Source organism: Solibacillus sp. FSL R5-0449 (assembly GCF_037975215.1).
In the GTDB taxonomy this organism is placed as follows: Bacteria; Bacillota; Bacilli; order Bacillales_A; family Planococcaceae; genus Solibacillus.
This window is the reverse complement of sequence record NZ_CP150239.1, coordinates 2,023,743-2,081,413: the sequence shown is the minus strand read 5'-3', so window position 1 is coordinate 2,081,413 and position 57,671 is coordinate 2,023,743. Positions and strand designations below refer to the sequence as shown.

At 39.9% G+C, this 57,671-nt stretch carries 61 protein-coding genes (2 of these 61 cut by a window edge); 49 read left to right on the top strand and 12 right to left on the bottom strand.

What is annotated here, in order from left to right; translation table 11 throughout:
• The 5 genes from kynU to MKY27_RS10335 all read left to right on the top strand — a co-directional run.
• On the top strand, positions 1-257 hold the 3' portion of the coding sequence (gene kynU, locus MKY27_RS10355; protein WP_339194916.1) for a kynureninase. Its footprint begins 1,003 nt before the window's first position; the window shows 257 of its 1,260 coding nt (coding positions 1,004-1,260); the start codon falls outside the window, past its left edge; the stop codon is at positions 255-257.
• Between the two features lie 11 nt (positions 258-268).
• A complete protein-coding gene (gene kynA / locus MKY27_RS10350; RefSeq protein ID WP_339171814.1) occupies positions 269-1,129 on the top strand; it encodes a tryptophan 2,3-dioxygenase in 861 nt (286 codons plus the stop codon).
• 149 nt (positions 1,130-1,278) lie between these two features.
• Positions 1,279-2,625 (top strand): sodium-dependent transporter, encoded by a 1,347-nt coding sequence (locus MKY27_RS10345; protein WP_339194914.1) that lies wholly within the window; start codon positions 1,279-1,281, stop codon positions 2,623-2,625.
• 10 nt (positions 2,626-2,635) lie between these two features.
• Positions 2,636-3,253 (top strand): arylformamidase, encoded by a 618-nt coding sequence (gene kynB / locus MKY27_RS10340; RefSeq protein WP_339194912.1) that lies wholly within the window; start codon positions 2,636-2,638, stop codon positions 3,251-3,253.
• 162 nt (positions 3,254-3,415) lie between these two features.
• On the top strand, positions 3,416-4,897 hold the full coding sequence (locus MKY27_RS10335; protein ID WP_339194909.1) for a methyl-accepting chemotaxis protein: 1,482 nt from the start codon (positions 3,416-3,418) through the stop codon (positions 4,895-4,897).
• Positions 4,898-4,954: 57 nt separating this feature from the next.
• Here MKY27_RS10335 and MKY27_RS10330 read toward each other — a convergent pair whose 3' ends face one another.
• On the bottom strand, positions 4,955-5,404 hold the full coding sequence (locus tag MKY27_RS10330) for a cAMP-binding protein (RefSeq protein ID WP_339194906.1): 450 nt from the start codon (positions 5,402-5,404) through the stop codon (positions 4,955-4,957).
• Between the two features lie 14 nt (positions 5,405-5,418).
• Positions 5,419-6,051 (bottom strand): heat-shock protein, encoded by a 633-nt coding sequence (locus MKY27_RS10325; protein WP_339194903.1) that lies wholly within the window; start codon positions 6,049-6,051, stop codon positions 5,419-5,421.
• A gap of 230 nt (positions 6,052-6,281) precedes the next feature.
• Here MKY27_RS10325 and MKY27_RS10320 point away from each other — a divergent pair, with 230 nt between their 5' ends.
• Both MKY27_RS10320 and MKY27_RS10315 read left to right on the top strand, forming a co-directional pair.
• The gene (locus MKY27_RS10320; protein ID WP_339194901.1) at positions 6,282-6,836 is read left to right on the top strand and encodes a class I SAM-dependent methyltransferase; all 555 of its coding nucleotides are present in this window, start codon (positions 6,282-6,284) and stop codon (positions 6,834-6,836) included.
• Between the two features lie 8 nt (positions 6,837-6,844).
• A complete protein-coding gene (locus tag MKY27_RS10315; RefSeq protein WP_339194898.1) occupies positions 6,845-7,021 on the top strand; it encodes a hypothetical protein in 177 nt (58 codons plus the stop codon).
• Between the two features lie 54 nt (positions 7,022-7,075).
• Here MKY27_RS10315 and MKY27_RS10310 read toward each other — a convergent pair whose 3' ends face one another.
• From MKY27_RS10310 to MKY27_RS10295, 4 genes are all read right to left on the bottom strand, one after another.
• The gene (locus tag MKY27_RS10310; protein WP_339194895.1) at positions 7,076-7,651 is read right to left on the bottom strand and encodes a PepSY domain-containing protein; all 576 of its coding nucleotides are present in this window, start codon (positions 7,649-7,651) and stop codon (positions 7,076-7,078) included.
• Between the two features lie 90 nt (positions 7,652-7,741).
• Positions 7,742-8,290, bottom strand: coding sequence for a PepSY domain-containing protein (locus MKY27_RS10305; protein ID WP_339194892.1), 549 nt, complete (start codon positions 8,288-8,290; stop codon positions 7,742-7,744).
• A complete protein-coding gene (locus tag MKY27_RS10300; RefSeq protein WP_339194889.1) occupies positions 8,280-9,632 on the bottom strand; it encodes a HAMP domain-containing sensor histidine kinase in 1,353 nt (450 codons plus the stop codon). The genes MKY27_RS10305 and MKY27_RS10300 overlap by 11 nt, the downstream gene beginning before the upstream one ends.
• Positions 9,622-10,326 carry a response regulator transcription factor gene (locus MKY27_RS10295; protein WP_339194886.1) on the bottom strand — a complete coding sequence of 235 codons (705 nt, stop codon included), beginning with the start codon at positions 10,324-10,326 and terminating at the stop codon, positions 9,622-9,624. Before MKY27_RS10295 ends, MKY27_RS10300 begins: the two co-directional genes overlap by 11 nt.
• A 162-nt stretch (positions 10,327-10,488) precedes the next feature.
• Between MKY27_RS10295 and MKY27_RS10290 the strand changes: the two genes are divergently transcribed.
• Positions 10,489-11,361, top strand: coding sequence for a CPBP family intramembrane glutamic endopeptidase (locus MKY27_RS10290; protein ID WP_339194884.1), 873 nt, complete (start codon positions 10,489-10,491; stop codon positions 11,359-11,361).
• Between the two features lie 266 nt (positions 11,362-11,627).
• On the opposite strand, the gene MKY27_RS10285 is transcribed toward MKY27_RS10290, so the two are convergent.
• From MKY27_RS10285 to MKY27_RS10275, 3 genes are all read right to left on the bottom strand, one after another.
• Positions 11,628-13,424, bottom strand: coding sequence for an ABC transporter ATP-binding protein (locus MKY27_RS10285; RefSeq protein WP_339194881.1), 1,797 nt, complete (start codon positions 13,422-13,424; stop codon positions 11,628-11,630).
• Positions 13,424-15,139: an ABC transporter ATP-binding protein gene (locus MKY27_RS10280; protein WP_339194878.1), complete on the bottom strand. Its 1,716-nt coding sequence runs from the start codon at positions 15,137-15,139 to the stop codon at positions 13,424-13,426. Before MKY27_RS10280 ends, MKY27_RS10285 begins: the two co-directional genes overlap by 1 nt.
• 165 nt (positions 15,140-15,304) lie before the next feature.
• Entirely contained in the window at positions 15,305-16,192 is an 888-nt protein-coding gene (locus MKY27_RS10275) for a DUF1385 domain-containing protein (RefSeq protein WP_339199699.1), read from the bottom strand.
• Between the two features lie 229 nt (positions 16,193-16,421).
• Between MKY27_RS10275 and MKY27_RS10270 the strand changes: the two genes are divergently transcribed.
• The 17 genes from MKY27_RS10270 to MKY27_RS10190 all read left to right on the top strand — a co-directional run bounded on the left by MKY27_RS10270 (position 16,422) and on the right by MKY27_RS10190 (position 31,126).
• Positions 16,422-16,829 (top strand): DNA helicase, encoded by a 408-nt coding sequence (locus MKY27_RS10270; RefSeq protein ID WP_339194875.1) that lies wholly within the window; start codon positions 16,422-16,424, stop codon positions 16,827-16,829.
• Between the two features lie 251 nt (positions 16,830-17,080).
• Positions 17,081-18,139 (top strand): Xaa-Pro peptidase family protein, encoded by a 1,059-nt coding sequence (locus tag MKY27_RS10265; protein WP_339194873.1) that lies wholly within the window; start codon positions 17,081-17,083, stop codon positions 18,137-18,139.
• A 17-nt stretch (positions 18,140-18,156) separates the two neighbouring features.
• On the top strand, positions 18,157-18,714 hold the full coding sequence (gene efp, locus MKY27_RS10260) for an elongation factor P (RefSeq protein WP_008404273.1): 558 nt from the start codon (positions 18,157-18,159) through the stop codon (positions 18,712-18,714).
• 158 nt (positions 18,715-18,872) lie between these two features.
• Complete coding sequence (locus MKY27_RS10255; RefSeq protein WP_339194871.1) at positions 18,873-19,877, top strand: nitronate monooxygenase; 1,005 nt, start codon at positions 18,873-18,875, stop codon at positions 19,875-19,877.
• A gap of 105 nt (positions 19,878-19,982) precedes the next feature.
• Positions 19,983-20,189 (top strand): hypothetical protein, encoded by a 207-nt coding sequence (locus MKY27_RS10250; protein WP_008404269.1) that lies wholly within the window; start codon positions 19,983-19,985, stop codon positions 20,187-20,189.
• Positions 20,190-20,193: 4 nt separating this feature from the next.
• Entirely contained in the window at positions 20,194-20,571 is a 378-nt protein-coding gene (locus tag MKY27_RS10245; RefSeq protein WP_251687022.1) for a pyruvate formate-lyase, read from the top strand.
• Positions 20,571-21,482 carry a stage III sporulation protein AE gene (locus MKY27_RS10240; protein ID WP_339194868.1) on the top strand — a complete coding sequence of 304 codons (912 nt, stop codon included), beginning with the start codon at positions 20,571-20,573 and terminating at the stop codon, positions 21,480-21,482. Before MKY27_RS10245 ends, MKY27_RS10240 begins: the two co-directional genes overlap by 1 nt.
• A complete protein-coding gene (locus tag MKY27_RS10235) occupies positions 21,479-21,613 on the top strand; it encodes a hypothetical protein (RefSeq protein WP_269454576.1) in 135 nt (44 codons plus the stop codon). Before MKY27_RS10240 ends, MKY27_RS10235 begins: the two co-directional genes overlap by 4 nt.
• A gap of 65 nt (positions 21,614-21,678) precedes the next feature.
• Positions 21,679-22,056, top strand: a complete 378-nt coding sequence (locus tag MKY27_RS10230; protein ID WP_339194866.1) for a hypothetical protein — start codon at positions 21,679-21,681, stop codon at positions 22,054-22,056.
• Entirely contained in the window at positions 22,053-22,586 is a 534-nt protein-coding gene (locus MKY27_RS10225) for a SpoIIIAH-like family protein (RefSeq protein ID WP_008404261.1), read from the top strand. The genes MKY27_RS10230 and MKY27_RS10225 overlap by 4 nt, the downstream gene beginning before the upstream one ends.
• 193 nt (positions 22,587-22,779) lie before the next feature.
• Entirely contained in the window at positions 22,780-23,280 is a 501-nt protein-coding gene (gene accB / locus MKY27_RS10220) for an acetyl-CoA carboxylase biotin carboxyl carrier protein (protein ID WP_014823467.1), read from the top strand.
• Positions 23,281-23,295: 15 nt separating this feature from the next.
• The gene (gene accC / locus MKY27_RS10215; protein WP_339194862.1) at positions 23,296-24,660 is read left to right on the top strand and encodes an acetyl-CoA carboxylase biotin carboxylase subunit; all 1,365 of its coding nucleotides are present in this window, start codon (positions 23,296-23,298) and stop codon (positions 24,658-24,660) included.
• A 252-nt stretch (positions 24,661-24,912) separates the two neighbouring features.
• On the top strand, positions 24,913-26,451 hold the full coding sequence (locus MKY27_RS10210) for a transglycosylase SLT domain-containing protein (protein ID WP_339194859.1): 1,539 nt from the start codon (positions 24,913-24,915) through the stop codon (positions 26,449-26,451).
• A gap of 311 nt (positions 26,452-26,762) precedes the next feature.
• Positions 26,763-28,064, top strand: coding sequence for an NCS2 family permease (locus tag MKY27_RS10205; protein ID WP_339194856.1), 1,302 nt, complete (start codon positions 26,763-26,765; stop codon positions 28,062-28,064).
• Positions 28,065-28,213: 149 nt separating this feature from the next.
• Positions 28,214-28,981 carry a polysaccharide deacetylase family protein gene (locus tag MKY27_RS10200; RefSeq protein ID WP_339194854.1) on the top strand — a complete coding sequence of 256 codons (768 nt, stop codon included), beginning with the start codon at positions 28,214-28,216 and terminating at the stop codon, positions 28,979-28,981.
• The gene (locus tag MKY27_RS10195) at positions 28,981-29,982 is read left to right on the top strand and encodes a M23 family metallopeptidase (protein WP_339194851.1); all 1,002 of its coding nucleotides are present in this window, start codon (positions 28,981-28,983) and stop codon (positions 29,980-29,982) included. The genes MKY27_RS10200 and MKY27_RS10195 overlap by 1 nt, the downstream gene beginning before the upstream one ends.
• A gap of 145 nt (positions 29,983-30,127) precedes the next feature.
• Positions 30,128-31,126, top strand: coding sequence for a VanW family protein (locus tag MKY27_RS10190; RefSeq protein WP_339194848.1), 999 nt, complete (start codon positions 30,128-30,130; stop codon positions 31,124-31,126).
• A gap of 27 nt (positions 31,127-31,153) precedes the next feature.
• On the opposite strand, the gene MKY27_RS10185 is transcribed toward MKY27_RS10190, so the two are convergent.
• Positions 31,154-31,498: a DUF4440 domain-containing protein gene (locus tag MKY27_RS10185; protein ID WP_339194847.1), complete on the bottom strand. Its 345-nt coding sequence runs from the start codon at positions 31,496-31,498 to the stop codon at positions 31,154-31,156.
• A 115-nt stretch (positions 31,499-31,613) separates the two neighbouring features.
• On the opposite strand from MKY27_RS10185, the gene MKY27_RS10180 reads away from it, so the two are divergent.
• From MKY27_RS10180 to spo0A, 17 genes are all read left to right on the top strand, one after another.
• Positions 31,614-32,687 carry a mechanosensitive ion channel domain-containing protein gene (locus MKY27_RS10180; protein WP_339194845.1) on the top strand — a complete coding sequence of 358 codons (1,074 nt, stop codon included), beginning with the start codon at positions 31,614-31,616 and terminating at the stop codon, positions 32,685-32,687.
• Positions 32,688-32,819: 132 nt separating this feature from the next.
• Complete coding sequence (locus MKY27_RS10175) at positions 32,820-33,224, top strand: Asp23/Gls24 family envelope stress response protein (RefSeq protein ID WP_339171743.1); 405 nt, start codon at positions 32,820-32,822, stop codon at positions 33,222-33,224.
• Positions 33,225-33,393: 169 nt separating this feature from the next.
• Entirely contained in the window at positions 33,394-35,034 is a 1,641-nt protein-coding gene (locus tag MKY27_RS10170; protein ID WP_339194841.1) for an FAD-dependent oxidoreductase, read from the top strand.
• A gap of 18 nt (positions 35,035-35,052) precedes the next feature.
• On the top strand, positions 35,053-35,862 hold the full coding sequence (locus MKY27_RS10165) for an MIP/aquaporin family protein (RefSeq protein WP_339194839.1): 810 nt from the start codon (positions 35,053-35,055) through the stop codon (positions 35,860-35,862).
• Positions 35,862-37,352 carry a glycerol kinase GlpK gene (gene glpK, locus MKY27_RS10160; protein ID WP_339194837.1) on the top strand — a complete coding sequence of 497 codons (1,491 nt, stop codon included), beginning with the start codon at positions 35,862-35,864 and terminating at the stop codon, positions 37,350-37,352. The genes MKY27_RS10165 and glpK overlap by 1 nt, the downstream gene beginning before the upstream one ends.
• Positions 37,353-37,462: 110 nt before the next feature.
• On the top strand, positions 37,463-37,729 hold the full coding sequence (locus MKY27_RS10155; RefSeq protein WP_339194834.1) for an aminopeptidase: 267 nt from the start codon (positions 37,463-37,465) through the stop codon (positions 37,727-37,729).
• A gap of 191 nt (positions 37,730-37,920) precedes the next feature.
• Positions 37,921-38,307, top strand: coding sequence for a transcription antitermination factor NusB (gene nusB, locus MKY27_RS10150; RefSeq protein ID WP_339171735.1), 387 nt, complete (start codon positions 37,921-37,923; stop codon positions 38,305-38,307).
• Positions 38,308-38,424: 117 nt separating this feature from the next.
• Positions 38,425-39,288, top strand: a complete 864-nt coding sequence (gene folD, locus MKY27_RS10145; protein ID WP_339194831.1) for a bifunctional methylenetetrahydrofolate dehydrogenase/methenyltetrahydrofolate cyclohydrolase FolD — start codon at positions 38,425-38,427, stop codon at positions 39,286-39,288.
• Positions 39,289-39,482: 194 nt separating this feature from the next.
• Positions 39,483-40,841, top strand: a complete 1,359-nt coding sequence (gene xseA / locus MKY27_RS10140) for an exodeoxyribonuclease VII large subunit (RefSeq protein WP_339194828.1) — start codon at positions 39,483-39,485, stop codon at positions 40,839-40,841.
• Positions 40,838-41,065, top strand: a complete 228-nt coding sequence (gene xseB, locus MKY27_RS10135; RefSeq protein WP_008404237.1) for an exodeoxyribonuclease VII small subunit — start codon at positions 40,838-40,840, stop codon at positions 41,063-41,065. Before xseA ends, xseB begins: the two co-directional genes overlap by 4 nt.
• A gap of 3 nt (positions 41,066-41,068) precedes the next feature.
• Entirely contained in the window at positions 41,069-41,953 is an 885-nt protein-coding gene (locus MKY27_RS10130; protein WP_339194825.1) for a polyprenyl synthetase family protein, read from the top strand.
• Positions 41,954-42,042: 89 nt separating this feature from the next.
• The gene (gene dxs / locus MKY27_RS10125; protein WP_339194822.1) at positions 42,043-43,938 is read left to right on the top strand and encodes a 1-deoxy-D-xylulose-5-phosphate synthase; all 1,896 of its coding nucleotides are present in this window, start codon (positions 42,043-42,045) and stop codon (positions 43,936-43,938) included.
• A gap of 6 nt (positions 43,939-43,944) precedes the next feature.
• Positions 43,945-44,763 (top strand): TlyA family RNA methyltransferase, encoded by an 819-nt coding sequence (locus MKY27_RS10120; protein ID WP_339194821.1) that lies wholly within the window; start codon positions 43,945-43,947, stop codon positions 44,761-44,763.
• Positions 44,764-45,036: 273 nt separating this feature from the next.
• Positions 45,037-45,486: a transcriptional regulator ArgR gene (gene argR, locus MKY27_RS10115; RefSeq protein WP_079527588.1), complete on the top strand. Its 450-nt coding sequence runs from the start codon at positions 45,037-45,039 to the stop codon at positions 45,484-45,486.
• A 16-nt stretch (positions 45,487-45,502) separates the two neighbouring features.
• The gene (recN, locus tag MKY27_RS10110) at positions 45,503-47,194 is read left to right on the top strand and encodes a DNA repair protein RecN (RefSeq protein WP_339194819.1); all 1,692 of its coding nucleotides are present in this window, start codon (positions 45,503-45,505) and stop codon (positions 47,192-47,194) included.
• Between the two features lie 191 nt (positions 47,195-47,385).
• Entirely contained in the window at positions 47,386-48,309 is a 924-nt protein-coding gene (locus MKY27_RS10105; protein WP_339194817.1) for a SpoIVB peptidase S55 domain-containing protein, read from the top strand.
• Between the two features lie 350 nt (positions 48,310-48,659).
• Positions 48,660-49,451, top strand: a complete 792-nt coding sequence (gene spo0A, locus MKY27_RS10100) for a sporulation transcription factor Spo0A (protein WP_079527582.1) — start codon at positions 48,660-48,662, stop codon at positions 49,449-49,451.
• 108 nt (positions 49,452-49,559) lie between these two features.
• Here spo0A and MKY27_RS10095 read toward each other — a convergent pair whose 3' ends face one another.
• A complete protein-coding gene (locus MKY27_RS10095) occupies positions 49,560-50,033 on the bottom strand; it encodes a DNA polymerase III subunit alpha (RefSeq protein ID WP_339194813.1) in 474 nt (157 codons plus the stop codon).
• 353 nt (positions 50,034-50,386) lie between these two features.
• Between MKY27_RS10095 and MKY27_RS10090 the strand changes: the two genes are divergently transcribed.
• From MKY27_RS10090 to MKY27_RS10080, 3 genes are all read left to right on the top strand, one after another.
• Entirely contained in the window at positions 50,387-50,821 is a 435-nt protein-coding gene (locus tag MKY27_RS10090) for a hypothetical protein (protein ID WP_339194811.1), read from the top strand.
• 149 nt (positions 50,822-50,970) lie between these two features.
• Complete coding sequence (locus tag MKY27_RS10085) at positions 50,971-52,542, top strand: FapA family protein (RefSeq protein WP_339194809.1); 1,572 nt, start codon at positions 50,971-50,973, stop codon at positions 52,540-52,542.
• Entirely contained in the window at positions 52,542-53,264 is a 723-nt protein-coding gene (locus MKY27_RS10080; protein WP_339171700.1) for a glycerophosphodiester phosphodiesterase family protein, read from the top strand. Before MKY27_RS10085 ends, MKY27_RS10080 begins: the two co-directional genes overlap by 1 nt.
• A gap of 103 nt (positions 53,265-53,367) precedes the next feature.
• Here the strand turns inward: MKY27_RS10080 and MKY27_RS10075 are convergent, their stop codons facing one another.
• Positions 53,368-53,601, bottom strand: coding sequence for a DUF2627 domain-containing protein (locus MKY27_RS10075; RefSeq protein WP_339171697.1), 234 nt, complete (start codon positions 53,599-53,601; stop codon positions 53,368-53,370).
• 402 nt (positions 53,602-54,003) lie between these two features.
• Here MKY27_RS10075 and MKY27_RS10070 point away from each other — a divergent pair, with 402 nt between their 5' ends.
• The 4 genes in view from MKY27_RS10070 to MKY27_RS10055 are tightly spaced (at most 55 nt apart) and all read left to right on the top strand, a layout consistent with a single transcriptional unit that may run on beyond the window.
• Positions 54,004-55,098 carry a Glu/Leu/Phe/Val dehydrogenase gene (locus MKY27_RS10070; protein WP_339194808.1) on the top strand — a complete coding sequence of 365 codons (1,095 nt, stop codon included), beginning with the start codon at positions 54,004-54,006 and terminating at the stop codon, positions 55,096-55,098.
• Between the two features lie 55 nt (positions 55,099-55,153).
• Entirely contained in the window at positions 55,154-56,563 is a 1,410-nt protein-coding gene (gene lpdA, locus MKY27_RS10065; protein WP_339171691.1) for a dihydrolipoyl dehydrogenase, read from the top strand.
• A gap of 20 nt (positions 56,564-56,583) precedes the next feature.
• A complete protein-coding gene (locus tag MKY27_RS10060) occupies positions 56,584-57,594 on the top strand; it encodes a thiamine pyrophosphate-dependent dehydrogenase E1 component subunit alpha (RefSeq protein WP_339171689.1) in 1,011 nt (336 codons plus the stop codon).
• A protein-coding gene (locus tag MKY27_RS10055; protein WP_339171688.1) for an alpha-ketoacid dehydrogenase subunit beta crosses the window boundary here: on the top strand, positions 57,594-57,671 show its 5' portion. The gene runs 906 nt beyond the window's last position; only the first 78 of its 984 coding nucleotides appear in the window; it begins with the start codon at positions 57,594-57,596; its stop codon lies off the right edge, out of view. The genes MKY27_RS10060 and MKY27_RS10055 overlap by 1 nt, the downstream gene beginning before the upstream one ends.

The window sequence follows — 57,671 nt, the reverse complement described above, 5'->3', positions numbered from 1 at the left end:
TTACATTCGGTAATCCGATTGATGACACACGTGGCGGTCATCTGTTTTTAGTACATGACGAGGCGGCAAGAATTTGTAAAACATTAAAAGAATATGGGGTTGTGCCTGATTTCCGTGCCCCGAACGGTATCCGCCTGGCACCGGTTGCGCTATACAATTCCTTTGAGGAAGTATGGCAGTCAGTGCAGATTTTAAAAGACATTGTCACAAACAAAACTTATGAGAAATACGAAAATAAACGCGACATCATTGCATAAGGGGTGGTTTAGTGGATAAACGATCAATTTCAGATTTGCAGCACAAGCTTAAGGATGAAAAGGGAATTCATACGGATTTCCGTGAAGATATGACGTACAGCGATTATTTGAGCCTGGATCCCCTTTTAAACAGCCAAAACCGTCTTTCCGACCATCATGATGAGATGCTGTTTATTATTATTCACCAAGTGAGTGAACTTTGGATGAAGCTCATCATTCATGAGATGCGCGGTGCAATACAGGCAATTGAAAAAGGGGAAATGCAGCCTGCATTTAAAATGCTTGCCCGTGTATCGAAAATCCAAATGCAGATCATTCAGGCATGGGACGTGTTGGCAACGATGACACCGGCGGAATATTTGCAGTTTCGCGATGAACTGGGGAAAGCTTCGGGATTCCAAAGCTATCAGTATCGCCTGATCGAGTTTGCACTTGGCTATAAAACGCCTTATATCCTAAAAATCTATGAAAAAGAACCGGACACTTTAGCGGTACTGAAAGAGGCATATGATGCGCCAAGTATTTATGATGTGGCAATTCAGGCATTGGCAAAAGCAGGATTGCCAATAACTGAAGCTTTGCTAAACCGTGATTTTTCGGTAGTATATAGTGGTGACGATTCTGTTGCCGCCGCTTGGAAAACCGTCTATGAAAATATCGATACGTACTGGGATTTATACCAGCTTGGTGAAAAGCTTGTCGATATTGAAGATTCCTTGCAGCAGTGGCGTTTCCGTCATATGAAAACGGTCGAGCGCATTATTGGCTTTAAAGTGGGCACAGGTGGCTCATCAGGGGTCAATTATTTGCGAAAAGTGCTCGATCACCGCTTTTTCCCGGAACTTTGGGATTTGCGGACAGTATTATCTTGATTCAGCATTCCAGCTGAATCAAGATAATACCTCTGGGAGATGTCACAGATTTTTTAAGGAAACTTTTTGAGTAAACTCAAAAAAATCTGGACACAATTCCGCAGGGCGGAATTGATAGCTAGGTTAGACAGATGAGTGGAGTGAGACAGATGGAGAAGAGTAAAGGACAGTGGTCAAGTAAGTTAGGATTTGTATTAGCGTCAGCGGGCGCAGCGATTGGGCTTGGGGCAATATGGAAAATGCCTTATGTAGCCGGTCAAAGTGGAGGCGGCGCATTCTTCCTGATTTTTGTGCTGCTGACATTAATTATCGGGCTGCCAATGCTTTTATCGGAATATATTATCGGGCGTGCCACACAGAAAGAGGCGGTTACTGCCTATAAAGTATTGGCGCCGAATACGAAGGCATGGGCTTGGATCGGCAAGCTCGGCATTATTGGCTGTTTCTTATTATTATCGTTTTACAGTGTAGTCGGCGGCTGGATTTTTGTTTACAGCGGGGTTTCGGTTGTGGGCGAAGTTATTGCGCCAACTGTGGATCCAGGAGCATTTTTCGGACAAGTAACAGGCACACCTTGGATTGCTTTACTCGGTTTAGGTTTGTTTACATTGGCGAATGTTGTGATCATTGCGCTTGGTGTTCAAAACGGGATTGAAAAAGCAAATAAATTCATGATGCCGTTACTGTTTATCATGTTCTTTATTTTAGTAGTAAGAGCCGTAACATTGGACGGAGCAATGGAAGGAATCAAGTTCTTCCTGTATCCGGATTTTTCGAACATTACCGGTGAATCAATTTTATATGCGTTAGGGCAATCATTTTTTGCACTGGCTGTTGGATTCTCATGTTTAGTTACATATAGTTCTTATTTAAAGAAAGATGTGAGCTTACCGAATTCAGCGGGTTCTGTTGTAGGATTGAGCATTTTCGTATCGTTCTTGGCGGGACTGGCGATCTTCCCGGTTGTCTTTGCCTTTGATATGGAAGTGGCGAGCGGACCATCATTATTGTTCATGGTATTGCCTGCAGCGTTTTCACAAATGCCGTTTGGTGAACTGTTTTTAGCGCTGTTTTTAATTCTGTTTTTATTTGCAACATTAACTTCTTCGTTTAGTATGTATGAAATTATCGTTGCTGCCATTATAGAAAAATGGAAAATCAGCCGCGCAAAAATTACAGTCATCATTGGTATCTTTGTATTTATCGCATCGATTCCTTCGACATTAACGTACAGTACATTAGGTGATGTTTCAATTTTTGGACGCAATATTTTTGATTTCACCGACTTTGTAGTGTCAAATATTATTTTACCAGTCGGCAACTTGCTTATCGCGGTTTTCATCATGCATATTATGGATAAAAACCTCGTGAAAAGCGAACTGTTGCAAGGAAGTAAACTAGGTGAAGGCTTTTACAAAACATATCGCTTTTTAATGACCTTTGTTGTACCGACAGTCATTGTCGTAGTCTTAGCATATTTAGTCATTCAATATTAGGGGTGGAGCCATGTGGATTGATATTACACAAACGATGAAAAACGGGATGCCAAACTGGCCGGGGGATACACCGTTTTCTTTTGAAGTCGGGATTTCGAAACAACAGACGGGCTCGGTCAATATCGGGCGGGTCACGACTTCGCTGCATACGGGGACACATGCAGATGCACCGTTTCATTTTAACAGTGAAGCTGAGACAATCGAGCAATTGGATGTAAATGTTTATATCGGTGACTGCGTGATCGCGGATTGTATTGGGCATGAAGTAATTTCAGCTCAATCGCTCGCATCGATTGATTTCCATAGTGTAAAGCGTGTGCTACTTAAAACAGTAGAGCAACTTAGTGAAACATTTCCGGAAACCATTCCAGTCATTCATCCGGATATCGCGCCATTTTTAAAGGAGCGCGGTGTAATATTGCTTGGTATTGACAATCCTTCCGTTGACCCGCTGGACAGCAAGGAAGTATTGGCACATCACAAGTTATATGAACATGGCATTCATATACTAGAAGGGCTCGATTTAAGGCATGTTCAGCAAGGTCTTTATGAACTGATCGCACTACCGCTAAAAATTGCAGGTGCTGACGGTGCACCTGTACGTGCGGTCGTTCGTAAAAAAAGTTGATAAAGCAGAATAATGAAAGACGCTCACGATAAACGTGAGCTTCTTTTTTTGAAAATTTCCCCTTCTCTATACAAAAGTCCATTGTATTGTATAAAAAAGGGTTGTAATATATACCTATAAACTATTATGGAAATAATCAATTGTTCCTAGGAGGAAGACAGCTTGAAGAAACGCAACGGAAAAGTTAATTGGATTCATCAACTCAATCTAATTATTACAATAGTATTGGCAATTTTAATTGTATCACCGCTTGTTATTGCTAATGGGTTTAGTAATTCGATCCCTTATGTGATTGCAGGAGGGGGTGTCATCTTATTATCGACAGCCAATTATTTCCTGAATATATCCAACTTCGCCAAAGGTTTAATTTTTGTATTAATACCGGCATTTGTCGTATTTTTATTATTTTACCTGGATGGATATTCTATCAATAAACATTACATGCTGCTTGTAACATTTATTATGTGTGCAATGTATTTTAATGAACGGATGATCAAGATATTTTTAGTGATCGCCAGTATTTTTTATATTTTATTATACATAGCAGTACCGGAAAATTTATTAGGGGTTAATGCAAGTCTCCCGGTATTTATTACGATTTTTATAAGTATGACAGGCTGTAACTTTTTGCTATACCGATTGACACAATGGGGCAACAAATTAATAAAGGATGCCCAGGAAAAAGAGCGGGAAGCGAAAGAACTGTTGGAAAATTTATCATCGATTTTAAATAAAATTGAGGAAGGTTCAAACCAGCTTGCATCTAGCATTACCCATGTAAATGATAATGTCGGTACATTGAATATTGCGAGCGAAACGATATTACAGTCATCGAATCAAATGGCAGCAGCCATTCATAATGAAGCTGAGATGATCCAGCAGATTAATGAACAAATGATTTTATCACATGATAATATGATGAAAACGAAAGAGTCCTCTGAATCGACTGTACAGGATTCGGATAAAGTGCAGGAAGCGATTGAACAGAGCTGGAAGCAGGTACATGATGTGACAGCTGATATGTCAACATTAAGTGATTCAATCGATTTAACGACTACGACGATTGATAATATGCAAGAGAGCCTTGCAAATGTAAATAACCTGTTAAATGGTATTAAAGCCATTGCCGATCAGACGAATTTGCTGTCCTTAAATGCTTCAATTGAAGCGGCTAGAGCAGGGGAGCACGGGAAAGGGTTTGCCGTTGTTGCAGAAGAAGTAAAAAAACTGGCGGAAGAGAGTGCGAATATCGCAACGAGTATTACTGTTGTTACACAGCAGCTGCTTGAACGAGCAACAACTGCCCAGTTAAAAGCATATGAAGGAAAAGAAGCAGTCCATTCTAGTGTTGGCACATTGAATGAAATTACCGGTTCATTTGATGGAATTAAGCAATCATTCAATGGTATTCAAGGAAAGCTTCACCAAAACATGTCGACCATTACGCATACGAACGAACTTGTTGAAGAAGTAATGAATCAAATTGAAAATCTGTCCGCAATTTCTGAAGAAAATGCCGCAATGACTGAAGAAATCGCGAGCTCAATACATGAAGAGCATGTCATGATGAAATCGATTGCAGATGCGAGTAATGAACTTCAGCAATTACAAAGCGAATTGTCTGAAATTACGAAACGTCAATAAGCGGAAACCGCATATAAAAGGGAAGTGTCCAAAATTTACGGACACTTCCCTTTTTGGTTATTCTACTTCTATCGCAATACTGTCTGTTACATCACCGTTGCCAAAGCGCGCCATACTGGAAATGATATACTTTCCTTTTTCCGTTGGGGCGGTAAAGCGTGTCGATGTAGCAATTTCTTTATAATCGTAATCTTCTATCCATTGTTGAATAGATACACTCGTTACATTCTGACTATATTGAAACTCCAGTACTTCACCTGGCTGTACTTTTACGTAAGGGGTATTTTGCTCACTTATAATTTCATGCGGGGCAGCAGTATCAACACACTCTGCTTCACCTGCTGAATGCCAGCAATAGCTTCCGCGAACCGTTTCAATCGTCATTTCAGTCGTTACAGCGGTTACATCCGGAATTTCCTTTACTTCATTTTGTGCCATAAAATAGCGGCCAATTATAATAAGGATAATGATGGCGATAATGAGAAATAAGCGATTTACATTTTTCATCTGGATGTCTCCCCTCAATGTAATTTATATGTAGGTTGTTCTTCAAGTTGTCTTCGGATAATGAAATAAATCGCAATAAGTACCGCCAAATACAGGAAAAGTCCAAATGTGGCTAAATAATTGTGATCAACTAACATTCCGATAACGAGGAAAATGAAAGTCACACTGAATAATCCTAAATAGATTCTTTTCGTAATCGTAAATTGTAATCTGCTGGCGATGATAAATAGAGTACTATGTAACACAAAAAGGTATACCCATTCCCATTGTATGAAAAATTCTATATTAATCAGTAAGTTCATTATACAAAAGCCAATCGCGGCAAGAACGGCATCTTTAGACTTTTTAAAATAAAAACCAAGAAATACTAGGACTCCGATTGTAAAGCTGATCGTATAAAAATCAGGAAGGGCCAAATAGAAAATCGAATTAATGTCGATCAAAGTAATGATCGTTGCCAGTGTAATGACTATTGGTCTTAAATTGAGCTTTAAAACCAGCAAAATAAATAAAATAAATATAGCAAATGTAACGAGCGCTAATGGCAGCTCCAGATGTTCTATGCGTTGAGAGGCGACATAGGTTAAATTGGTGATAAAAGCGAATAATAAAAAGAGCAGCATGCTTTTCGAATCATTGTTTTTCATAAATTTTCCCCAGTTCCGAAAGATTGTGAAGAAGGCATAAAAACAAAAAACTATGCAAATCGCTAAGGAATTTGCATAGTTTTTGTAAAAAAGTCGAATTTGTAAAACTAGACATGCCTCTATCTACATCTTACTAAAGTTTGAAATATAAGTCTATTTAAAATTTTCCAGTCATGTGATAATGAAGTTGCGCAAATAAGTCATAACGTTATGGTGAAATGAGGAGAACAATGAAGCAAAACATTTATGATAATGCCTTGTTTTTTAAAGGATATGAAGAAATCCGTAACCGGAAGTTCAATTATAATAATTTACTGGAGCGTCCCAATTTTTTAGCATTAATGCCAGATGTAAAAGGTAAAGTTTTATTAGATTTAGGCTGTGGAAAAGGGGAGTTTGCAAATGACTGTGTTTTAAATGGGGCGCAGCAAGTTGATGCAATCGATATTTCAGATAATATGATTACCGCAGCAAAAGAGCGCTATGAAAGTGATCGTCTCCAGTTTCAAAACATTTCAATTGAAGATATTCTATTAGAGAAATCGCATTATCATCTAATAACGAGCGCATTGGCATTACATTATGTGGCGGATTTTGAAGGGGTAATTGAAAAGGTAAGTTATGCATTATGTCCAGAAGGGGTCTTCCTGTTTTCCATTGAGCACCCAATATCGACCGCAAATAAAGGTGTTGAGCAATGGGTTTTGGACGAGACGAACACAATCTCCCATTTTTCGGTTGCCGTTACCGGGATGAAGGGAAACGAACACAAAATTGGCTCGTAGAACATGTTGTGATGTATCATCGCACCATTGGAACGATTATAAATTCATTAATCATTAATGGGCTGCAAATTGAGAAAATAGTGGAGCCAATGCCGACAGACGAAGCAATCGAATTACTCCCAAGCCTACAAAAAGAGCAGCATCGCCCTTCCTTTTTAATCGTCAAGGCGAGAAAAACAATATAAAAATAAAGCGCAGAAATCAATCTGCGCTCTTTTTAATTACTGCAAGATATTCTATTAGTCATCAAAACGGTCATTGTCCAAATCTTCTTCGTACTTAATAATGTCGCCGGTTTTTGCATCGATTTCAAAATCGTATTCCATTTTACCGTTACGGATTTCAATTTCATAGATCAGACGGTTATCATCTTCATCCAGTTCAAGGTCCGTTACTGTTCCTTTTGCTTTCGCCTGAGCAATTTCAATCGCCTGATTTTCAGTTATGATAGAAGAATTGTTCGCTGAATCTGTTGCTTTTACTGTATCATCTTTTTTTACTGTATTTTCCGCTTTCACTGTACGAATGTTTTCACGTTCCGTTACAACCGCGTTACCTGTGCCTGCATTCACTTCAACTTCGATTTTTTCATTGTCTTTTACGATGTCAATTTCATAATGAGGTGTGCGGTCATCTCCATCATATTCAAAACCGATTACTTCACCGTCTACTTGTTTTAACGCGATTTTCTTTGCTTCACCAGCTGAAATAGTTGGGTTGTTTTCGGCTTGCGCAAATAAATCAGATTGTGCGAATACAGCACCTCCACCAATTGCTACTAGTAATGCCGGGATTGCTAAAAATTTTTTATTCATATTAACTCGCTCCTTTTCTTGTTTGTAATGTCAGTATAACGAGCGAATATGAAAACGATCTGAGAGAATTATTAGAAATTGATGAGAAAACTAATCATCATATTGAATCACGAGAATCTCGCCAGTAATGGCATGTATTTGTACCATAACATCATCTTCCTGTTCAATTTCCACAAAATAGATGCCGCCTTCCGCATTTTTTACAAACTCAACGGAATCGACTTCACCTGGTACTTCCTTTATCGCAATGTCAGCCGCTTGCTCTTTTGAAAGCAATGGCTTTGTAGCATTTTCAGCTGGCTTATTTGCTGCGTCTTGATTATCTTTTGATGTTTCCGGATTCGTTTGCTCCTCGGATTGCTTATTTTCATTTTTGTGGATAAGCGTCAATTCGGAAAATTGTCCTGTTACGGCATCTACATTCACTTCAAAAATTGAGCCATCTTTATTGAAAGAAGCGACAAAATGATCTTTTTCTTTCACCAATGTTTGGACTTCCGCATTATAAATATCTTTGATTTTCAATTCCAGTTCATTTGCGTTCAGTTCATGCGGTGTTGCTAACTGCTTGACTGTCAATGTAATGAAAAATCCGATCAGGATGACGGCGATGCATAGGATAATCCATTTAGCTTTCATGCTGTGCACCTCCTGCAAGTGGAACAATGAGTAAAACCGTCGTTCCTTTTCCTAATTCACTGTCGATGGAAACTTCGGCATTCAAACGATCGGCGAGTTCCTTTGCAATCGATAGGCCAATGCCGGTGCCACCAGTTTTCCGATTTCGGTCTTTATCAACCCGATAAAAGCGGTGGAACAAATTCGGGAGATCTTCTTCAGGAATACCGACACCAAAATCCTGGATGGAGATATGCAGATCATTTTTCACAGAGGCGTGGATCTTAATGATATCGTCACTGTATTTTCGTGCATTATCGATGAAGATAAAGAGCAGCTGTTTTAATTTTGCCTCATCCGTTGTAATTTCTACATCAGGAATGTTAACGAGAATTTCACGATGATAGGCGGCTTTAATACTTTGGACAATCTGCTCGATAAAGGGCTGTAATGCAAATGTCGTCATCTGGATCTTCGTCATTTCATTCGTCTTAGCCAGTGCGAGCATTTGTTCAATCATGGCTTTCATGTTGGTTGTTTCTTTTAAAATTGCTTCCAGTGCTTCTTCCGTAATTTTCGCATCTTGTGTACCGCGGCGTTTTAACAGCTTCGTATAACTTTCGATGACGGTTAACGGTGTTTTTAGTTCATGTGAGGCGTTGCCGACAAATTGCTGCTGTTTGTCATGGGCATCTTCCAACTGTGCCATTAAATGATTGTACGTCGTGGCCATTTGCGCAAATTCATCATTCGATTGCTTGCGGACAGGGATTTGCTCATAGCTGGACTGCTGAATATTTTTTTCCATCGTTGTTGTCAGCTGCTGAACGGGTTTTACGATCAGTCGAACAAACAGCTGGCTCGCCAAATAAATCGGAATAAGTGCTACAAGCGTCATCAACACTAAGATTATCAGCAGCCGGTTCATATTTTCGGTAATTGTCGGCAATGGCTGGATCAGCTTTGCCTCGGCAATTTCATCATCCGGTAAAATAATGGGTGCAGCAAGCGCGATATGGGGGATATCCCGTATTGTTTTTTCCGTGTAATGCTGTGCCGGATCAAGTTTATAATCAATTTTCTCGGATGTTTTTTGAAGCCTTTTTATTTGATTACCATCGCTGTCGTAAACGAAGATCGCTCCGTCAGTCGGGAGAAATGCTCCGAAAATCGAATCGATGCCATCTGTTGTGTCCAGTGCGCTAATGGCAGTCGTTAATTCATTTGCCCGTGCCTGTAATTGTTCAGCCTCTGTTGAAAAGGCAAACTCTTTATACAAATAATAAATACCTGTAAAACTGCCGATTAATATAACCGAAGTCAATAACATGGAAAACAGATTTACTTTCGTATTAAGTTTCATTTGTCGCTTCCTTTAATACATAGCCGACACCGCGAACTGTATGTAGTAGTGACGGTAAATTCAGATTTACCTCTAGTTTTTGACGCAAATAACGTACATATACGTCAACTACATTTGTATCCCCGTAATAGTCAAATCCCCAAACCGCATTCAGCAGCTGCTCACGAGACTGCACAAGTTTAGCATGCTTCATAAAATGCAGCAGCAAGTCAAACTCACGGGGAGTCAAATCGATTTGCTGTGCTTGTCTTGTGACTTCACGTGTTTGCTCATTTAATGATAAATCCTGGAATGTATGGACAGTCGATGGTGTTGGCTCGGGAACGGATTTGTGTGAAAATCGCAATGCCACACGAATCCGTGCAAGCAGCTCATCGAATTCAAACGGTTTTGTTATATAGTCATTTGCCCCGTAATCAAGACCTGTTACTTTATCTTCTATATTACTTTTAGCGGTCAGTAAAAGGACCGGAACAGTTTCGTTATGTTTGCGAATTCGTTTCAGTACTTCCAAACCGTTCAGCTCCGGAAGCATCACATCAAGCAATACTAAGTCATACTCGTCTTCATGAAATTTCAGCAAACCGTCCGTACCGGTATGTGCGATAGCTGTTTCATAGCCTTCAAATCCCAGCTCCAACTGCAATACACGTGCTATCTGCTGTTCATCTTCCACAATTAAAATTTTTGACATCCAAAACACCTACTTCTATCTGTTTTGTATCCATCGTATTGTAAAAGAGGCGGTATTGGCAATGGAGAACTGCTATTCGTTGAAAAATGATCGAAAAGGGGTAGCGATGCTTGGGATAAAACTTCCATTTCATGTTACTCTATTTACAGGGGGTGTAAAATAATGGATTATATTGAATTGAAAAACTTCAAGCTGCGCTATTTTATACTGTTTGCGATTGGTATATTCATAGCAAGTTTTACCTTGTTATTTATAACCGATATTCCGGCCAGTGAAGAGTGGATTACATTTTTTGTTTCGGTCAGCTGTTTAATGTACTTGATGCATCAAACAAAAAAATGGAATTTCACATATAATGAACAGCCGGTTCAAACGACGATGACAAAAGGGCGCTGGGCAAAATATTTATCGATTACAGCATGCTTCCAACTGATCACCGTTGTGTTTACAACAATTTTGTTAACAATCTTATATCTCGTTTTCGAAGAACATATACGGGAACTGTTTTCATTCTTTCCGATGATGGATTTGGAAGAGGTGCGGCCATCACTGCTCGTATACATACTGTTTTTTATTAATATTTGTATACTTGCACCGATTTATGAGGAAATATTATTCAGAGGAATCTTGCTTCGCCGTTTCACATTGAGATGGAGTCCGCAAAAGAGTATTATTATTTCTTCTATTATATTTGGCATTATCCACCTCAACCCGATCAATGTCGTATTTGCCTTTGCATTAGGCTGTGTGCTTGGCTATGTGTATCTTAAGACTAAAAATATCGTAATACCAATGCTTTTACATAGTTTTAATAATTTCCTGGCATATATCCAGTTTGTTTATACAAATCAAACGACAGAAATTGATTTACCGACAACAGAAGCAGCCCGACAAGAATTGTTGATAAATGTGGCGTTCTTTTTCATTTTGACGGCTGTTATTATCTTTTTACTCGTCAAATACTATAAAAACTTCCGTCAGTTAAAAAATCCGGCTCCGAAGTTGGAGGAACAAACGGATATCGAAACGGTTTAGCTGGTTATGTACATTAAAATATCAGGTTGAGATATAATCTAAAATGCCAATTTTCTCTCAGAGAAAATTGGCATTTTGCTGTGCATGAAAATTGATTTCCATTCCGGGACGCTTTCCGCGGGCGTGGCCTGAGCCTGTAGTCTCAGGCGTCACGCTATTCCCGCTGGAGTCGCCCTCCATTCCAATCAATTTTCTTGAATGGTCGTTTCTTACAAAAAAATGTCCTTTATCAAATCAAAAATCTACTTCTGTATCAAAATATAAAATCACACGTTAAGCATTTGTCCGAACACGCCCTGGTTTTCAATTAATTCTTGGCGTTTTCCTTGTTCGATGATTTTCCCTTGATTTAAGACGATGACATAGTCGACTTTGCGGATTGTATTCAGGCGGTGGGCGATGATAAAGCTCGTACGGTCCTCCATCAGCTTCTCGAGTGCTTCCTGAATATGCAGCTCCGTCACAGTGTCGATACTGCTTGTCGCTTCATCCAATAATAAAATTTTCGGATCTGCCACAAAGGCACGGGCGATCGATAACAGCTGTTTTTGCCCTTGGGAAATCTGGCTGCCGTCCGCACTTAAAATCGTATCGTATTTTTCCGGCAGCTTATCGATAAATGTATGGGCATTCGCTTTTTTCGCAGCCTCATAAATTTCTTCATCTGTTGCATCGAGCTTACCGTAGCGGATATTTTCTTTAATCGACATTTCAAACAGGAACGGATCCTGCAGGACGAATGCCATTTGACTGCGCAGGCTCGCCTTCGAAATCTCTTCTATTTCCATATCGTCAAATACAATTTTCCCGTCGGTTTTTTCATAAAGTCCTGTCAACAGCTGCATGATCGTTGTTTTCCCGGCTCCGGTTTGACCGATCAGTGCAACCGACTGCCCGGATTTCACTTCAAAGGACACATTTGACAGGGTAGGGGAGGAAGCTTGTGCGTCATACTGGAACGTAACATTTTGGAAACGTACATTGCCTAGCAGTTCCACATTTTCCCCTTCAATTTCATCTTCTTTTTCATCCATGATCAAGAAAACGCGTTCCGCTCCGGCCAAAGCTGAAAGAACGGTGTTGAACTGGTTGGCCAAATCATTTAACGGACGGGTAAACTGTCGTGCATACTCCGTGAAAATAATAATAGTCCCGATTGAAATATGACCGTAATAGGCAAATAAACCACCGGCCAATGCGACAATCGCAAAGCTTAGACTGTTCAATGTGTTCATTACTTTCGGAATGAACCCTGAATACGTTAATGCCCAGAAACCAACTGTGCGAATGCGAGAATTTTTCTCGTCAAATTGACGCAGCATTTCCGTTTCCTGTGAAAAGGCTTTAACGACGTGCTGACCGGTAATGGATTCTTCGATTAATCCATTCATTTCACCGATTGCTGCTTGCTGCTGTTTAAATAGCAGGCTTGTGCGTTTTGTAATCCAGCGCATCCCGTAGAACATAAGCGGGACGATCAGCATTGTAATCAGTGTCAATAACGGACTGAGCCAAAGCATAACGGCAACCGTACCTGTTAATGTCAAAATACTTGAGACAACTTGGATAAAGGCACTGTTTAATGTCGAACTGATTGTTTCAATATCGTTCGTCGCACGGCTCATTAATTCCCCGTGTTTCCGTTTATCGAAAAAGCGCAGCGGGAGTTTGAAAAAGTGACCATATAGCTGTGTACGAATTCGAAATACGGTTTGCTGGGCGATGCCGACCATCCAATAGTTTTGGAAATAGCTCGCCAAACTGTAAAGTAAATATACGACCGCCAGCCCGTACAGCCAATAGGAAAGCTGGCTAAGTGAACTGCCATCAATAAACTGGTCGATCAGCCGTCCGATGATGAACGGGCCGATCAACGCAAACGCTGAGCTTAACACGACAAGCAGCAGAACAATAAACAGGAGCATTTTCTGTTCGGCTACAAAATCGAAAATACGCTTTAGTGTATACGTCCAGTTTTGGGCACGTTCACCTTTTTTCTTTTTGCCGCTTGCGTTTTGGATTTGTTCTTTTGTGATAATCGGTTCATAGTTGAAAAACTTCATTAGGCAAGCACCTCCTGCTGTGAAGCAACAATTTTCGCATACAGATCGTTCGTTGCCATTAATTGTTCATGTGTGCCAAACCCATGCAGTCGGCCTTCATCAATAAGCAGTATGCGATCGGCCGTTTGTGCTGTCTGTATTTTTTGGGTGACAACAAGCATTGTGATAGCCTCCTGATCGAGTGCTTCCCATAATTTCTGCTCTGTCGCGACATCGAGTGCTGAAGTACTGTCATCTAAAATTAGTAATGATGCCGGTTTTAACAGGGCACGGGCAATGGCTAAACGCTGTTTTTGACCACCGGATAAATTGATCCCGCGCTGTCCGATCATCGTCCCATACTGTTCATCAAAGCTTTCGATTGAGTGATGAATTTGCGCTTTTTCCGTTGCGTCAATAATTTGCTCGATTGTCGCATCGTTTTGCCCCCATCGTAAATTGTCCGCAATCGTACCCGAAAACAGAAGGGATTGCTGCGGAACATAGGAAATCGAGCAGCGTAACTGCTGCAATGGGATATCCTTTATATTTTGATCATTAATAAAAATATCACCACTGTTCGGTTCGTAAAAATGCTCAACCAATTGTAAAATAGTCGATTTTCCTGAACCGGTTGCCCCCATAATGGCGATTTTTTCGCCGTTTTCAATAGAAAATGACAAGTTTTGAAGCGTATACTGCTCTGTCGTCGGGTAACGGAATGAGACATTGTCAAAACGAATCGAGAATTTTTCCAGGGCAGGGGCTTCATCTTTCTGTACTTCCTCTATGCCTTCCTCAACATCTAAAATCTCTTCGATACGCTCAGCAGATGCTTTGGCGCGGGCATAAGCAATAATGATAAATGAAAAAATAGAAAATGATGCCGTCATGCGGAATGCATAGTTAATAATAGCGGCCAAGTCACCGGCAAGAATATCATTGTCACGGATCGCATCTGCCCCAACCCAAATGACGATCAGCAGACTGATATTCATAACAAACTGAAGAACAGGCAATGCAATTTCCATGACACGTGTCGCTTTAATCGTATCGAATTTCAAGTTTTCTGCAACGGATAAAAAGCGGCTTTCTTCATATTGTCCACGCATATACGCTTTAATCAAACGGACAGCCTGCAATCCTTCCTGAAGCTGGCGATTCACAAAATCAAGTCGCTGCTGTACTTGTGCGAACAGCTTGATTCCTACTGATACCATCCATACAAGGAAGATAAGGAGAAATGGAAAGCTGACACATAAAATGAGCGCAAGTTTCGCATTGATAACAAACGCCATAATAAGTGAACCGATCGTCATTAACGGAGCTTTCATCGCAATCCGCAGCATCATAAAGACGATGTTCATCGTTTGTGTAACATCGCTTGTCAGGCGAGTAATAAGCCCGGAAGTAGGGAATGTCAGGTAGGTCGCCATCGTCAGCGATTGTATTTTACTGTACAATGCTTTACGCAGATCAAAGCCGAAACTATGGGCGACATGCGCAGAGAAGAAGGAGTTGAGTACTCCGCTTATGAAAGAGAATAGGGCTAAAGCAAATAAACAGCCACCCCAAAACGCGACATTATGTAAATTTTCTTCAAGCAGTCCTTCATTAATCATCCTTGCCATGAAGAGCGGCTGGATGAGATCGCTCGCCAGTTCCAGCAGCATCAGAAAGAAGGCGATTGCTGCAGGCCATTTATAGCGCCTCATAAATTGGAAAATCGTTTTCATTTGTTAACTCCTTATAATAAATTCACTGAATTTTAACTCTATTATGCCATTTCATCAATCGGAACTCAATGAAAATATTTCGAGACTCTAAATATATTATGGGCACCAAAAAGGGGAGTTATCGTAAAAGTGAATTTCCTTTTACATAACTCCCCGAGTTTTCAATTAATCATGTACTAATGTTTGGGCAACAGCCGGATTTTTCTCGACTTCATGCAGCTTGTTGAAAGATGCGATCGCTACTTCCACCATCTCGTCTTTCGGCTCTTTTGTTGTTAACAGTTGCAGCCATAATCCAGGATAGCCCAGGTAACGTAAAACCGGGATTTCACGAACGGCATTTGTCGCCTGTAATACTTCAAAAGAAATACCGATGACAACCGGGATCAATAAAATACGGCTTACAAGACGGACCCAAAGCGGATCGACTGGTACGAAGAAATATGTAAACATACCTACAATTACGGTAAATAAAATAAAGCTTGAACCGCAACGATAATGCAGTCGTGATTGTTTTTGAACATTTTCGACCGTTAAGTCAAGACCTGCTTCATAACAGTTAATGACCTTATGTTCGGCACCATGGTATTGGAATACGCGTTTAATCAACGGCGTCATCGCAATAATCTGCAAATAGGCAAGCAGTAAAACTAATTTAAAGCCGGTTTCGATAAAAATCTGAACCGTTTTACCCGGGAACCAAGGTTTTAAAAATTCTGCCAAAAACATCGGCACTAATGTAAAGACAAACTTACCGAATAAAAATGAGAGCACACCAATAACGGCTACCCCTAAAATCATCATTAACTTCGATGGCTCTTCACCACTGTTTTCCTCTTCTTCGCCTGGAGTAACATCATAGCGGTCAGAAGCAAATTGCAGATGGCGTGACCCAAAACCTGCCGATTCGATTAATGCGACAACTCCGCGTACGAAAGGAATTTTTTTCAGCTTTTGAAAAATAGGCTTTTTCTCTTTTTTTACATGGAAATAATCGATGGAATCGTCATTTCGACGGATTGCCGTTACCATATGATCTTGACCAGTGAACATAACACCTTCCAAAAGCGCTTGCCCACCATATACTGGCGCATTATTACTCACTTGCTCGACACCACTCTCTTATAAAATTTCAATCTATTTTTAGGTAGGAGAATGGAATCTATCCATCTCTTTTCTTTGCTGTACCCTCATATTGTACTAAATTTTGGAGAAAAGCACTATCCATTCGAATAGTTTTTTTACAATCGGTCATACTGAGTCAAAAAAAGGAGTTTTTGTCATGCATTTGTTTGTCACGGCATTATTTACATCATTTATTGTAACTGTCAGCTTAAAAGGCTTGCACTTATTTGATTTTATTAAATGGCATCCGGTTTCATTTCTGAAAAAATTGGAATGGTTCGAATGGACGGCATTCGAGCGTTGGGTCATTTTATTTTTAATTATCGCCATTATTGCGTTTATATTGCTGGTTGTAACACAGCTGCTTGTTATGGTACCGCCATTTTTACTATCGGTTATTTTGGGAATTGTCTTTGCAGCAATACTGGAGTGGCAAATCTTGAATCTACCTATTGAATGGGCTTCTTTCAAAAAATTCTCCATCCCATTTTTTGTTGTAGTGGTAACTTCGATGCGCTTAATCGTCGAAACGGCCAGATACCGTACCATCACATTATTTCGTTAGTCGAAAGTATTGATGTCTGAAAAGTCTGTGATAAAATAGGGGCAGTATAAAAAGAAGCGTTCACACTGAAGCTGCTACTATTAAAAGTCCCTTTTTAACACTTTGCAAAGTGATTGGGTGCTTTAAAAAATAGGAGTATTGTTTCGCGTGCCGCCAAAGTTTCTGCAAATGAATGCAGGACAAATTTGCAGATTCGGCAATTTAATGCCAGCTGCAAGTTTTTACAACAAACAAAAGGGGAATGAAAACAGATGAAACTTACTAAACTACGTCAAGCACTAATCGAAAACAATGTCGAAGCAATACTCATTACGAATGAATACAACCGCCGTTATATGACAGGCTTCACTGGTACGTCCGGTGTTGCAGTTGTTTCCCAGCAGGATGCTGTATTTATTACAGACTTCCGCTATATAGAACAAGCATCAGAGCAAGTAAAGGAATTCCGTGTCGTTCAGCATAGCGGTCCGATCCATGAAGAAGTGGCAAAACAAGTGGCGGCAATGGGTGTAAAATCATTGGCATTCGAAAAAGATGCTTTTGCATATGGTACATATGAAGTATACAATTCGGCAGTGAATGTTGATTTCGTGCCAGTTTCAGGTTTAATTGAAAAAATTCGCTTGATTAAGACCGAAGAAGAGATTAATATTATTAAGGTTGCATGTGAAATTGCAGACAATGCATTTACACATATTTTAAATTTCATCAAGCCTGGCATTACAGAGCTTGACGTATCGAATGAATTAGAATTTTTCATGCGTAAACAAGGTGCTGCAAGTTCTTCGTTCGATATTATTGTTGCAAGCGGATTACGTTCTGCATTGCCGCACGGTGTTGCGACAAACAAAATTATTGAAACGGGCGATTTTGTAACACTTGATTTTGGTGCTTACTATAATGGTTACATTTCGGACATTACACGTACAATCGCTGTAGGCCAACCATCAGAGAAGTTGGTAGAAATGTACAATGCTGTGCTCGAGTCTCAGCTTCTTGCGCTTGAAAAAGTTGGTCCGGGTATGACAGGGATCGAAGCGGATGCTGTAGCACGAGATTATTTAAAATCAAAAGGCTTAGGCGAAGCATTCGGTCACTCGACTGGTCACGGTATCGGCCTTGAAGTTCATGAAGGACCCGGGTTATCATTCCGTTCCAATACGGTGCTGGAGCCTAATATGGTTGTAACAATTGAACCGGGAGTATACATTCCTGGAATTGGTGGCGTTCGAATTGAGGACGATATTTTAATCACAAAAACGGGTAATGAAGTACTAACACATTCGACTAAAGAATTAATCATTTTATAATTTGGAGGAAATAATTCATGATCTCAGTAAACGATTTCCGTACAGGTTTAACAATTATCGTTGACGGTAACTTATTCCGCGTACTAGAATTCCAACACGTAAAACCAGGTAAAGGTGCTGCATTCGTACGTTCTAAATTACGTAATCTACGTAACGGCAACGTAACAGAAAAAACTTTCCGTGCTGGTGAAAAAGTAGAAAAAGCAATGATCGAAAACCGCAAAATGCAATATTTATATGCACAAGGTGATGAGCACGTATTCATGGACTTAGAGTCATATGACCAAACTACATTAGCTGCTGCTCAAATCGAAGACGAACTTTACTACTTATTAGAGAACATGGAAGTTCATATCCAAACATATTCAGGTGAAATGTTAGGTCTTGAATTACCAAACACAGTAACTTTAGAAGTTGCTGAAACAGAGCCGGGCATTAAAGGCGATACAGCTTCAGGCGGTTCAAAACCAGCTAAAATGGAAACTGGATTAATGGTAAACGTACCATTCTTCGTTAACCAAGGCGACAAATTAATCATCAACACAACTGAAGGCACTTACGTTTCTCGCGCATAATTGTACTGAAACAAAGTGATGAAGGCAGGGATATTGTAGCAATACAATATTTCTGTCTTTTTTGTTTTGCAGCTTTAGGAAAGCAATGAAATATTTATTCCAAATTATAGCTTGATGATGGAAGGGTAGGTATAATCGAAGAAAGGAGTGGATTGTGTATGGTGGCAAAATTACCGATTGATAAACCGATTGTACAGGCACCAATGGCAGGCATTACAACCCCTGAATTTGTGGCGGCATGCTGTGAGACAGGTGTATTAGGCTCGATTGGCGCAGGGTATTTGAACGGCGCGGAAACGAAGCAGTTTATACAGGGAGTGAAAGCATTAACCGCAAAACCTTTTAGCGTGAATCTGTTTGTTCCGGAACAGCCGAAAACAGATCCTCAATTACTGCGACATGCAAGGGAAGCATTACAGCCAATCTGTGATGAGCTGAATATTGATATCCCGGCAGCTATCCAAACATCCGACGTTTTTCGAGACCAAGTACAGGCGATTCTTGACGAAGACGTTATGATCGTCTCCTTCACATTCGGTTTACCTGACGACGAAACATTATCAGTACTTCAACAAAAGGGCGTATACTTGATCGGCACAGCAACTTCAGTGGAAGAAGCGATTGCAGTTGAACAGGCTGGGCTGGATGCAGTCGTTGTCCAAGGAAAAGAAGCTGGCGGACACCGTGGCTCATTTACAGAACCAATGGCACTTCATTCAACGGCTGATCTGCTGAAAGCTGCAAAAGAAAATGTTTCAATTCCTGTCATTGCTGCAGGCGGGATTATGACAAAGCTACAAGTTGCTGACATGCTTGCGTTAGGGGCATCGTATGTGCAAATCGGTACGGCGTTACTGACGGCAACCGAATGTACGGCTCCAAAACTACATAAAGAGGCAGTTTTAACTTCCGGAGAACAAGCGACAACATTGACGAAAGCATTTACCGGCAAATATGCGCGCGGGTTGAAAAACAGATTTACGGAGCAATTAAAAGAAGCGACTACTGTTCCATATCCGGTCCAGCATTATTTGACACAACCGATTCGAAAAGAAAGTGCCCGCCAAAACAACCGCGAATATATGTCTCTTTGGATGGGGGAAAATAGCTATTTGGCTATAGAAGCATCCGTTAAAGAGATTATCGAAACTCTCTTACCGTAAAAATTTTTACACTGACGACAAAGGATAAAAACTTTCTCGTCGGTGTTTTTTTGTGCTTATTTGTTTGGATATTGCATATAGTTTCGTTAAGGAAGGAGGGCTTTATTGGAATTACAAGATGTGCTTCGTGTTGCAGGGATTGGGTTGATTATTGCACTTCTTCATTTATTCTTCGAGCATCTAGGAAAAAAAGAGTTTTCGTTTTTCTTGTTTTTCATTGCGTACCTATACATGACGATTGAATTAATTCGATTTTTGCGCTTGTTCTTTCAAGAAATTGTCGTATTTTTTCAATGGTTGACGGCCGTCTAGCTAAATGATTGCGCTATTTGCAAGTGTCATTTATTTAGTTCTGTTTTTAATTTTAAAACAGACGATGGACAAGCTGCATTCAATCATTGTCGTCATCGCGTTCTTTATTTTTTTCCAATTTGTTGTCCGAGAGCAACTCATCCCGCTTTGGCAGCGACTCGCAGTTATTTTCAATAATGTTCCATACAGTAAGGGGCTGCTTTTCACGGCATTACTTTTTTTGCTGAATGAATTAATCTGTCAGCTATTAGATCAATTTGAATATGAAGCTTTTGCGACATTAGTTACGTTGTCCATTCGCATGACCGCAGTGTTATATTGGATCAATCTGCTACAACCGAAATTTCAGCTATTAATCCAATTATTAGAAAGGCTACAGTAATGCAGACAATTTATTCGATTTTTACAGAACCCATTCAATCTTTATTGTTTTCCTTGCTGCTTGTAGCGATTTATATTTTGATGTATTTACTGCTACTGGCTTTAGTACCGAATGAAACCGTGTTGATTGAACAGTTGTTTATTATTTTGTTTATCGTAGTATTTGCACAAAATGTCGTCGATGCCTTTGTTGTGTTGTATGAGCTCATTGCCATACTTCAAAATTTCTTTATGGCTATTTTGCCGATCATGTCATTGATGCTGTTGACGATTCAAACCGTGTTTACGGCGATCGCATGGAACCCGATTATCATCCTATTTGTCCAAGTTATTTTATTTGTCAGTACACATGTAACAATACCTGCACTTGTCCTCGCATTAATATTTGATGTATGCACAAAAATATATCCGGCCATTTCCTTTTCAAAAGCTGCAGATCTTATACGTTCCTCCATATTAAGCGTCATGATTGCGTCAGTCGTAGCATTGACTTCGATTTTGACGCTTTCCGGTATCGCCTTTATTCAGCTGAATGATGCGTTGAAATCTCCTATCAAAAAATTAATCGAGCAAAATATTCCATTAATCGGCAGTTTGATTGTTGAGGGACTGTCCTTTTTCCAAAAAACCCAGTCAACCGTATCGACCTTTGTCGGACTGTCCTTTTTAACAATTATTTGGGGTGCGGCTTTTTATCCGGCGACGGTGCTTTTGCTGCACGCACTGCTGTTCAAAATTATTGGTGCCATAATTGAACCGTTTACAAATATGCGTATGAGCGGTCTGTTTGATGATGTTGGAAAGACGATGTTTGTATTATGTGCAGTTGCCTTTTTGCTTGGCTTCGCAATTATGTTTATCGTACTGTTATTTATTTTCTTTATGCAGATGTCCATGGGGGGAAAAACGTGATCCAATTATTTCTTTTTATTTTACTGGGCAGCAGTCTTCTTATCTTCGCCGATGAGCGGCAATGGCAAGTATATGTAAAGCTCGCATTGTATTTATTCGTGACAAGCACAATTCTTTCATTGTTTGCATAACCGGTTTGTTTCGTTCATACATTATGTTGAAATCTAGTAGAGAAGGGGGCGTAACGCTTAATAATGTGGAAAAGAAACAAGCGAATCGTCCTATCTTATTAATTGTCATTGCCGTAGTTTTCATTATTTTTTTATTCATGTTTCTATCACAATCGGAGAAAGGGGAAAGTAATAGCTCAAATGAGGAACAGCTTGCCAAATTATTAAGTGAAATTCAGTCAGTCGGACAAGTCCAGGTTTATTTTCATTATGATCAACAAAGTGAAAAGCAATTTTTGTCTGTCTCACAACAGCAAAAACTATCCGGTGTCATCATTGTGGCACAAGGAGCGAATAGCACCGACGTGAAAACCATGCTAAAGGAAACAGTTGGGCATGTTCTGCAAATTCCGTCGCATCGTATTCAAGTAGTGCCAATGCAAATTAAGGGGGAAAACAAGTGAAAGTGAAAAAGCGAACAGTATGGTTCTTAACAGTAGTAAGTTTAGCTGCGGTAATTTCTGTATTTTATATTTTTGAAGACAATACGCCGAATATTTTAACGATCTTCTCTGATGAAACGATTGATGAAACAGATATTTTAGGGGTTAATCAAAACCTGACACAACCCGTTAACTCAGAAAGCGACTTATTCCAGGAAGTACGTTTAGAGTTAGCGAACAAACGCAGCCAGCAAAAAGAACAGTTGACGCAAAAGATTGCTGCTGATGAATTTACAGCAGAAGAAAAGAATGAGGCATTCAATGAAATGGATGAACTGATCAAGTTGGAATCATCGGAAGCGATGCTGGAAATGCTTATTAAATCAATCGGCTATTCAGATGCCCTTGTCCGAATTGAAGGAGATAAGGTGGCTGTACGAGTTATGTCAGATGAAGTATCCGAGAAATTGGCAGATGAAATCTTATACGTTGTGCGTTCTGAATTTAAAGATTACGTAAATGTTAGCGTAGAATTCGAACCTTTTAATTAAAAGGACGTCATATTAATGTAAAGCAGAAAATGTGTTATATAGCAGATTGAAATATTTTTCTTTGTCTTAATATACGATTGTTCTGCTTTATGCCTATTTTTGAGCTATTTAAAATTATTTGTTTCAAAATAGTCCGAAAAATTATAAAATAGGGTTTGTATTGTTATTACTTTTTTTTAAGGGAGAGTTAAGAATGTTCAAAGTTCAAGAAATCCGAGAAATTATTAAATTAGTAGATGCTTCATCAATCGACGAGTTTGTATATGAAGCGGACGGCGCAAAGGTTAAACTAAAGAAAAACAACGGTGTTACAGAAGTAGCAGCTCCTAAAAAAGTACAAGAAGCAGCACCGGTTGCAGCAGTAGCGGCACCAGCTCCAGTACAAGTAGAAGCGGCACCAGCTCCAGCTCCTAAAGCAGAAGCACCAGCAGCACCAGTAGAAAACACGGCTGATTTACATAAAATCACGTCTCCTATGGTTGGAACATTCTATCAGGCTCCAAACCCGGAATCACCAGCATATGTAAAAGTAGGCGATAAAGTAGGCGAAGAGTCAATCGTTTGTATCGTAGAAGCGATGAAGTTATTCAACGAAATCGAAGCTGAAGTTAAAGGTGAAATCGTAGAAATCTTAGTTCAAGATGGCCAATTAGTAGAATACGGTCAACCATTATTTTTAGTAAAAGCTGAATAAGGAGCGTATATACAAATGAAAAAAGTATTAATCGCAAACCGAGGCGAAATTGCAGTACGTATTATTCGTGCATGTAAAGAGCTAGGTATTCAAACGGTCGCAGTATATTCTGAAGCAGATGCGGATGCATTGCATGTAAAGCTTGCGGATGAAGCATACTGTATCGGACCAAAGTTATCGAAAGATTCGTATTTAAGTTTCCCGGCAGTTTTAGGGGTAGCGCAAAAAACAGGTGCTGACGGGATCCACCCAGGATATGGTTTCTTGGCGGAAAACGCAGCATTTGCTGAAGCTTGTGAAAACGCGGGTATTAAATTTATCGGTCCTTCTTCGGATGCGATTAAAATCATGGGGATTAAAGACGTTGCACGTGACACGATGGAAGCGGCAAACGTTCCGTTAGTTCCTGGTACAGGCATTGTACCGAGTATCGAAACAGGTAAAGAATGGGCTGCGAAAATCGGGTACCCGGTCATCATTAAAGCAACTGCTGGTGGTGGTGGTAAAGGGATCCGTGTTGCACGCACAGAAGAAGAGCTTGTAAAAGGAATCGAAATTACTCAAAAAGAAGCAGCGGCTGCATTCGGCAACCCTGGTGTTTACTTAGAGAAATTCATCGAGTATTTCCGTCACTGCGAGATCCAAGTATTAGCGGACAGCCATGGTAATGTTGTACACCTTGGCGAACGTGACTGTACTGTACAGCGCCGCATGCAAAAGCTTGTAGAAGAAGCGCCGTCTCCGGCACTATCTGAAGAGCGCCGTGCAGAAATGGGCGAAGCCGCTGTTAAAGCAGCGAAAGCTTGTAACTATGAAGGTGCTGGTACAATCGAGTTCATCTACGATTACCAGGAAGATCGATTCTACTTCATGGAAATGAACACACGTATTCAAGTTGAGCACCCTGTAACAGAAATGATCACAGGTGTTGACTTAGTACAACAACAATTAAAAATCGCTTCTGGTCAAGAACTGCCGTTCAAGCAAGAAGACATCAAAATCAACGGCTGGGCAATTGAATGCCGTATCAACGCCGAAAATGCATACAAAAACTTCATGCCTTCAGCAGGTACTGTAGATACGTATGTAGTACCAGGCGGTTATGGAGTACGTATCGATTCTGCGGTTTATGCAGGTTATACGATCCCGCCATACTACGATTCAATGGTCGCAAAACTGATTGTTCATGCTGACACTCGTGAAGAAGCAATCGCGAAAATGAACCGCGCGTTATCAGAATTTGAAGTAGCCGGACCTGGAATTAACACAACAATTCCATTCCACCAAGCTTTAATGAACAACGACGTATTCAAATCAGCGAAATTCAACACGAAGTTCCTTGAAGAGAATGATATTTTAGATGTGAAAGCGAAGGCTTAATCGGCTTTTACTCACGATTCGACCCTCTAATTTATTAGAGGGTTTTTTCATTTTAATTGAAACTATTTTACAGTTTTACCGTCTGTACGAGGAATAGCTATTAAAAGACTAAAAGAGGGGGGCAAAGAGGCAAATAGCTGTTCAGGGATTATAGCAACCGGAATGTTACCCTATCTAGAAAGTTTGGTATATGTTAAATATATCTGAATCTTTTAATTTTAAAAAATATAAAAGGAAGTGTAATAAGTACATATGAAAAAAATATTCAAACCATTGATCGGCGCAATTGCCATTGGTGCGATTACCCTATCTATCAATAATGATCAAAATGTATTCGCGAATGAGATAGCAGATGCATGTGACTATGATGTGACATCAAACGTAAACCCGGATCATGCCACTACCAACTGCCTGTTAACTGAAACAGCACTGAATTATAACGTCCCGCCTGAAATTGTGAAGGCAATAGCGGAAGGTGAAAGTGGAAATTGGCGTCATTTCGATAATAATGGCGAAGCAATTGTTACTGCTGATAATGGAATTGGCTTAATGCAAATTACTAATCAGGCAGGCTACATTGAAGAGAGGTTGAAAAACGATCTTGTCTATAATATTGAAGCCGGTGTAAGAATTCTTGATGGAATGTATGATCGATCGGATTTACCTAAAATCAATGGCGGTCATAAAGACGTCCTGGAATCTTGGTACTTCGCGGTTATGGCTTATAATGGCACGAAGCCGGAAAATAGTCCGATTGTGCAGGCAACTGGGAAAAGAAATGTAAACGCCTATCAGGAAAAAATCTTCGGGTTAGTTGAGAAATATGAATTAATCAACTTACAAGAGCTGCCTTTTACAAGTGATACTTTCCAATATGACTCTAACAGCAGAGATAATATTAAGTTTTTAGAAATGAACTATAACTTTGATTTACCGTTAACAAAATCAAAGTATTCTTTTAAAGTAGGTCAAAGAGTAAGTGCTACAGCGAATCCCTCATTTAGATCTCGACCTACAACAGGTAATGAGACTCATAAGGGTAATTTAAATAAAGGTGAAGTGGTTACCATTACGGGTCCTTTTGTATACGATGAGGTAGCAACGAAGAAAAATCATTTTGTCTGGTATCCGGTCAAAAGAAGTGATGGGTCAGAGGGATATGTAGCGTCTAGTTATCTAGACTACGTAGATTCAACAGCGACACCTGAGCCAACAACACCTCCTGTAACACCAGTAGAGCCTAACAAGGATTATTCACAGTACTTTAAGAAATTTGCTGACTTCCAAGATTTATGGTGGGCAGAAAGTATGATCTGGGCAATTGACAAAGGTTACATTAAAGGTGACAGCACAATTCGAAATGCAAAAACAAACAAATTAGAAACACATTTACTACCGAACAAACACTTAACAGAAGCGCACTTCCTGACTATCTTCTTCCGTTATGCGGAAAAAGATGCTTTAGCGAATGTAAAGAGCACATCATCTTGGGGCAGAAGCGGCGTGTACAACTTGGCGAAAAAGTATAATATGCCGGTACTGGCAAGCGAAAAAACAAAAGCCTCAAGAGATTTAGCAGAGAAAGGTATTAGACGCGGGAAATTGGCACAGTTGATGGTTTCTTATTACTATGGGAAAACAGTAAGCGAAGACACAGCAATTCAATTTTTCATCAAGAATGAGCTTACTACACAATCAATCAAAGAATTTAGACCTAACGATATTTTAACGCGTGCGCACATATCGGCATTTATACAGCGCTATGATTCATTTGTACAAAAGCAAAAATAAATGAAATTACAAAACGGTTGCTTCCTCAGCAACCGTTTTACTCATTTTACAGCTGTAAAATATCAAAATTTGGGTAAAGTATGAAAGAAGAAATGAGCGGTTCTAAGCAGAAGGATAAGGGAATTTTTCCTCGTTATTTAAAGGAAGAAAAACCTCGAGGAGAGAGCTATAAGGACAACGGTAAAAATTTCAGAAAATAACCAATTTTCCCTATTTAAAAAAATGCTCATAATGCATTGCATTTTACTATAATAACGAATATTATATATAAGTTCTTAAAAATTGTTCGTGTTTTGAAAAGAGGAATGCAAATGTTTCAGTTAAAAGAAAATGGGACGACAGTTAAGCGTGAATTATTTGCGGGATTAACAACATTTTTAACGATGGCTTATGTCATCATTGTTAACCCGATTATTTTATCAGGTGCTGGGGTTCCGGTTGATCAAGTATTTATGGCTACAATTATTGCAGCAGTTATCGGTACAGGCTGGATGGCGCTATGTGCGAACTATCCGATTGCCGTAGCACCGGGTATGGGATTAAACGCGTATTTTACTTATACTGTTGTATTAGCTTCAAATGGAGAAATTACGTATACTACTGCTTTTTCAGCAGTGTTTATTGCAGGTATTTTATTTATTATTATTAGTTTAACGCCATTCCGTGAAAAGCTCATTACAGCGATTCCGGAAAACTTAAAATTGGCGATCACTGCAGGGATCGGATTATTTATCGCGTTCATCGGACTGCGTATGTCAAAAATCGTTGTAGCGGATGAATCCAATTTAGTGAAGTTTGGTGATATTTCTGATCCTGCACCATTATTAACATTTATCGGGCTGTTCATTACAGTCGCATTAATGGCACGTAAAGTGAACGGAGCAATTTTTATCGGTATGATCGTGACGGCAATCATTGCCATGTTCACAGGACAGCTTACAATCGATAAAGTAGTGGCGCTTCCGCATTTACCGGAAGGCATCATTGTACTTAATCCAATCACTGCGATTTCTGAAGTAATCGAATACGGTTTATATGGTGTTATTTTTTCATTCATATTAGTTACATTATTTGATACGACAGGGACGTTAATCGGTGTATCAAAGCAGGCAGGATTATTGAAGGACGGAAAACTGCCACGCGCTCGTAAAGCACTTGTTTCCGATTCACTTGCAACAACTGCGGGTGCGATATTCGGAACAAGCCCATCTACAGCATATTTGGAATCAGGTTCTGGTGTTGCAGTAGGTGGCCGTACAGGTTTAACAGCATTAACGGTTGCTGTACTGTTCATCGTTGCTTCATTTTTCGGACCGCTTGTCGGTTCATTATCAGGTGTGGCGGCTATTACTTCACCTGCATTAATCATCGTTGGTAGTTTAATGATCGGTGTCGTTAAAAATATGAAGTGGGATGAAATTGAAGAGTCGTTCCCTGCATTTTTAGTCATTTTATCAATGCCGCTTACTTCAAGTATTTCTACAGGGATTGCACTAGGTTTTATTAGCTATCCATTAATTATGCTTATAAAAGGCCGTGGACGCGAAGTACATCCGCTAGTATATATTTTCGCCGTTCTGTTTATTTTACAGTTAATCTATTTACCACATTAATAAAGGTGCTGCTTCTTCTTGAAGCGGCGCTTTTTTATTTAATTTTATTTCAAATAAATAGATGGATTTTTTTTACTTTAAATCGGATACATCTTTTTGACGTTTCTCTAAATACTAATGCAGAGGAAATTTATTAAGGAAGTGATAAAATGCAAAGAAAAAAATGGAAAAGAATTGCTTTTATTTTATTTTTAGTCCTTTTATTTATATTTGCAGCTATGTACGTTTTCAATAGTCTCGGGGAAGCGAAAGGACGCGACTATTATGAAGAAACAGGTCAAATTATTTGGGATATTCAAACGGATGAAAAGGTAGTGGCCCTGACATTTGATGATGGGCCACATCCGAAATATACTAGCCAAATACTTGATTTACTTGAACAATATGAGGCAAAAGCAACGTTTTTTATCGTGGGGCAATTGGCTGAAAAAAGCCCCGAACTCGTTTTGCGAATGCATGAAAGTGGACATGAGATCGCCAATCATACGTACACACATCTCTTTACAAAATCAGTTTCTCCCATTATGGAAGAGGTTAATCAAACATCCGATACAATTTTCAGCATTACAGGGGTGAAACCGAATTTATTTCGGCCGGTCGAGGGACATTATACAGATGAACTCGTAAAAGAATCCGTTAAAAACGGCTATAAAATTGTTATGTGGTCATGGCATCAGGATACTGAAGACTGGAAAGATCCGGGTGTAAATAAAATAGTAAATACCGTATTGAACGGTCTTAGAAATGGAAATGTTGTGCTTTTCCATGATGGAGGGGGCAATCGGGAGCAGACGGTTCAAGCGTTGGAGAAAATTTTACCCAAGCTGAAAGAGCAGGGCTACCGGTTTATTACAATTTCACAAATGATCCGATTACAAAATGATACGAAACAACATATCGTAGAGGAGGAGAAGTGATGAAATACAGAATTGCATTGATGATGACAGCCATTTTCATCCTAGCATTTATCCCGGTTGCCGATGCATCAGCTGAAGAGGCCACCACCTTGACAAAGGAACAGCTAATTCAAAAAAGGATGGACTATTATATACAGCATGAAAATATATTATTGCCCTGGTATTATCTGGCTGCTGTCGATCAATTTGAACGCAATATCCAGGAAGTGCGAACGGATATACCAAAACGGGAAAGTGTCATAGCCATTCAATTTTCGGATGAATTTTGGTCCGGTATTTTAAATCCTGCGGGCGATGATACATCCCCGGTTTCGATTGCTTATTTTAATGGAAGCGGTAAGGACGGCAACGGAGATGGTGTGGCAGACCGGTCCGATGATGCCGATGCATTATATACATTAGCGAGCTATTTAAGACAGTATGGATATGGTGAGGATAATTTTAAATTGGCCTTATGGGATTATTATCAAAATGAACTTTCGGTCAATCAAATACTTGTAATTGCAAAATTGTATGAGAAATTCGGAACAATCAATTTAGATGATCATACATTTCCGTTATCCACTCATGCCGATTACAGCTATAGAGGAACATGGGGAGCAAATCGCGGCTGGGGTGGACGTAGAATCCATGAAGGCACAGATATTTTTGCACCTTACAACACACCGGTCTATTCAACATCATACGGTGTAATTGAAGTGATGGGCTGGAATCAGTTTGGCGGCTGGCGTGTCGGTATCCGTGATAACCATAACTCGTACCATTATTATGCACACCTCGCTTATTTCCAGAAAGGGCTTAAAGAAGGCGATATTGTGGAGGCAGGACAAATTATCGGCTATGTCGGAAGTACAGGGTACGGAAAAGAAGGAACAGCCGGAAAATTCCCGCCGCATCTTCATTACGGAATCTATAAATTTAACGGTCGTACAGAGTGGGCTTTTGATCCGTATCCAGCTTTGGCAAGATGGGAAAAAGAAGCGAAGCAAAGAAAACAATAATGAGGTATTCATTCTCGCTGTCTATAAAAGTGACGGTATCCCATATTCAATCCAAGTGGGCTTTTAGTGACATTGCTTCTGTTAACAGAAGTTAAATTTCTGAATAAGCTATGAGATCTTTGCTTTTATAGATAGGAGAAATAACATGAAAACAAACTTCATTTTTTTAGTATTGATCTGCCTTTGTTTACTTACAGGCTGTGAAAAAGAGTCGTATTCTGAGGCTTCCGATACGGTTCGTGAACAAGAACCGCAAATTGAAACTTCGACTACAGCACCATCGGAAAGTGAAGCGATTGTCGGAGAATATCCGCTTATTTATCCAGCTGTCATAACATTGCTCGATCCGAGAACAATGGAAATCGTGAAATCGTTCACACCGCAATTATTAGGATATGGAACGGATAACGAACTGTACGAGGCTAACGTAAAAAAAATAGCAAGGGAACTGGCAAGAGGGACTGAAAAAAGGACCGGCTATGATCAAACAATGGTTCTTCATAAAGTCGGGGATAATGGGGAGCTTATTGAAGGGATTCCCGGTATCGTATTAAAGGAAAGTGAATTGGTTGAAAAAATTTTAACAGCTTCACCTAAAGGAGATCATATATTTGTGCCTCTGTATATTTTGGAAACCAATCTGGATATAGATATTCCTTCACTGGATGAGGTGACCATTGCATCGTTTACGACTTATTTTAATGCATCAAAAACCGGAAGAAGCGAAAATATCCAACTTTCCTCTAAGGCAATCCATAATATTTTAGTGGGGGATGGCGATTACTTTTCTTTTAACACAATGGTTGGAGAGCGGACAGTGGAAAAAGGATATCAACCGGCACCTGAAATTATTAATAAGGAACTAGTAATGGGAATCGGCGGTGGAATTTGCCAAACCTCCTCGACATTGTTCAATGCTGTTGATCAGTTAGGAATTCGCATTACCGAAAGGCATCACCACTCATTGAATATCGGGTATGTACCAACAGGCAGAGACGCCACGGTTTCTTATGATTCGCTCGATTTCAAATTCCAAAATACGAGCGGGGCTCCGTTTTTAATTAAATCGTATTACAGTAAAGGTGCGCTGACAATCGCCATCACGACATCGCATCAATATAAAGATCTATTTAAAAAGCAATGACTAACTGCTCTTTATAAGGGCGGTTTTTTACTTTGCTGGTGTACCTTGATGGAAGAACATACGCCATGTACCGTTTTCATTGCGCCAAAGGGAGCTGCGGTTTTGCTTGTTGCCATTTGTGCGATTTGTCGTAACGAATCGTGTTTGCACAATCTGATCTGCAATTGCAATTGCCTGGAAGTCCGTAACGGTAAATAAGGATTCTTCAATGCCTTGTTCTGTTATCTCATTCAGTAGGAAAGATTTATCCATTTTGCCTCCGGAAGACCCGTATTCCAGAAAATCCTCGCTCAGGAGGCGGATAAAATCTTCCTTTTTGTAATACATGAGTTGCTGTTCAAGAAGCAAAAATTGATTGTTGAGTGCTGTCATAAATTATCCCCCATTCGAATTGACTATCAGTGGAACGATTTTCAATGTAAATCGTTTCTTTACATGGTATGATTTTGTCTTGTAGTTGTAAAGAAGGTTTAAGAAGGTGATTGTTATGTGGGAATCGATAAAATGGTTAATTCCGTCTGTTACCGCACCAACTGTAGCAGATGGTCTGGCGGCTGCAGCAATAATCGTCGCCGGTTTACTCATCATTCGATTCGTAATACGGCCGCTGTTATTTAAAATCGCGGACTTGTTCAATAAAAAAAATCATCCCGTTTTTGGAGACATAACGAAAAGTGTGTATCCATCAATACGTAACGCCATTATTTTCAGCCTGATTGTGATGGCGGTTTCTCTATTAGTCGAAGTATGGCTGTTTGATAATACGAAACTTGGTATTTATATCGATTCGGTGTATGTATTTTTTGCGTTTAAAGCGCTGTATGATGTACTTGGCTTTTATTTGAAAAATCCGCACCGATTTGAAACAGGGAAAGATCAGGATATTTTAACGCCGTTTTTCCTAAGGATGAGTAAAGTTGCAGTAATGGTCATTGCGATGTTTACAATTGCGTCACTGTGGAACTTTAATTTAAACGGGTTTTTAACTGCAATTGGACTTACAGGTGTTGCGCTCGCATTTGGTATACGTGACACGCTCGCCCATATATTCGGCGGTATGAGTGTTGCTTTGGATAAACCATTCCAAATCGGGGATTGGGTCATGTCGGGAGATGAAAAAATCGACGGCACGATTCAGGATATAAATTTGCGCAGTACGGTCATTCAAACTTCCGATAAAGGGACGGTCTATGTACCGAACTCGTATTTGGTCAACCGACCGATTTATAATTTGTCGACACGGATCGAAAGAAAGGTGGAGCATTTCCTCCATATTTCAAATGAAAATAGTGAGGAAAGCATTGTGAAGTTTTTGGAATCGGTACGAGAGCAAATTTCATTGCATCCGAAAATCTCGAAAAAAATCATCCATGTGGCAATGGATGAGCTGATGCCGACAAGCTGTCGTATTCTTATACGATATTTTGTCGAAACAAATGATACGGGTATTATGCTGGAGGTTCGTCAGGAAATATTATTTGTGGCAAAACATTACTGTGAAGTGTATGACATTAAACTTGTTGACCCGAATGACGGTCAGTATGCATGGAATAATGGATGACCGGCGCCAATTTTAGAAAATATGGCGTAACGGTTCTACATCCAGCGCGTAATTGTAGTATACTGAACATAAGGATTTAAAGTAACAAGCGTTAGAAATCCATTAGTTTACATAAGAGAGGATGTATCGCAAATGGCTGAGAAACAACAAGTAGCATTCGTACAACCAACACCGGTTGGTAAAGAAGAATTAGGAAAGATTGAAGTCGCGCCAGAAGTAATTGAAGTTATCGCAGGTATTGCTGCAACAGAGGTGGATGGAATCGCTGCAACACGCGGAAATTTCGCATCAGGTGTTGCCGAACGTTTCGGTAAAAAAGTTCATTCGAAAGGCATCAAGTCAGCAATGTCTGAAGAAGGCAATATTGTCATTGATGTATTTTGCACAGTGAAATATGGTTATGCCATTCCAAAAGTGGCGAAGGAAGTGCAAACAACGATTCGACAAGCCATTTTAAATATGACAGCCATTGAAACAAGCGAAGTGAACATCCACATTACAGGGATCCAGTTCGAAACTTCAAAAGACGCAGAATAACTGTATAAACAGGAACCGAGCTCATTTAATTGAGCTCGGTTTTTTTGTTTTCTCAAAAATAAAGAATTTAATTTAGAATGTTTTTTCATATTTTTGTGAATTTTAGGATATGAACAAGGCGAAAATAGGGTATAGACTAAAAGCTTCATTTGGTAAGGAGGAAAACGGTATGGGAAACTTTTCTGCAAATGCAAGAGAGCGACTGAAAGAAACATTAATAGAAGACACCTTTGATCTGTTTGTTATAGGTGGTGGGATTACAGGTGCGGGGATTGCGCTTGATGCCGCCACACGAGGTTTAAAATTAGGGTTGGCAGAGATGCAGGATTTTGCGGAAGGCACAAGTAGCCGATCGACAAAACTTGTACATGGCGGCCTCCGTTACTTAAAACAATTCGAAATAAAAGAGGTTGCGGAGCTTGGTCGAGAGCGGGCAATCGTTTATGAAAACGGACCACATGTAACAACTCCTGTATGGATGTTGCTTCCCTTCCATAAAGGAGGGACATTTGGTTCGTTTTCGACAGCGCTTGGATTGAAAGTATACGATATTTTAGCGAATGTTAAAAAGGATGAAAGACGTTTTATGCTGTCCGCAGATGAAACGATTGCCCGGGAACCGCTTATAAAAAAGGACGGTTTGCTTGGCGGCGGTGTTTATGTAGAATACCGTACAGACGATGCACGTCTGACAATCGAAGTAATGAAGGCAGCGGTTGCCAACGGGGCAATCGCAATGAATCACTTGAAAGTTGTCGGGATTGAGGCGAATAACGTGGCCTTTTCTAAAGTGACGGTGGAAGATCAGCTCACTGGTGAACAATACGAAATCCGAGCGAAAAAAGTCGTCAATGCGGCAGGTCCATGGGTTGATGATGTGCGCAAATTAGATGGTGAACTTAGTAACAAGCATCTCATTTTATCGAAAGGTGTGCATCTCGTTTTTGACGAAGATGATTTCCCGTTGCAGCAGGCGATCTATTTTGATACCGAAAAAGATGGACGGATGATTTTTGCGATTCCGCGGGATGGCAAAGCGTATGTAGGGACAACAGATACATTTTATGAGGGGGATCCTGCAGACATAAAAGTAACGAAAGAGGATCGACAATATATTATGGATGCGATTCATTACATGTTCCCTCAACTTCAGCTGACAGAAGATAAAATCGAGTCGGCATGGGCAGGGGTGAGACCGCTTATCCATGAAGAAGGTAAGGGACCGTCGGAAATTTCACGTAAAGATGAAATTTGGCAATCGGATAGTGGCCTTATTACGATTGCTGGCGGGAAACTAACTGGCTACCGTAAAATGGCGGAAAAAATTGTCGACCTTGTCGTAAAACAATTAAACGATGAATACCAGCTGAAATACGGGAAATCGATTACAAAAAATCTTCCTATTTCGGGTGGGGAAACGAGCGGCTCGAAGTTTTTTGAATCGTTTGTTGAAAAACGTACGGTGAAAGGCCAGGACCTTGGTTTAACAGAAGAGCAAAGCCGTTATTTAGCGAAATTTTACGGTACAAATGTTGATAAAGTATTCGATTACATTAAACAGGCAAAAGGTAAATTACCGCCGATTGTTTACGGTCAGCTCTATTATGCGATCAACGAGGAATCTGCATGTACGCCGAGTGACTTTTTCGTTCGTCGTACCGGTGCGCTATTATTTAATATCCACCTGGTAAAACAATATAAACAGCATGTAATTGATGAAATGAGCGACTACCTCAACTGGACTGTTGAAGAAAAGCAGCAGCATACAGATCAACTAGAACAGGAACTACAAAACGTAACAATGACTTAGTGAAAAGAGGCGAAGGGAATGTCAACATTTTTAGCAGAATTAGTAGGAACAATGATCTTAATTGTATTAGGTGGCGGGGTTGTTGCTGGTTCCTTGCTGAAATTTTCCAAAGCGGAAAATAGCGGCTGGGTCGTTATTACGATCGCCTGGGGTTTTGCCGTAGCAATCGCGGCATATACTGTAGGCGGAATCAGTGGTGCGCATCTAAACCCTGCATTGACAATAGCATTTGCAACAATTGGTGACTTCCCGTGGGCGGATGTTCCGATGTATATTATTGCACAAATTTTAGGGGCAATTATTGGCGCAATCATCGTATATATTGCCTATTTGCCGCACTGGTCTCAAACGAAAGACCAAGATGCAAAACTGGCTGTATTTGCTACAATTCCTGCCATTCGTCATCCATTGGCGAACATGGTAACAGAAATGATCGGTACTTTTATATTATTATTAGGGATTTTGGCATTAGGCGGTAATTCATTGGCGGACGGTATTAATCCGTTGCTTGTCGGTATTATCGTTATTGCGATTGGGATGAGTTTAGGTGGACCAACAGGGTATGCCATCAACCCTGCCCGTGATTTAGGACCCCGTATCGCGCATTTCTTCTTACCGATACCAGGTAAACGTGATTCGGACTGGTCTTATGCCTTTGTACCGATTGTCGGACCGATTATTGGTGGCGTAACAGGGGCATTATTTTACAAACAATTCTTTTTAAATGAAAATTCCGTGGCATTTTGGCTCTTTACAACGTTATTTGTTGTCATTTGTGTCGTTGCATTTATTACACAATCCAAAGCCGCTAAAAAGGAGATCGTATAATGGAAAAATATATTATGGCGTTAGATCAGGGTACGACAAGTTCACGTGCCATTTTATTCAATAAAAAAGGGGATATTGTTCATATAGCACAGCAGGAATTTAAACAATATTTTCCGAAATCGGGCTGGGTTGAACATAACGCAAAAGAAATTTGGAGTTCGATTTTATCCGTAATTGCCAAAGTATTATCGGAAAATAATATCCAGGCGTCACAAATCGAAGGGATCGGGATTACAAACCAACGTGAGACAACGGTTGTGTGGGATAAAAATACGGGGGAACCTGTATATAATGCGATTGTTTGGCAATCACGTCAAACTGCGGATATTTGCGACTCTTTAAAAGAAGCAGGGCATAATGAGCTGTTCCGCAATAAAACAGGTTTGCTTATCGATGCTTATTTCTCCGGGACGAAAGTAAAATGGATTTTGGATAATGTTGAAGGAACGCGTGAAAAGGCGGAAGCGGGTGACCTGTTATTCGGAACGATTGATACATGGATTATTTGGAAGCTGACAGAAGGGGCTGTTCATGTAACGGACTATTCGAATGCATCGAGAACTTTAATGTATAATATTTACGATTTAAAATGGGATGAGGAATTGCTGGACATTTTAGGTGTTCCTGCATCCATGCTTCCGGAAGTGAAACCGTCCTCTGAAATATATGGTGAAATCGCAGGTAATCACTTCTTTGGTCATCGGGTACCAATCGCTGGTATAGCCGGAGACCAGCAGGCGGCATTATTCGGTCAGGCTTGCTATGAAAAAGGGATGGTAAAAAATACTTACGGTACCGGTTGTTTCATGCTGATGAATACAGGTGAGGAAGCGGTAAAATCTGAGCACGGTCTACTTACTACAATCGCTTGGGGCTATGACGGAAAAGTGACCTATGCACTTGAAGGGAGTATATTTGTAGCTGGTTCAGCGATTCAATGGCTTCGAGACGGGCTACGTATGTTTAGGAAATCTTCCGAAAGTGAAGCCTATGCAGCTCGTGTAAAAGATACAGAAGGTGTGTACGTTGTACCAGCATTTGTCGGATTAGGGACACCGTACTGGGATAGTGAGGTGCGTGGTTCGGTATTTGGTTTAACACGCGGCACCTCGAAAGAACACTTTATCCGTGCGACATTGGAGTCGCTAGCCTATCAAACACGCGATGTACTGTCAGCGATGGAATCGGATTCTGGCATCGATTTAAAAACACTGCGCGTTGACGGTGGTGCGGTTATGAACGACTTTTTAATGCAGTTCCAGTCGGATATTTTAAACGTACCTGTTGAACGTGCATCAATCAATGAAACAACGGCACTCGGAGCAGCCTATTTAGCTGGACTTGCTGTCGGCTTCTGGGAGAATCTAGACGAAGTGCAAAAGCATTGGCAACTGGATCGTCAATTTGAGCCGGAAATGGATGAAGAACAACGTGAATCATTATTCGCTGGATGGCACAAAGCCGTTAAAGCTGCACAGGCATTTAAGTAATAAATTTTACTAGAAAATCAATGATCTAAAAATCGTTTGGCAGCAGATTCCTAATCACTAGGGGAATTATGCTATAATAGGTCATTATCTAGTTGAGGAGTTAAAATGATATGAGCAATGATTATATTCGAATAGCAAATGTAGAAGATTTAACGTTGATTAACGCTTACTTTAAGCAAGCATTGTCACACTATGAAGAAGTAGGAGAGCTTATGGCGATGCAAGACATCCGTTATTTCCTGGAAAATATGGAGCATTTCCAGTTCTACGTACTAAAAGAAACAGCTGAACAAATTACGTACCTATTTGAGTTCCCTGAATCAGGAAACGAAAAGCGCGAAACAGGTACGCTGATGATCCCTCTACAAAATAATTAGAGCCAAAAAGTATAACGGCGACATGTTGATTTATCTCAAACATGTCGTTTTTTTATCGCAAATTTCACCATTTTAAGGAAGAATACAAAAATCTCTTTTTACAGCTAAAATTTTTCTGTCAAACTGTGCGATGCCTTGCAAAATATGCTATGATAACAAGTAATGCTACTTATGAAGGAGAGCTATTATTTATGAAACGAACAGAGGCGCGTCAAAAAGCGTTACAAGCTTTGTTTCAGTTAGACAGCACAGAATTGACAATAGAAGAGGCGATCGGTCATGTTCTTGAAGAAGAGCAAAAATCGAATGCCTTTTTGGAGCAATTAGTTCGTGGGACAACTGAAAATCTCGAAGCAATTGATGCAGCGCTAGAAAAAAACCTAGAAAAATGGACGATCAGTCGTCTGCCAAAAATTGAAAGAACAATTTTGCGTTTAGCGGTATATGAATTATTATATGCAGAAGAAACGCCAAACAAAGTTATTATGAACGAAGCCATCGAGCTTTCAAAAACATTCGGTGACGACAAATCAAGCAAGTTCGTCAATGGTGTACTTTCGAAATTTACTGAGCAATAAATCAATAAATGTATTCAATTCTATAAAGATTAATATATCAAGATTTAACTGGTAGGTTGTCATAGCAAGCAGCAGGCAGCCTTTCCGATTGTCGTAATCACTGGAAGGAGCAACAACATGTCAAGCGTAATAATTAATGGTAAAGAGATCGGTCAAGAAATTCGAACAGGGGTCGCTACTCGAGTACAAGCGCTAAAAGATAAAGGGATCACTCCCGGTTTAGCTGTTATTTTAGTAGGAGAAAACCCTGCATCCAAAACATATGTCGCAAACAAACAAAAGTCTTGTGAGCAAATTGGGATGTATTCGGAACTTGTCAAACTCCCTGAAGAAATTTCAGAACAGGCTTTACTAGAAAAAATTCGTGAATTAAACGAACGTGCTTCGATTCACGGTATTCTCGTTCAGCTTCCATTACCAAAACATATCAACGAGGATAAAGTCATCCAAACGATCTCTCCGGAGAAAGACGTGGATGGATTCTCACCGATTAGTGTAGGGAAAATGATGCTTGGACAGGATACATACTTGCCATGTACTCCTTATGGGGTTATGAAAATGCTCGAACATGCGGGAATAGATGTTGCAGGAAAGCATGCAGTTATCGTAGGACGCAGCCATATCGTCGGGAAACCGATGGGACAACTATTGTTGCAAAAAGACGCTACCGTAACGTATACACACTCTAAAACACCGGATTTACCTTTCTTTACGAAACAGGCCGATATTTTAATCGCGGCTGTTGGTCGTGCAAACTTTATTACAAGCGAGCATATTAAAGAAGGCGCGGTTGTTATTGATGTAGGGATTAACCGCAACCAGGACAATCGTTTATGCGGTGATGTCGACTTTGACGATGTACAAGGAATCGCATCACATATTACACCTGTTCCGGGTGGAGTTGGTCCAATGACGATTACAATGTTACTGGAAAACACAGTACAAGCAGCTGAAAAAGAGTTAGAACGTCAAGAGAATTAATCTAACTTCAAAAATCACGATTTTGATGTAGATCAAAATCGTGATTTTTAGCTTATAGGGTACAATAAGGGAAGCTTAAATATAAATATTCTACTTTTTTCGCCTTACTTTAGGATCAACCAACTGTTAAATCTGTTGGTCTCACCAAAACTACATATACGAAAAAAAATCTACCGTAAAGGAGCAATACGTTTATGACATCGAATTCTTATTTATCCGTAAAAGCATTAACAAAATATATTAAACGAAAATTTGATGCCGATCCGCATTTACGTGATGTGTACGTAACGGGAGAGCTTTCAAATGTAAAAGTACATAGTTCAGGACATATTTATTTTACGCTGAAAGATGACAGTTCGCGGATTAACGCGACGATGTTCCGTTCACAGGCTTCGAAGCTTTCTTTTAAACCTGAAGAAGGGATGAAAGTTTTTATACGAGGCGATGTGAACGTTTATGAAGCAAGCGGCGCATATCAGCTTTATGCCCAGACAATGGAGCCGGACGGGATTGGCGGATTATTTGTCGCATTTAATCAGTTGAAGGAACGTCTTCAAAAAGAAGGCCTATTCAATCCGAATTTTAAGCAGCCGATTCCGCAATTTCCGAAAACGATCGGTGTGTTAACTGCGACAACTGGTGCCGCTATTCGCGATATTTGCACAACGATTACCCGACGCTATCCACAGGCTGAAATTTTAATTTATCCGACGCTCGTACAAGGCGCAGGCGCAGCACCAAATATTACTGAAAATATATATTTAGCGAACCGTCACGGATTTTGTGATGTACTCATTGTTGGACGGGGTGGCGGATCGATTGAAGATTTATGGGCATTCAATGAAGAGATTGTTGCACGCGCGATTTTTGAAAGCCGTATTCCGGTCATTAGTGCTGTCGGCCATGAAACCGATACGACAATTGCGGACTTTGTTGCAGACTTGCGTGCACCGACGCCAACTGCTGCGGCAGAACTGGCTGTTCCGAACCAGCAGCAGCTGTATCAGCAAATCCTTCATCATCAGTCGATTCTTCATCAAATGATGACATCAAAGCTTAATTTCGAACGCAATCGCTTAACTAAACTGCAAAATTCCTATCCGCTTGCAACACCTGAGCGATTATATCGTCCTTTTATTGAAAGACTTGTTCAGGTGGATTTATCACTTCAAAATGCAACGAAACTTTATATGATGAATGAAAAATCAAAACTGCAGTCAATAGACAGCAAGATGAAGCTGTATTCGCCGGTACATCAGTTGACTGCCGCTAAACAGCAGCTTGAGCACCGTACGCAAACATTAACAAATCGAATGCAGCAACAGCTCGCACAAAATAAGGTTGCTTTTACTAATCAGCTGCGAATGCTGGAGGCATTAAATCCGCTCGCATTAATGAGTAAAGGCTTTAGCGTGGCATATAAAGAGGAAAACGTAGTAAAATCAGTTCACGAGCTGGAAAAAGGCGACGTAATCCAAGTGACGTTTCAGGATGGATATGCAGAAGCGAAAATTGAGAAAAAGCATGTGCAAAAGGAAGGGGAAGCAAAGTGACAAAACCGACATTTGCGACAGCAATGACAGAATTAGAAGAAGTTGTACGTAAGCTTGAACAAGGAGATGTTCCGCTGGAAGAAGCAATTGACCTTTACAAAAAGGGCATGGAACTATCAAAACTTTGTCATGATACACTGCAAAATGCAGAACAGCAATTAATTTCAATCGTTGGAGAAGATGGTGAAAAGAAAGCTTTCCAACAAGGAAATGGAGAAGACTAACTGATGGAAAACACGTTAAAGCAGTTTATTGATCTTAATATACCGCAGCTCGAAACGACAATGTACGAACTCGTTGAATCGATACAAGCACCGGCACATTTAAAAGAATCGATGCTGTATTCATTAAAAGCAGGGGGCAAACGAATTCGTCCATTATTTGTTGTAGCGGTTTGCGAAATGTACAATCAGTCTCTTGAAGCAAGTTATTCACTAGGCGCTGCTGTTGAAATGATCCATACGTATTCATTAATCCATGATGACCTGCCTAGTATGGATGATGATGAATTGCGCCGCGGCAAGCCAACAAACCATGTTGTATACGGTGAAGCATTGGCCACTTTGGCGGGAGACGCATTAAACACATTGGCATTTGGTGTCATCGCACGATTAAATAATCTATCTGCAGAAAAGCGCATTGAACTTGTCAATCTGTTAAGTATTGCGGCAGGTGCTGAAGGAATGGTCGGCGGACAAGTGCTTGATATGGACGGAGAAAAGCGTCTATTAAATTTACAGGAGCTTGAAATGGTTCATGTAAATAAAACAGGTGCATTGCTTCGTTTTAGTATTGAAGCAGGTGCCGTGCTGGCAAATGCAAGTAGTTCTGACCGAAAAGCATTAGTGGAATATGCGCACCATATCGGTTTAGCCTTCCAAATCCAAGATGATATTTTAGATATTGAGGGAACTTCGGAACAGCTAGGGAAAACAGCAGGAAAAGACGTAGCAAGCGAAAAAAGTACATACCCTGCTTTACTTACATTAGACGGTGCAAAGCAAAAGCTGAATGAACATTATGAGCTGGCGATTGATGCATTGCAAAAAATCGACATCGATACGACATTACTTCGACAATTTGCACAGTATATTGTGAGACGTAGTAACTAAAATGTGTTAAACTTTTGTCTTGTGTTGTACATTGATATAATAGAAAAATCACAACGGTGAATAAACTGATGAAAAGGTGTGTGGATGAGATGGATTTAACTAAAATTTCTAGTCCATCCTTTTTGAAAGACTTGAATAAAAAGCAACTAGAAGCGCTGGCTGGAGAAATTCGCGCTTTTCTGATCGAAAAATGTTCAATTACGGGTGGTCATATTGGCCCGAATTTAGGTGTCGTTGAGCTGACGATTGCACTGCATAAAGCTTTTAACAGTCCAAAGGATAAATTTTTATGGGATGTCGGGCATCAAGCATATGTCCACAAAATTTTAACAGGCCGGGCAAGTCAATTTGACACATTGCGTCAATTTAAAGGACTTTGCGGTTTCCCGAAGCTTGTCGAAAGTGAACACGATATGTGGGAAACAGGGCATAGTTCCACTTCTTTATCTGCAGCTATGGGTATGGCTGCGGCGAGAGATATTAAAGGGGACAAAAACTTTGTTGTACCGATTATCGGTGATGGTGCATTGACAGGCGGTATGGCACTGGAAGCATTGAACCATATTGGTCATGAAAAAACGAATATGATCGTTATCTTAAATGATAACGAAATGTCGATTGCGCCGAACGTTGGGGCATTGCATGACGTTTTAGGACGTCTGCGCACGGCAAAAGAATATTCACGTGCAAAAGAAGATTTGGAATCATTAATTCACAAAATTCCAATGGTTGGCGACAAGCTTGCCGCTACTGCTGAACGTGTAAAAGACAGCCTAAAGTATTTAGTTGTATCAGGTGTATTCTTTGAGGAATTAGGATTCAAATATTTAGGTCCGATTGACGGGCATGATTTTGAAGCACTGGAAAAAACATTGGAATATGCGAAAAAAGTACAAGGTCCTGTGCTTGTCCATGTATTGACGAAAAAAGGCAAAGGCTACAAACCTGCCGAAGACGATACAATCGGTACTTGGCATGGTACGGGTCCATATAAAATGGAAACAGGTGCTTTCGTAAAATCTTCAACAAAAGGTCCTGCGTGGAGCAGCCTAGTCGCAGAATCGGTTCGTAAGTGCATGAAGGAAGATAACCGGATTGTAACGATTACACCGGCAATGCCTGTCGGTTCAAAACTGGAAGGTATTCAAAAAGACTTCCCGAATCGCTTCTTTGATGTAGGGATTGCCGAACAGCATGCAACTACAATGGCGGCAGGTCTTGCAACACAACAAATGAAACCGTTTTTATCAATTTATTCGACGTTTTTACAACGTGCGTATGACCAGGTGCTGCATGATATTGCACGCCCGAACTTGAATGTATTCATTGGTATTGACCGTGCTGGCCTTGTTGGCGCGGACGGCGAAACACACCAAGGCGTATTTGATGTATCGTTTTTACGTCATATTCCGAATATCGTATTGATGATGCCTAAAGATGAAAATGAAGGTCAACATATGGTAAAAACTGCACTTGAATATAATGATGGTCCAATCGCGCTTCGTTACCCTCGCGGCAATGGCTTAGGTGTTGAAATGGATGCAGAAATGAAAGCATTGCCGATCGGTTCATGGGAAGTGCTGCGTGAAGGTACGGATGCAGTGATTCTGACATTCGGTACAACGATTCCAATGGCATTGAAGGCAGCGGAACAGTTGGCTTATCAAGGTATTGATGTACGCGTTGTGAATGCACGTTTCATCAAACCGATGGATGAAGGGATGCTGCATGAAATTATGCAGGAAAACTTGCCGATTTTAACAATTGAAGAATCATTGCTGCAAGGCGGATTTGGTAGTGCGGTGCTGGAATTTGCAATCGATAAGAAATACCGTAATGTTCAAATTGAGCGTATCGGGATTCCGGATGAATTTATCGAGCATGGTGAAGTTGATTTATTATTGGAAGAAATAAACGTGACAGCTGAAGAAGCGGTAAAACGCATTACACAGCTTGTACCGAAAAAACAGTCGGATAGGGTTTAATAAAGAATGACAAAGCAAAAAAAAGAACGAGTAGATATAATGCTTGTAGAACGCGGTTTATGTGAGACGCGTGAAAAGGCAAAACGCTCGATTATGGCTGGTCTCGTGTTCTCAAACGAAATCCGCATTGATAAAGCAGGGGAAAAAATCGAAATCGATGCACCGCTGCAAGTAAAAGGCTCTCAGCTAAAATATGTGTCACGAGGCGGACTGAAGCTGGAAAAGGCACTTGAAATTTTTGATCTATCTGTAGAAGGTAAGCTAATGCTTGATATCGGCTCTTCTACAGGCGGATTTACGGATTGTGCACTGCAAAACGGTGCGCGCCATTGCTATGCACTGGATGTCGGATCGAACCAGCTTGCATGGAAAATCCGTTCGGATGAGCGTGTAACGGTTATGGAAAAAACCAATTTCCGATATACAAAGCCGGAAGATTTAGTAGAAGGTTTACCAAGTTTCGCGACAATCGATGTTTCATTTATATCGCTATCGTTGATTCTGCCTGTATTAAAAACGGTTTTAATGCCTGGTGGCGATGTGATGGCACTCGTAAAACCGCAATTTGAAGCAGGTCGTGAAAATGTAGGGAAAAAAGGTATTGTCCGTGAACCGAAAGTCCATTTAGCAGTTTTGGAAGAAACAGCTAAAATGGCAACGGAAATCGGGTTTGTTGTCAAGGATGCTTCATTTTCACCGATAACGGGCGGGGAAGGGAATATTGAATTTTTATTCCACCTTTATAATCCGCATGACGGTGAAGAGGTAGAAGCCTTCACAAACTTCGAGCAAGTCGTAAAAGAAGCACATATGCAGCTGAAATAAAGAAAAGCACAAAACAGATTCTTGTGGATTTGTTTTGTGCTTTTTTTATTAAGTTGCAACGGTCTATGATGACGCATGATTAATTGAATTTTTATTTATACTAATGATCAGATTTTATACGAAAATTGAAGTTGTTTGCATTCATCTTTATGTAGAAAATAGTCGAAAAAAACGGATTTTTGAACATATGTACGGTTTTTTCTTGTTTTTCCTTTATGCAAATGGTAGTGTAAATATACATATATTCCTATACATTTTAATGAGGTGACTTTTGTGAACAAAGGACAGCGCCATATACGCATCCGTGATATTATTACAAATAACGAAATCGAGACACAGGACGATTTAGTCGACCAGCTGAAAAATGCCGGCTACAATGTCACTCAAGCAACGGTTTCACGTGATATTAAAGAATTGCATTTAGTAAAAGTACCGTTACAGGACGGTCGTTATAAATATAGTTTACCAGCAGACCAACGCTTCAACCCAATTCAAAAATTGCATCGTTCGTTGGCAGATGCTTTCGTTTCGATTGATGGAGCGTCACATTTTTTAGTAATGAAAACATTGCCGGGGAATGCCAATGCAATCGGATCATTGTTGGACCATCTGGACTGGTCTGAAATACTAGGAACGATTTGTGGGGACGATACGATTTTAATCATGTGTCGAACAGAGGACGAACGTGAAGAAATAAAAAATCGCTTATTAGATATGCTGTAAACCGAGGTGGAATGGTTTGTTAAGAGAATTAAGCATTCGAAATTTTGCTATTATTGATGATTTAACCGTTAGTTTTTTCGGAGGTCTGACTGTTTTGACAGGTGAAACAGGTGCCGGAAAATCGATCATTATTGATGCGGTTAATATATTGGCTGGCGGACGAGGGTCTACCGAGTTTATCCGCCATGGAGAAAAAAAAGCGGAACTGGGCGGCTTATTCCATGTGGATAATAGTCAGCATCCGATTTTTGCGAAACTCGAAGAACATGGGATAGAATCAGAGGAAGATACGATTATTTTAAGACGTGATTTGCATGATTCAGGAAAGAGTGTTTGCAGAGTGAACGGCAAACTTGTTCCATTATCTGTTTTACGGGATATTGGCGGCAGTTTAATCGATATTCATGGACAGCATGAAAATCAGGAGCTGATGGACGAAAAATTCCATATCAATTTACTCGATCATTATGCACATCATGAGCTTCTGCCGGTAAAGGCGAAGTACGATGAAGCATATGAGGCGTACCGCCAATTGAAAAGAGAAGTGTCTGAGCTGAGTATGGACGAGCAGCGGATGGCACAGCGCATCGATTTATATCAATTCCAAATACAGGAGCTGGAACAGGCCGGTTTGAAAATTGATGAAGAAGAGGCACTGGATGAAGAACGTCTTCGTTTGATGAATTTCCATAAAATATTTGAGCGTGCGAACATTGCGTATTCAGCTATTTCCGATGATGGAACAGGACTGGATTTCATCGGGAATGCGATGAATGCTCTGGAAGACATTGTCGCGCTTGATTCGAATTTCAAAGAGGCTTCTGAAGCGGTTACTTCGAGCTTTTATGCATTGCAGGATGCGGCATATCAAGTGAAAAATGTGCTTGATGATTTAGAGTATGATGCGGAACGCTTGAACGAGGTCGAGCAGCGTCTTGCTTTATACCAAACTATGAAACGTAAATATGGTACGACAGTTGAAGAGATTTTAACGTATCATGAAAAAATCGAAGAAGAGTTAAGCCAGCTTATGAACCGTGATGAAACATTGCAGAAAAATGAACAATTGCTGGCGAAGATGGAAGCCGATCTTAATAAAATTGCAGATCAGTTGACGACGATCCGTAAAGAGAATGCCATTAAGCTGAGTGATGCCATAATGAATGAGCTGCGGATGCTGCATATGGAAAAAGCGCAGTTTATCGTTAAATTCGAGCCGCTTAATCAGCTGGATGCGAACGGCAAAGATTTTGTCGCATTCTACATTTCAACAAATGTTGGGGAACCACCGAAGTCGCTGCCTAAAGTTGCTTCAGGCGGGGAACTTTCGCGGATGATGCTGGCGCTTAAAACGATTTTCTCTTCATCAAATGGCATTACATCGATTATTTTCGATGAGGTCGATACGGGTGTAAGCGGACGTGTCGCTCAGGCAATTGCAGAAAAAATTGCTGCTATTTCAGTCAATTCGCAAGTATTATGTATTTCTCACTTGCCGCAAGTTGCCGCAATGGCGGATCATCACTACTATATTAAAAAGCAAGTAGAGCATAACCGTACATTTACATCAATTACGGAAATGGAAGAAAAGGAACGAATTGTGGAAATCAGCCGCATGATGAGCGGGGCCGAAATTACAGACCTGACATTACAACATGCTTCCGAATTAATCCATATGGCCAATGAACGTAAAGAAACGATGAATTAAATAGACAAAAAAACCGTTGAAAATAAAAAAATTTTCGACGGTTTTTTATTTTTTGTAACGTATATTTTTCAAGGTCGCGAAGCAACAAGGATTACAGAGGATACATTCTAATTTTTCCTCATATCAACAAAATTTTTCCGTTCATAACTCCGTCAAATTTTCACATAGTAAGCGCATAGAGGAGGTGAATGATGATTAAAAAATGGTCGATACTCGTTGCATTGCTTTTTATGTTATCACCAATAGAAGTATTGGGGAAATCATTAATTCCAATGGGCCATTCAATTGGCGTTCAGTTGGAGATGCCTTATGTAATGGTTGCACAGGACGTATTATTGGAAAATAGTGAGTGGTTGAAAAAGGGAGAACATATTTTAGAACTTAATGGTGAAAAAGTGAGCCAGTTAGAAGACATTGCCGGCAAAGGCGAATCATTTACACTGACCGTTGAAAATGGAAAGCAACAACGAGAGATCAACGTATCAGCTCATGAACTGGTGCATTTAAAACCATTTTTAAAAAGTGAAACAGATGGAATTGGAACGTTAACGTATATCGATCCTGAAACGATGGAGTACGGAGCGCTTGGACATCAAATTGTAGACTCTACAATGAAGCAACCTCCGAAATTCAATGATGGTGCAATCTTTGAAGCATCTATCTCACAAGTGAAGAAAAGTACGCCTGGACAGCCAGGGTACAAAATTTCAGTTGTAGATAAATCGCAAACGCCACTCGGTTCAGTAAAAAGCAATGATGTATACGGAATTTTTGGTAATTGGAAACAATCATTACATGACAGTTTGCATCCTCCGCTGGAAATTATACATGCAAATGAGTTAAAAAAGGGAAAAGCACAAATCTTAACGGCAATCGACGGGGAAGAGGTCAATTTGTTCGATATCGAAATTGACAAACAAACGGATAATACGTTTGCTTTCAATGTCGTCGATGACCGTCTAATAAAGAAAACGGGCGGCATTGTTCAGGGGATGAGCGGAAGTCCTATTATACAGAATAACCAGTTCGTTGGTGCGGTAACACATATGTTTATCGAAGAACCAACAAAAGGTGCCGGTATTCTTGTTATTGAAATGCTGAAAAAGAGCCCGTAATAAAAATACTTTAGACTATACTTTTTAATAAAGTGTAGTCTTTTTTTGCTTTTTTCATTACAATAGTACATGATGATTAATCGACAAATGATGAACCATATATTTCCTTGTCGATAAACAGAGAAAAGGTACTACTTGTTACTTATTTTTTATGAAAGAAAAGGAAATTTAGTAATTCTGTCGAAACTTCTCTAAAAGACAATGCAAAATAAGAGAGAACGAAAGACAACTGTCGTTCATTTTTGTTACAATTGTATTACACAAGAAGTTTGGACATTTGTAAGAAAGCTCATACAATTTGCCATTGTAATGAATATATAAGAGATAGAATTATAAAAGGGGGATTTTGTTTGTCAAAGGTGAAAATTGCGATTGCTGATGATAATCGCGAATTAGTTAAAATGATGGAAGTGTATTTTACGAATCATCCGCAAATTGAAATTGTTGCAACAGCGTCTAACGGTAAAATCTGTATTAAAATGCTGGAAGAGCATAAAATCGATGTGCTGCTATTGGATATCATTATGCCGCATTTGGATGGCCTTGCTGTATTGGAAGAGATGTATAACGATGAGCGTCATACACAGACTCAAGTCATTATGCTAACTGCTTTTGGCCAAGAAGATGTTATGAAGCAGGCTGTGAATTTCGGTGCATCTTACTTCATGTTAAAGCCTTTTGAATTTGAGCAGCTTGTTCAAAAAATTCTGCATTGTGCAGGAAAGAAAGTTGAACAGGAAAAACGTGTACCGGTTTTATCAACGAGTACACCTGCTAAAATGGACACACGTTTATTGGATACAACGATTACAGGCATCATCAAAGAGATTGGTGTACCTGCACATATAAAAGGATATGCTTATTTACGTGAAGCGATCCAGATGGTTTACAACGATATTGAGTTGTTAAGCTCGGTTACAAAAATTTTATATCCGGAAATCGCGAAAAAATTCGGGACAACCCCGTCACGTGTGGAACGTGCCATTCGCCATGCCATTGAAGTAGCCTGGAACCGCGGTAGCTATGAGAACATCTCGGAACTGTTCGGCTATACCGTACACCATATGAAATCAAAACCGACGAATTCGGAGTTTATTGCTATGATTGCTGACAAAATCCGTATTGAGATGGTAGCGAGCTAATTATTCGTAGGCATGCAGTTTGCCACTGGACTTATTCTATTACAAGACTATTATTTTAATAATTAAGCCTTCTTACCTTTCTATAGTTAAGAAGGCTTTTATATTTCTTTATACGGTACCAAAAGAATTATCCATCCTACTTACGATAGTTGAGATGTCTTCATCAACAAAGATGAAGGTATCTTTAATTATTACGTAACTATCCACAGCTTTCGCGAGGTGCTCATCATTTTCAAGCATTTCTTTTAAATCTTCACTTACAAAGTAACAGTCTTCCGAACGATCATAAGAGCAATCTTCTATCTCGCTTAGATCGACATCTTCAAAATATTTCTCCATTTTCTTCAAAATATTAAATAATTTTTTATCTGAAAAATACTTGAATTCATTCCCATCAAACATCTTAATATATAAATATTCGAACTTGTATTCACTCCAGAGTTCTTCCTCATTCATTAGGAACAGAAAAAGTAATCTTTCTTCTGCTTTTTCATTTCTATAATAAATTTTTTCGGTATTCACCTCGTAATTTTTTATCCTTTTAAGAAAAAGCCTTTTGTTATCAAGTACAATAACACTCATTTCATGATCATCCTTTTACATTCATTGGTAATTTATGAGTATTTTAACCTGAAAATAGAAATTTTAGACTTTGTAACACTATAAAAGTTGTAAATCATAGAAAGCGAATAAAAAATTTTAATTTACGTTTAACAAAAAATAACAACGGGTAAAATTAAATAGCAAGGCTAAGAAATTCTTCGTCTTCGTTTTACCTCCTTTCTTTGGATAGTATGTTTGAGAACGTATTTATCTTTTTGTGTCTAGCGGATGCTGGACACTTTTTTTGTTGTCATAGGATTTTAATATTAATTTCATATTATTAATATAAATACGCAGTAGAATAGGGGGACAACAATAAGGAGCGATGAAAAATGAAACGATGGAAATTTCTAATGATTCTTCTCGGCGTCCTGACATTTTTTCTGCTTGTAGAATTTCCGCAAGATTTTGATGCATCCCATACAACGACGGCCAATTCTCCTGATGAGGTTGTGAAAAAATATAAAGAAGAATTACATGTTCAACGTGAGACGTGTTACAACGATATATTGCTGCTTGGTACATTAAGCAATATACAGCTTCAAAATATGGAAAAGGAGCTGGAAAATTATTTACATGAGCTTGGCACAATAAGAAATGAAATTATCGAAAATAATATTAACCATCAAAATTTAACCAATTCAATCGAACTAGATATTTTAATGATCAATCGAACACTTAGGGCTATTGAAACACAGGATGAAAGGTATTTGAAAGACTTATCAGATATGTATCATAATTTACTCCAATTCCAGCGCTCACTATAATAATATATTGTAAGCATTTAGAACTTATGAGACAGAAGATTTATATTCCACTTAAAGGGAATGCTTAAAAACCTTCTCATACTCCAATATTTAACTAAACAAAAATTAAAAAAATGTATATACTGTAATGTAGGGAGAGGTGGAATGGTATGGTAATTCATGAAAATAATTTTTTCAAAATAATAAAAAATGATGGAAAAGTATACTTGCAAACCCAAAAGCCAGGTTTTATGCTAAAAGACTTTGAAACGGTTGTGCGCCAAAATCCTCGAATCAAACTTACGAATTTCGCTTTATTAAAAAAGGGACTAAATGAAGTGAGTGATTCCCCTGTTGAAATCGGTATATGGCTGCCATCGATTGTAATCGAAATTTCCAGGGATAAAATGTCTGCCTCGCTTTTTGTATACGAGACAGCGGAGTATATAAAAGACAACGTGCAATCTATTCAGAAAAGGGTTCAGAAACTTTTAGCTGAAGCGAACATAATACATGGAATTTTAAATGTGAACTTGGAGAACATTGTTACTGCAAAAGCAACATTGATTGCGCAAGGTACGCCACCTGTCAAAGGGGAAGATGCACAAATCATCTATTTGGAACTACCTGAGCGAAAACCGGTCATTAGAGAAGATGGCAAAGCGGATTACTATGATATGAACTTCATTTATGAAATTGAAGAAGGCGAATGGCTAGGTGAGAAAATCCATGCACAGCCAGGTATTCCAGGAATGAATGTTTGTGGAGAATCGATACCTGCCCCATGGGGAAGTGACTTACCGTTAAAATATGACCATAAATCGGCGTTTGAAGTTGAAGAAGATGGTAAAACGGTACTACGTTCGAAAATAAGCGGCGTCGTTGAAGAACATGAAGGGATGGTCAGTGTTAATCACCATTTACCGATTGTTGGCGATGTAGGCATTGAAACCGGGAATATTGAGTTTAATGGATCTGTCTCGATAAAAGGAACCGTCCAGCCAGGCTTTTCGGTTGTTGCAAACGGGGATATTTCAATCGAACATCCTGAAGGTGTATCCGGAGCGAAACTGATTAAGTCTTTAGATGGCGATATTTTTATTCGCGGAGGCATATTCGGATTAGGAGAAACACGAGTAGAAGCTGGCGGTGATATTTTCGTGAAACATGTGAATGATGCCCATCTTGTCGCAGGTCGAAATCTGAATATTGGATTTTATTCATTAGGTTCTAATTTATCGGCACATTCCATTTTAGTTGATGAACGAAAAGGGAAAATTATCGGTGGAACGGTAATTGCAAAGAGTACCATCGTTACGGCATGTTCAGGAAACCGATTGGAAAGGCCGACTGAACTGATCATCAATTGTATAAACAAAGCGCAAAGTCTTGAAACCATCCAGTACAAGGCATCGCTGTTGAAATCAATGCAGGAAGATATCGTGGAGCTGGAAACACAAATAGAACGTATCCTTCCTGTTATACATTCGTTAACACAACGACAATTGGAAGCGCTGGAGCTCTCAAAACAAAAGCTCGCTTCCAATAAAGAAACCGCGCTTAATGTAGATCGTGAAATCAAACAATTGATGAGCGATTTGCGTAAAGACAATAAAGCAGAGATACACGTGACGAAAGAAGCATATCCTGGTACATATATACAGATCGGCAAAAAGTCCACTGTTTTGACGTCTATCACAAATGGACGATTTTTAATAGAAAATGGAGAGTTGAATGTGTAATGAATAATATACCCATTTTTGCCCACCGAGGGGCATCGAGCTTTCATTTAGAAAATACGTTTGCTGCCTTTAAAAAAGCGAAAGAACTTGGGGCAGATGGCATTGAACTGGATCTCCAAGTTTCAAATGATGGTATTTTAGTCGTGTTTCATGACAATGACTTAAAGAGGCTGGCCGGTATTAACAAAATGGTCAATCAATGCTCCTATGATGAACTGATTCATTATAAACTAGGTCCGCGGTTTAAACGGATGTTTCGTCGTGACCGGATGATTGCCTTTGCCGATGTACTGGAATGGGCAAATGAAGAAAATATTGCGTTAAATGTGGAACTGAAAGAGTCGCTAATTACGAATGAGCATGTTTTGAAGGAATTACTGCAAACGATTCATTTACCTGAAAACAGCCATTTTTCATCATTCCATGATTCGCTGTTAAAAATTGTGAAAGAGATTCGCCCTGACATCGAAACAGGTTATATTATTACGAGAAAATTCTATTGGGCCACATTAGCAGATCAGAATTTCTACGATGCGATCCATGCACATAAACGTTATTATAAAGGCCAATACTTAGAGGCTTGTAAAACAGCCAATATCGGCATGCGTTTTTACGGAATCCAGGGCAATGAGTCCTTTCTTAAAAATCCGCATTCAATTGTAAAAGGGTGGATTACGGATTTTCCTCATTTAGTCCAGGAAGCACAGATGAATCGACATTAATCTCAATATGGGGTTAATTACCTTTTTATTTTTTTAGCAAATTGAATATACGAAAAAAATCAAATTTCCTTTTAAAAAGAAATTTGATTTTTTCTTTACGGTCTTATTTTTGCCAACGCTGCGAAACTTTGCCGCGCTTGCGATCGCGGTGCAGTAAAAAGCCTGCGAAAAATAAAAATGAAACGGCAAATAAAATGGCACCAACGACGAATTGTAACCAAATCCATGGAAATGGTGAAATTAAAATACCGAATAATGTATCTCGCATAAATTTTATCCCGGCTGCCATTAAAATTGCGGGAATGACTAGTACGATAAATGCAGCCATGCGTGCCATTTACAGTCCTCCTCCACTTAAAAAACACTGAATGAATCAATATCACAGATTATTTTAGTATCACTTAATTTTACAATGCAGGCAGAGAAAGTCAATATTCGGGTATAGATTCATAGAATGGAAATAATGGATCACCTCAACTAACCTATAATTACTTTTTTAAAATAATTTTTATGTTTGAAATTTCGCCTATTTTTTAGGTGTTTTTTTGGTTAAAAATTGTCCGAATATTCTAATTTAAGTTAAATTAGGGATTTCTAGTTGCATCCTTTTAGATTTATAAGTATTGTAAAAATAACGATAATAAAATTATACAAATTTGAGTATTTATTATCTTTAATTAACAGATTTTAATAATATACGAGAAAGTAAGCGCTTTCTTGAGTGGAGGGGTATAGTGTTATGGAAATTTTCAAGTACATGCAGAAATATGATTTTGAACAGGTAGTCTTTTGCCAAGATGAGGCATCGGGGTTAAAAGCGGTTATTGCTATTCATGATACAACATTGGGTCCTGCTCTTGGGGGTTCGCGCATGTGGACATATGCCTCAGAGGAAGCAGCTATTGAAGATGCACTTCGTCTAGCACGCGGTATGACTTATAAAAATGCGGCGGCAGGCTTAAATTTAGGTGGCGGTAAAACAGTTATTATTGGAGATCCGTTCAAAGATAAAAATGAAGAAATGTTCCGTGCATTAGGACGTTTCATTCAAGGGTTGAATGGTCGATATATTACGGCGGAAGATGTAGGTACAACAGTTGCCGATATGGATTTAATCCATGAAGAGACAAATTATGTGACAGGTATTTCACCGGCATTCGGCAGCTCGGGCAATCCATCGCCAATTACAGCGTATGGTGTATTTTTAGGAATGAAAGCAGCAGTGAAAGAAGCATTTGGAGACGATTCACTTGCAGGACGTAAAGTAGCGGTTCAAGGTCTTGGGAATGTTGCGTACACATTATGTGAATACTTGCATAATGAAGGAGCGAAACTAATCGTAACGGACATTAATCAGCAAGCAATCGATCGTGTCGTAGCAGACTTTGGAGCGGTAGCTGTAGCACCTGACGAGATTTACTCACAAGATGTGGACATTTTCTCACCATGTGCACTTGGCGCAATTGTTAATGATCAAACAATTCCAACGTTCAAAGCGAAGGTTATTGCTGGGTCTGCAAACAATCAGCTGGCAGAATCAAGACATGGTAAAGTATTGCATGATTTAGGCATTGTTTATGCACCGGATTATGTAATTAATGCAGGTGGGGTTATTAACGTAGCAGATGAGTTATACGGCTACAATCGCGAGCGCGCAATGAAGCGTGTTGAAACGATCTACACAAGCTTGGAAAAGATTTTTGCAATTTCAAAAGAAGAAGATATTCCAACTTATTTAGCAGCAAACCGTTTAGCGGAAGAGCGTATTGCTCGTGTAGCGAAATCCCGCAGTCAGTTCCTTCAAAACGAAAAAAATATTTTAAACGGGCGCTAAGTCGCGGTTCCGAAAGAAGTAATTGATTTTGTAACTGGAAAAAGGGGTGTCGGTTATGGCAAAAGATTATGATGTCGTTATTTTAGGCGGGGGCACAGGCGGTTATGTAGCCGCAATCCGTGCCTCACAGCTCGGATTGAAAACGGCAATCGTCGAAAAAAACAAAATGGGGGGTACATGCCTGCATGCAGGATGTATTCCTACTAAAGCATTGCTTCGAAGTGCTGAAGTATATGTACAATCGAAAAAGGCACTTGATTTTGGAGTAGAAGTGAATGACGTCAAAATTGACTTTGAACGTGTCCAACAAAGAAAGGCTACCGTAGTCGATAAACTTTACAAAGGTGTCCAGCATTTGATGAAAAAAGGAAAAATCGATGTTTATGACGGGTTCGGCCGTATTTTAGGGCCATCTATTTTCTCACCGATGCCAGGTACGATTTCAGTGGAAATGAATGACGGCACAGAAAATGAGATGCTTGTTCCGCAAAACGTCATTATTGCGACAGGTTCACGTCCTCGCACATTGGATGGGTTGAAAGTGGACGGGAAAAAGGTGTTCACATCTGATGAATTCCTGACAATCGAGAAGCTTCCAAAGTCGGCCATTATTATCGGTGGTGGCGTAATTGGTGTCGAATGGGCGTCAATGCTTACTGATTTCGATGTCGAAGTTACGATTATCGAGCTAGGTGACCGTTTGCTTCCAACTGAAGATGCAGCCATTTCCGCAGAGATGCTGAAATCTTTGAAAAAGCGCGGGGTAAACGTTCATTTCAATGTTAAACTCGATCCTTCAGCAATTGATACGAAGGAAGATGTAACGCTACAAGTGAATGATGAAACCATTTCAGCAGAAGCACTTTTGTTATCAGTCGGAAGGGTAGCGAACACATCTAATATCGGTTTGGAGAACACGGAAATCGAACTGGATAAAGGATATATTTCAGTAAACGAACATTTCCAGACGAAAGAACGTCATATATATGCTATAGGAGACGTGATCGGTGGCATGCAGTTGGCACATGTTGCTTCACATGAAGGGATACGTGCTGTCGAGCATATCGCGGGACAGAATTCGATTCCACTGCATTATGCCAATATTGCACGAGGCGTCTACAGTAATCCGGAAGTCGCAAGTGTCGGCCTTACGGAAGAGCAAGCGAAAAACAACGGCTATAAAGTTGTGACAACAACATTCCCGTTTAAAGCGATCGGTAAAGCGATTGTCTATGGTGAAACAGGAGGCTTTGTGAAAGTAGTTGCCGATGAAAGTTCGAATGATGTTGTCGGCGTCCATTTAATCGGACCGCATGCAACGGATTTAATTTCTGAAGCTGCTCTTGGTTTATTCTTAAATGCCTCACCATGGGAAGTTGGACAGATGGTGCATTTGCATCCTTCGTTGAGCGAAATTATTGGGGAAGCCGCGCTGGCGATTGAAGGCAAAGCGATTCATTTTTAATAGTGACAAGGGGGTATTTTATGACGGACACTAATATTACACATGAACAATTAGGATTGACGAATGAAGATGTGCTGAAAATGTACGAAACAATGCTGATGGCACGCCGTATTGATGAGCGGATGTGGCTGTTAAACCGTGCAGGCAAAATACCATTTGTTATTTCATGCCAAGGACAAGAGGCGGCTCAAGTAGGTGCTGCCTTTGCCCTTGATCATACAAAGGATTATATTGCGCCGTACTATCGCGATATGGGGGTTGTCCTTCATTTCGGCATGACGGCAAAAGATTTAATGCTTTCGGCGTTTGCGAAGGCGGAAGATCCGAACTCTGGCGGGCGTCAAATGCCGGGGCATTTCGGTCAAAAAGAAAATCGTATACTTACGGGTTCTTCTCCTGTAACGACACAAGTACCGCACGCGGTCGGTGTTGCACTTGCAGGAAAAATGCAGCAAAAGGACTTTATCACATTTGTAACACTTGGTGAAGGTTCGTCAAACCAAGGAGACTTCCATGAAGGAGCAAACTTTGCAGGAGTACACAAACTGCCGGTTATTATCATGGTAGAAAACAACCAATATGCAATTTCTGTTCCGGTTGAACGTCAACTTGGGTGTGCACAAGTATCAGATCGTGCAATCGGCTACGGGATGCCTGGTGTGACAGTGGACGGCAAAAATCCATTGGAAGTATATAAAGTGGTAAAAGAAGCGGCTGATCGTGCACGTCGCGGTGAAGGGCCATCATTGATCGAAACGGTTTCGTTCCGACTGACAGCCCATTCTTCGGATGATGATGATCGTCAATATCGTACAGCTGAAGATATTGCAGAAGGAAAAGCAAAAGACCCGATTATTTTATTTGAAACATACTTAAAAGACAACGGAATAGCGGATGATGCGCTATTTGAAGAAATAAACAAAAAAATTATGGATACTGTCAATGAAGCGACAGATTATGCAGAAAATGCAGCTTATGCCTCGCCAGAACATGCATTGCGTTTTGTGTATGCGGAAGGAGAAGATGCGTAATGCCGGTAATTTCTTATATTGATGCGATTAACCTAGCGATGAAAGAAGAAATGGAGCGCGATGACCGCGTCTTCGTC

Excerpts from the sequence above, each read along its gene's own strand:
- MKY27_RS10345 (WP_339194914.1), top strand. The coding sequence starts at position 1,279 with ATGGAGAAGAGTAAAGGACAGTGGTCAAGTAAGTTAGGATTTGTATTA.
- kynB (WP_339194912.1), top strand. The coding sequence starts at position 2,636 with ATGTGGATTGATATTACACAAACGATGAAAAACGGGATGCCAAACTGG.
- MKY27_RS10330 (WP_339194906.1), bottom strand. The coding sequence starts at position 5,404 with ATGAAAAATGTAAATCGCTTATTTCTCATTATCGCCATCATTATCCTT.
- MKY27_RS10325 (WP_339194903.1), bottom strand. The coding sequence starts at position 6,051 with ATGAAAAACAATGATTCGAAAAGCATGCTGCTCTTTTTATTATTCGCT.
- MKY27_RS10320 (WP_339194901.1), top strand. The coding sequence starts at position 6,282 with ATGAAGCAAAACATTTATGATAATGCCTTGTTTTTTAAAGGATATGAA.
- MKY27_RS10310 (WP_339194895.1), bottom strand. The coding sequence starts at position 7,651 with ATGAATAAAAAATTTTTAGCAATCCCGGCATTACTAGTAGCAATTGGT.
- MKY27_RS10305 (WP_339194892.1), bottom strand. The coding sequence starts at position 8,290 with ATGAAAGCTAAATGGATTATCCTATGCATCGCCGTCATCCTGATCGGA.
- MKY27_RS10300 (WP_339194889.1), bottom strand. The coding sequence starts at position 9,632 with ATGAAACTTAATACGAAAGTAAATCTGTTTTCCATGTTATTGACTTCG.
- MKY27_RS10295 (WP_339194886.1), bottom strand. The coding sequence starts at position 10,326 with ATGTCAAAAATTTTAATTGTGGAAGATGAACAGCAGATAGCACGTGTA.
- MKY27_RS10290 (WP_339194884.1), top strand. The coding sequence starts at position 10,489 with ATGGATTATATTGAATTGAAAAACTTCAAGCTGCGCTATTTTATACTG.
- MKY27_RS10285 (WP_339194881.1), bottom strand. The coding sequence starts at position 13,424 with ATGAAGTTTTTCAACTATGAACCGATTATCACAAAAGAACAAATCCAA.
- MKY27_RS10280 (WP_339194878.1), bottom strand. The coding sequence starts at position 15,139 with ATGAAAACGATTTTCCAATTTATGAGGCGCTATAAATGGCCTGCAGCA.
- MKY27_RS10275 (WP_339199699.1), bottom strand. The coding sequence starts at position 16,192 with ATGTTCACTGGTCAAGATCATATGGTAACGGCAATCCGTCGAAATGAC.
- MKY27_RS10270 (WP_339194875.1), top strand. The coding sequence starts at position 16,422 with ATGCATTTGTTTGTCACGGCATTATTTACATCATTTATTGTAACTGTC.
- MKY27_RS10265 (WP_339194873.1), top strand. The coding sequence starts at position 17,081 with ATGAAACTTACTAAACTACGTCAAGCACTAATCGAAAACAATGTCGAA.
- efp (WP_008404273.1), top strand. The coding sequence starts at position 18,157 with ATGATCTCAGTAAACGATTTCCGTACAGGTTTAACAATTATCGTTGAC.
- MKY27_RS10255 (WP_339194871.1), top strand. The coding sequence starts at position 18,873 with ATGGTGGCAAAATTACCGATTGATAAACCGATTGTACAGGCACCAATG.
- MKY27_RS10245 (WP_251687022.1), top strand. The coding sequence starts at position 20,194 with ATGATTGCGCTATTTGCAAGTGTCATTTATTTAGTTCTGTTTTTAATT.
- MKY27_RS10240 (WP_339194868.1), top strand. The coding sequence starts at position 20,571 with ATGCAGACAATTTATTCGATTTTTACAGAACCCATTCAATCTTTATTG.
- accB (WP_014823467.1), top strand. The coding sequence starts at position 22,780 with ATGTTCAAAGTTCAAGAAATCCGAGAAATTATTAAATTAGTAGATGCT.
- accC (WP_339194862.1), top strand. The coding sequence starts at position 23,296 with ATGAAAAAAGTATTAATCGCAAACCGAGGCGAAATTGCAGTACGTATT.
- MKY27_RS10210 (WP_339194859.1), top strand. The coding sequence starts at position 24,913 with ATGAAAAAAATATTCAAACCATTGATCGGCGCAATTGCCATTGGTGCG.
- MKY27_RS10205 (WP_339194856.1), top strand. The coding sequence starts at position 26,763 with ATGTTTCAGTTAAAAGAAAATGGGACGACAGTTAAGCGTGAATTATTT.
- MKY27_RS10200 (WP_339194854.1), top strand. The coding sequence starts at position 28,214 with ATGCAAAGAAAAAAATGGAAAAGAATTGCTTTTATTTTATTTTTAGTC.
- MKY27_RS10195 (WP_339194851.1), top strand. The coding sequence starts at position 28,981 with ATGAAATACAGAATTGCATTGATGATGACAGCCATTTTCATCCTAGCA.
- MKY27_RS10190 (WP_339194848.1), top strand. The coding sequence starts at position 30,128 with ATGAAAACAAACTTCATTTTTTTAGTATTGATCTGCCTTTGTTTACTT.
- MKY27_RS10185 (WP_339194847.1), bottom strand. The coding sequence starts at position 31,498 with ATGACAGCACTCAACAATCAATTTTTGCTTCTTGAACAGCAACTCATG.
- MKY27_RS10180 (WP_339194845.1), top strand. The coding sequence starts at position 31,614 with ATGTGGGAATCGATAAAATGGTTAATTCCGTCTGTTACCGCACCAACT.
- MKY27_RS10175 (WP_339171743.1), top strand. The coding sequence starts at position 32,820 with ATGGCTGAGAAACAACAAGTAGCATTCGTACAACCAACACCGGTTGGT.
- MKY27_RS10170 (WP_339194841.1), top strand. The coding sequence starts at position 33,394 with ATGGGAAACTTTTCTGCAAATGCAAGAGAGCGACTGAAAGAAACATTA.
- MKY27_RS10165 (WP_339194839.1), top strand. The coding sequence starts at position 35,053 with ATGTCAACATTTTTAGCAGAATTAGTAGGAACAATGATCTTAATTGTA.
- glpK (WP_339194837.1), top strand. The coding sequence starts at position 35,862 with ATGGAAAAATATATTATGGCGTTAGATCAGGGTACGACAAGTTCACGT.
- MKY27_RS10155 (WP_339194834.1), top strand. The coding sequence starts at position 37,463 with ATGAGCAATGATTATATTCGAATAGCAAATGTAGAAGATTTAACGTTG.
- nusB (WP_339171735.1), top strand. The coding sequence starts at position 37,921 with ATGAAACGAACAGAGGCGCGTCAAAAAGCGTTACAAGCTTTGTTTCAG.
- folD (WP_339194831.1), top strand. The coding sequence starts at position 38,425 with ATGTCAAGCGTAATAATTAATGGTAAAGAGATCGGTCAAGAAATTCGA.
- xseA (WP_339194828.1), top strand. The coding sequence starts at position 39,483 with ATGACATCGAATTCTTATTTATCCGTAAAAGCATTAACAAAATATATT.
- MKY27_RS10130 (WP_339194825.1), top strand. The coding sequence starts at position 41,069 with ATGGAAAACACGTTAAAGCAGTTTATTGATCTTAATATACCGCAGCTC.
- dxs (WP_339194822.1), top strand. The coding sequence starts at position 42,043 with ATGGATTTAACTAAAATTTCTAGTCCATCCTTTTTGAAAGACTTGAAT.
- MKY27_RS10120 (WP_339194821.1), top strand. The coding sequence starts at position 43,945 with ATGACAAAGCAAAAAAAAGAACGAGTAGATATAATGCTTGTAGAACGC.
- MKY27_RS10105 (WP_339194817.1), top strand. The coding sequence starts at position 47,386 with ATGATTAAAAAATGGTCGATACTCGTTGCATTGCTTTTTATGTTATCA.
- MKY27_RS10095 (WP_339194813.1), bottom strand. The coding sequence starts at position 50,033 with ATGAGTGTTATTGTACTTGATAACAAAAGGCTTTTTCTTAAAAGGATA.
- MKY27_RS10090 (WP_339194811.1), top strand. The coding sequence starts at position 50,387 with ATGAAACGATGGAAATTTCTAATGATTCTTCTCGGCGTCCTGACATTT.
- MKY27_RS10085 (WP_339194809.1), top strand. The coding sequence starts at position 50,971 with ATGGTAATTCATGAAAATAATTTTTTCAAAATAATAAAAAATGATGGA.
- MKY27_RS10080 (WP_339171700.1), top strand. The coding sequence starts at position 52,542 with ATGAATAATATACCCATTTTTGCCCACCGAGGGGCATCGAGCTTTCAT.
- MKY27_RS10075 (WP_339171697.1), bottom strand. The coding sequence starts at position 53,601 with ATGGCACGCATGGCTGCATTTATCGTACTAGTCATTCCCGCAATTTTA.
- MKY27_RS10070 (WP_339194808.1), top strand. The coding sequence starts at position 54,004 with ATGGAAATTTTCAAGTACATGCAGAAATATGATTTTGAACAGGTAGTC.
- lpdA (WP_339171691.1), top strand. The coding sequence starts at position 55,154 with ATGGCAAAAGATTATGATGTCGTTATTTTAGGCGGGGGCACAGGCGGT.
- MKY27_RS10060 (WP_339171689.1), top strand. The coding sequence starts at position 56,584 with ATGACGGACACTAATATTACACATGAACAATTAGGATTGACGAATGAA.